This window comes from Serinicoccus sp. CNJ-927 (assembly GCF_001942435.1).
Taxonomy (GTDB): domain Bacteria; phylum Actinomycetota; class Actinomycetes; order Actinomycetales; family Dermatophilaceae; genus Ornithinicoccus; species Ornithinicoccus marinus.
In genome coordinates this window covers 1-44,906 of sequence record NZ_MKKF01000013.1, presented here as the reverse complement: position 1 = coordinate 44,906, position 44,906 = coordinate 1, and the positions used below count along the sequence as shown (strand labels likewise).

The window sequence follows — 44,906 nt, the reverse complement described above, 5'->3', positions numbered from 1 at the left end:
CCACAACACCAACCACGGGGGTGACCAGTGCCATGGCCAAACAAACATGGCATCAAAAAACAAACACGCTGTTGAGTTCTCAAGAATCGGACACACACCGGCGGTCAGACTCTGGTCGAGCTTCCCGCTGCGGGGCAACCTCTCCAGCCTACCGGACCCTGCGCACCGTCTCCAAATCAGGTGATCCGGAGTGGGTGATCGGGATGCGGGCTGTGGCTGTGCGTCCGCCGCTTCCGCGTCGGCCGCGAAGCACTACTGTACACGTGCGCAGGAGCGGCGTGCAAACCGTCGCCCTGGCGGTCAGCGGACCTGGATCCCCAGCTGCCCCACGGCTCCCCCGTCGTGCATCCGGCGCAGGGCGTCGGCCGTCTGGCTCAGGGGATAGCTGCGGTCCATCACCGGCCGCAGCCCGGTGCCGGAGACGAAGCGGCAGAGCCGGGCCAGGTCCTCCCGGGTCCCCATCGTGGATCCCACGACGCGGAGCTGCTTGAAGAAGATCTTCGTCAGCTCCGCCTTCTCGGGAGCATCCCCGGAGGTGGCACCGCAGATGACCACGGTGCCACCGGGTCGCAGCGCGTTGATCGAGTGGGACCAGGTCGCCGCGCCGACGCTCTCCAGGGCGGCGTCGACCCGCGCCGGGAGTCGCTCACCAGGCTCGAAGGTGCGCTCTGCGCCGAGGTCCTGGGCTCGTCGCCGCTTCTCCTCGCTGCGCCCCGTCACCCAGACCGTGAGGCCGGCCGCCGCACCGAGCTGGATCAGAGCGGTCGACACCCCACCACCGGCGCCCTGCACGAGGACGGTGTCACCGGGGGCGACGCCGGCCCGGGAGAACAGCATGCGGTAGGCCGTGAGCCAGGAGGTCGACAGCGCGGCGGCCTCCACGGCGCTGAGGTGCTCCGGTCGCGGGACCCATGCCCCTTCCGGCACGCAGACGTACTCCGCCAGGGTCCCCTGGTGCAGCTCGGAGAGCAGACTGCGCCGAGGGTCCAAGGTCGGGTCCCCCTCCCACCCGGGGGTGCCCTCGATGACGGGGTAGATCACCACCTCCCCGAGCTCGGGATGCTCCGCGACCGCGTCACAGCCCAAGATCATCGGGAGCCGCTCGGGGGACAGCCCCACGCCGCGCAGCGACCACAGGTCGTGATGGTTGAGTCCGGCGGCGACGACCGGCAGGACCCGCCATCCCCTCGGCGCCTCAGGGTCCGGCCGCTCCCCGACCACGAGCCCGCGCAGCGGCTCGTCCGGATGGATCTCTTGGGCGTAGGCGGCCTGCATGGCTCGACCCTAGTCCGTCCCCGACCGCGGGTCTCGTCGGCCCGCGGTCACCGGGGCACGCGTGGCCCGGCTCTCCGACGCCCGCGCCGCCTGCACCTCGGAGCCCTCGGGATAGACGATCTCCTCGAGGCACAGACCGTGCGCCGGCATGACGCGGACACCAGGGTCGCGGGTCCGGGCACGGAGCACCTCCGCCGGCCAGGACCCGGTCCGGCGCCCCTCCCCCACGGGCAGGACACCGCCGACCAGCGCCCGCACCATGCTGTGGCAGAAGGCGTCCGCCACGACCGTGCCGACCAGCACGCCGTCCTCACCCCGGGTCCAACGGTAGTCGAGCAGGGTCCGGATGGTGGTCGCACCGTCCCGGGGCCGGCAGAACGCCGCGAAGTCGTGCAGCCCCACCAGCGACCGTGCTGCGGCGTCCATCGCCGCCACATCGAGAGCCTGTCGCACCACGACCGTGTCCCGGCGCCGCAACGGGTCGGCGACCTCGGGACGGTCCAGCAGGCGGTAGCTGTAGCGACGTCGCAGCGCGGAGAAGCGCGCGTCGAAGCCGTCGGTCACTTCACACGCGCGGCGGACCACGACGTCCTGGGGCAGCACGCCTCCCAACCGGGCGACGAGTGCCTGACCGGGTGGCCGGTCGGACCGGCCCGGCACCCTGGACCAGACGGCAGCGTCGACGTCGAGGTGGCACACCGATCCCCGGGCGTGCACGCCGGCGTCGGTGCGCCCACCGACGGTCAGCCTCGGCGGGTCGCTGCGCAGGACGGTCGCCAGCGCCGACGCGAGCGTGTCCTCGACCGTCCGTAGCCCGGGCTGACGCGCCCACCCGGAGAAGTCCGTGCCGTCGTAGGCGAGGTCGATCCTGATGCGCACCCGTCCATCCTGCCCTGCACGACCAGGAGGCGACGACGAGGGCCGCCCACCCCCGGTGGGGGATGGGCGGCCCTCAGGTGCGTCCGGGACGCGACGGCTCACTTCGCGGAGTCGTCGCCCTCCGCCGGCTGCTGCGCATCGTCGGCCCCGCCGGAGACCATCGCGGCCTCGGTCGTGTCGTCGGCCGCCTCGTTGTCGGCGACCTCGGTGAGCTCGCCGTCGGCGGCCGGCTCGGCGCCGCGCTCGGCGGCGTCGTCGGCGGCCTCGACCTCCGCCTGAGCCTGGTCGACCTCCGCGGCGTCGCTCGTGGTGGGCTCCTCCGCCTCGAGCTCGTCGTCGCTGATGGCCGCGGCCTCGCGGTCCTTGGCCGAGCGCTTGGTGGCACCCTCGGCCTGGGTGACGACCGCCTTCTTGGCGACCGGCTCCCGCACCAGCTCGATGACGGCCATCGGGGCGTTGTCACCCTTGCGCGGCGCGATCTTGGTGATCCGGGTGTAGCCACCCTGCCGCTCGGCCACGTCGGGCGCGATCTCGGTGAAGAGCCGGTGGACGACGCCCTTGTCCTGGACGATGGCCAGGACCTTGCGGCGGTTGTGCAGGTCGCCGCGCTTGGCGAAGGTCACCAGTCGCTCGGCGAGCGGACGGAGCCGCTTGGCCTTGGCCTCGGTGGTGGTGATGCGGTCGTGCTCGAACAGAGCAGTCGCCAGGTTGGACAGCATCAGGCGCTCGTGCGCCGGACCGCCGCCGAGGCGCGGACCCTTCTTGGGGGCAGGCATGAGTTCTCCTTAAGCCTTCTCGTATCTCAGTACTGCTCGTCCTCGGCGAAGGCGGCGTCGCCCTCGTCCTCGTAGCCGCCGTCCTCGTAGGACGCGGCACCCTCGAACCCGGGCGGGCTGTCCTTGAGCGCCAGGCCCATCTCGGCGAGCTTGTCCTTGACCTCGTCGATCGACTTGGCGCCGAAGTTGCGGATGTCGAGCAGATCCGCCTCGCTGCGCCCGACGAGCTCACCCACGCTGTGGATGCCCTCGCGCTTGAGGCAGTTGTAGGAGCGCACCGTCAGGTCCAGCTCCTCGATGGGCAGCGCCAGGTCGGAGGCCAGGGCACCGTCCCCGACGGAGGGACCGATCTCGATCCCCTCGGCCTCGGCGTTGAGCTCGCGGGCCAGGCCGAACAGCTCGACCAGGGTGCGCCCGGCCGAGGCGACGGCGTCGCGCGGGGCGATGGAGCTCTTGGTCTCCACGTCGATCACCAGGCGGTCGAAGTCGGTGCGCTGCTCGACACGGGTGGCCTCGACCTTGTAGGTCACCGCCAAGACCGGCGAGTAGATGGAGTCGACCGGGATCCGGCCGATCTCCTGCTCCCCGGACTTGTTCAGCTGCGCCGACACGTAGCCGCGGCCGCGCTCGACGGTCATCTCCATCTCGATGGTGCCCGACTCGCCGAGGGTCGCCAGGTGCAGCTCGGGGTTGTGGACCTCCACGCCCGCCGGCGGCGCGATGTCCGCGGCGGTCACCGGGCCCGCGCCCTGCTTGCGCAGGTACATCACGACCGGCTCGTCGTGCTCGCTGGAGACGACGAGGGACTTGAGGTTGAGGATGACCTCGGTCACGTCCTCCTTGACACCCGGGATGGTGGAGAACTCGTGGAGCACGCCGTCGATCCGGATGCTGGTGAGCGAGGCCCCCGGGATGCTGGACAGCAGGGTCCGGCGCAGGGAGTTGCCGAGGGTGTAGCCGAAGCCCGGCTCCAGCGGCTCGAGGGCGAACCGCGACCGGGTGTCGGAGACGACCTCCTCGGTGAGGGTGGGGCGCTGTGCGATGAGCACTGTTCAGTTCCTTTCCACGGGCGACCGCTATATGACGCCGCGTGCGGGAGCCCGGCATACCTCTGTCCGTATGCCGGGGCCCGGGAATCCGGCGAGCGGAGCGAGGCCTGGATTCCCGGAACGACCAGGAGCGCGAGCGAAGCGAGCTCCTGGTCGTGGGGGTAGGTGGGGGCGAAGCCCCCACCCGATCAGTTCTTCGAGTAGAGCTCGACGATCAGCTGCTCGGTGAGGATCGTGTCGATCTGCTCCCGGGTGGGCAGCTGGTGGATGAGGATCTTCAGCGAGCCGGGCACGACCTTCATCCAGGCGGGGACCGGACGGTCGCCGTAGGTCTGGCGGGCCAGCTCGAACGGGAAGGTCTCGACCGACTGCGGCCGGATCTCGATGATGTCGTACTGCTCGACCCGGTAGCTCGGCACGTCGACCCGATGGCCATTGACCAGGAAGTGACCGTGGGTCACGAGCTGGCGGGCGGCACGACGGGTGCGGGCCAGGCCGGCCCGGTAGACGACGTTGTCGAGGCGCGACTCGAGGATGATGAGCAGGTTGGCGCCGGTCTTGCCCGGGCGGCGGGCCGCCTCGGCGTAGTAGCGACGGAACTGCTTCTCCATGACGCCGTAGGTGAAGCGGGCCTTCTGCTTCTCCTGCAGCTGGGTCAGGTACTCCTTCTCCTGGCTGCGGCGCCGACCGTGCTGCCCCGGGGGGAAGGGACGCAGGTCGAAGTTCTTGTCGCCGCCGACGAGGTCGACCTTGAGCCGGCGGGACTTCTTGGTGATGGGACCGGTGTAACGGGCCATGATGCTTACCTAGTTCCTTCCGGGGCGGTCAGTTGCGACGCTTCTTGGGCGGGCGGACGCCGTTGTGCGCCTGGGGCGTCACGTCGGAGATCGCGCCGACCTCCAGGCCGGCGGCGGTCAGCGAGCGGATCGCAGTCTCGCGACCCGAGCCCGGACCCTTGACGAAGACGTCGACCTTCTTCATGCCGTGGTCCATCGCGCGGCGCGCGGCGGCCTCGGCGGCCATCTGGGCGGCGTAGGGGGTCGACTTGCGCGACCCCTTGAAGCCGACCTGGCCCGAGGAGGACCAGGCGATGACGGCACCGGTCGGGTCGGTGATCGAGATGATGGTGTTGCTGAACGTGCTCTTGATGTGAGCCTGCCCGAAGGCGACGTTCTTCTTCTCCTTGCGGCGCACCTTGCGCGCGCCGGTGGCCTGACGGCTCTTGGGGGGCATGTGTTTCTCCTAGCGGAAGAGCAGGTCTGCGGGGGCGGGGCCTCCCGGCAGAGGGATTACTTGGTCGCCTTCTTCTTGCCGGCGACGGTGCGCTTCGGGCCCTTGCGGGTCCGGGCGTTGGTCTTCGTGCGCTGACCGTGCACCGGGAGACCGCGGCGGTGCCGCAGGCCCTGGTAGCTGCCGATCTCGACCTTGCGGCGGATGTCGGCGGCCACCTCACGGCGCAGGTCGCCCTCGAGGCGGAAGCTCGCCTCGAGGTGGTCACGCAGGGCGACCAGCTGCTCTTCCGTCAGGTCCTTGACGCGGGTGGACGGGTCCACGCCCGTGGCCTCCAGCGTCGAGACGGCGCGGGTGCGTCCCACGCCGAAGATGTAGGTGAGAGCGACCTCGACGCGCTTGTCGCGCGGCAGGTCGACACCGATGAGTCGTGCCATGTGGCAGTGCTCCTTGGCTGTCGTGCGAGAGTCTGGTGCAGCACCGGTCCGCATCGTCTGATGGGCTCGGTCGCCCGCGGTCCCCGGCTCTCGCGGCCGGGGGTGACGTCCCGCCGGTCGGCGGGGGTCGGGTGCTGCGTCATCTGGGGATCTTCAGTTGTGGTCGTGCTGACGCATCGAAGCTGCGACGCGCGCGGAACGCTCTCTGCTCAGCCCTGGCGCTGCTTGTGGCGCAGGTTGTCGCAGATCACCATGACCCGGCCGTGACGGCGGATCACCTTGCACTTGTCGCAGATCTTCTTCACGCTCGGCTGAACCTTCATGGCTTCCTGCCTTCGGGTGGAGGGATCTGATCAGGGGTGCTGAGGACGAGGACCCGGAGGGGTCCGCACCACTCAGCGGTAACGGAAGACGATGCGACCGCGGGTCAGGTCGTACGGGCTGAGCTCCACCACGACCCGGTCCTCGGGGAGGATCCGGATGTAGTGCTGCCGCATCTTCCCGGAGATGTGAGCCAGCACCACGTGTCCGTTGGTGAGCTCGACCCGGAAGTTCGCGTTCGGGAGGGCTTCGACAACCGTGCCCTCGATCTCAATGACGCCGTCCTTCTTCGCCATGTCCTCCACATTCCCTGAATTGCACTGGACTCGGCCCACGCAGGGCCGACGCACCATCGTACGGGACGGGCAACCCTCGAGGCGAATCAGTCGGCGAGCGGGGCGAAGCGGGCCCCCACGCGCTCCAGGCCGGCCGCTCCCCCGTCGGCCGCGGTGAGCACCCATAGACCGTCGTCGGTGACCGCGACCGTGTGCTCCCAGTGCGCCGCCCGGCTGCCGTCGCCGGTCACGACGGTCCAGTCATCCTTGAGCGTGCGGGTCTCGATGGTGCCCAGCGTGACCATGGGCTCGATCGCCAGGGTGGCCCCGGACGGGACCGTCGGCCCGGTGGCGCTGACACCGTAGTTCGGGACGTGCGGGTCCATGTGCATCTCCCGACCGATGCCGTGGCCGGTGTAGTCCTCGAGGATGCCGTAGACCTCCACACCGGGCACGCCCTCCCGCCGGCGCCGGTCGAGCGAGGCGTCGACGCTGGCCTCCACCGCGTCGCCCACGGCGAAGAGCCGGTCCCCCGGCCGCAACGCCGCCATACCCGCCCACAGCGAGGTCTCGGTGTCGTCCATGAGGGCCAGGTCCGCGGGCGTCCCCCGGTCCCTGCCGCCCACGACCAGGCTGACGGCGGCATCCCCGTGCCAGCCCTCGACGATTGCTCCGCAGTCGATCGAGACCAGGTCACCCTCGGCGAGCACCCGCCCCCCGGGGATGCCATGCACGACCTCGTCGTTGACCGAGATGCACAGGCTCCCGGTGAACCCGTGGTAGCCGAGGAAGCTGGGCACCGCCCCCGCGCTACGGATGGCGTCCTCGGCCAGGGCGTCCAGCTCGCCCGTCGAGACCCCGGCCACAGCCCGCCGGGAGGCGAGCGCCAGGGTGTCGGCGACGACCCGCCCGGCCCGGCGCATCGCCCGCAGCTGCTCGGGCGTCTTGGCCTCGATCCGGGACCGGCGACGGAACAGCGACATCAGCGCGGGGCGGAGGCGGCGTCGCCGGCGTCCGGCCCGGTGAGGTCCGCGAGTGCCGCCTCGATCCGGGCGGTCACCTCGGCGACCTCGCCCATGCCGTCCACCCGGCGCAGCAGCCCGCGCTCCTTGTAGCGCGAGGCCAGCGGAGCGGTCTCCTCGGCATACATCCGCATCCGCTCGCGGACGACCTCCTCGGTGTCGTCGTCGCGGCCCTGCTCCTGGGCGCGAGTCAGCAGCCGCTGGACCACCTCGTCGGTGTCGACGGTGAGCTCGACCACCGCGTCGAGGCCGTGACCGGCCTCCGCGAGCATCTCGTCCAGCGCCTCCACCTGGCCCGTCGTCCGGGGATAGCCGTCGAGCAGGAAACCCCGGGCCGCGTCGTCCTGGCCGAGCCGGTCGCGCACGATGGCGTTGGTGACCTCGTCGGGGACGTAGCCGCCGGAGGCGGTGATCTGCTTCACCTGCAGCCCCAGCTCGGTCTCGTCCTTGATGTTGGCCCGGAAGATGTCGCCGGTGGAGATGGCGGGGATCCCGTGGGCGGCGGAGAGGTGAACGGCCTGGGTGCCTTTGCCTGCACCGGGCGGTCCGAGCATGATCAGTCGCATCAGCGGAGGAACCCTTCGTAGTCGTGCTGCTGGAGCTGGGACTCGATCTGCTTGACGGTCTGCAGACCGACACCCACGATGATGAGGATCGAGGCGCCGCCCAGCGGGAAGTTGGCCACCCCCATCACGTTGAAGGCGATGAGCGGGATCAGCGCGAGCCCGGCGAGGTAGAGGGCACCGGGGGTGGTGATCCGGTTGATGACGTACTCGAGGTACTCCGCCGTCGGACGGCCGGCCCGGATGCCCGGGATGAAGCCGCCGTAGCGCTTCATGTTGTCGGCGACCTCGGTCGGGTTGAAGGTCACCGAGGTGTAGAAGAAGCAGAAGAAGATGATCATCGCGGCATACAGCACCATGTAGACCCAGTGCGTCCCCGACCCCGTGGCCCCCATCGACAGGTAGCGGTCGACGAAGGTGACCCAGCCCGGTGCCGTCGCGCCTGCCGCCGTGGGCCGGTTGAAGTTCGCGATGAGCGAGGGCAGCATGAGGATCGAGCTGGCGAAGATGATCGGGATCACGTTGGCCATGTTGAGCTTGAGCGGGATGTAGGTCGAGGTCCCGCCGTACTGCCGGCGCCCCACCATCCGCTTGGCGTACTGCACCGGGATCCGCCGCTGGCACTGCTCGACGTAGACGACCAGGGTCATGATGACCAGGCCCAGCAGCATCACCAGCACGAAGGTCGTCACCGAGCTCTGATAGATCGCGCCGAGGGCGGCCGGGAAGCCGGCGGCGATGGAGACGAAGATGAGCAACGACATGCCGTTGCCGACGCCCTTCTCGGTGATGAGCTCCCCCAGCCACATGATGAGGCCGGTGCCGGCCGTCATGGTGAGGACCATCAGGGAGAGGGTCCAGATGCCGTCGTCGGGCATGACGGACGTGCACGAGGCGCCGAACAGCCGGGTGGGTTCGCGGGCGATCGTCACCAGCGTCGACGCCTGCAGCACCGCGAGCCCGATGGTGAGGTAGCGGGTGTACTGCGTCATCTTGGTCTGCCCGGCCTGCCCCTCCTTCTTCAGCTGCTCGAAGCGCGGGATGACCACCGTCAGCAGCTGCACGATGATCGCGGCCGTGATGTACGGCATGATCCCCAGAGCGAAGACGGACAGCTGGACCATCGCGCCGCCGGAGAAGAGGTTGACCATCCCCAGCACGTTGCCGGACAGCTCGGCGGTGTTGAGGCACTGCTGGACCAGGCCGTAGTCGACGCCGGGTGTGGGGATGTGCGTCCCGAGGCGGTAGAGCGCCATGATCGCGAGCGTGAAGAGGATCTTCTTGCGAAGATCCGGTGTCTTGAACGCGCGCACGAAGGCGGAGAGCATTCAGGTCCTCCTGAGGGGCCGGTCGACTCGCGCGGCGCGTCGGGCGAGGGTCAGGCCCGGTGACGAGCCATGGATCCCGTTGACGATAACACCGGCGAAGGTGGTGCAGGAAAGCCGTGGGTATGCACGTGAGGCCCTGCAGTCGCCGGAGCGACGCAGGACCTCACGTGGACGAGCGGTGCGGCAGGGGGGTCGGTCAGGCCTCGGTGGTGCTGCCGCCGGCCGCCTCGATCTTCTCCTTGGCGGAGGCCGAGAACTTGGTGGCGGTGACATCGAGCTTGACGGACACCTCGCCGGTGCCGAGGACCTTGACCGGCTGGCCCTTGCGGACCGCGCCCTTGGCCACCAGGTCGGCCGGGCCGATGGAGCCGCCCTCGGGGAAGAGGGAGGCCAGGGTGTCGAGGTTGACGACCTGGTAGGTCACCTTGAACGGGTTGGTGAACCCGCGCAGCTTCGGGAGCCGCATGTGCATCGGGGTCTGTCCACCCTCGAAGGTCTCGGGCACCTGGTAGCGGGCCTTGGTGCCCTTGGTGCCGCGGCCTGCGGTCTTGCCCTTGGACGCCTCACCGCGACCCACACGGGTCTTGGCGGTCTTGGCTCCCGGGGCCGGGCGCAGGTGGTGGACCTTGAGCGCGGCCGCCTCGCGGCGGGCGGTGCTGTCGGCCATATCAGTCAACCTCCTCCACGGTCACCAGATGGGCGACCGTGCGGACCATGCCCCGGAACGCCGGGCGGTCCTCCTTGACGACGGTGTCACCGATCCGCTTCAGGCCCAGGCTCCGGACGGTCTCCCGGTGCATGTGCTTGGTGCCGACGGTGGACTTGATCTGGGTCACCTTGAGCTTGGCCATCAGGCACCTGCCTTCGCCTCGGCCGCCGCGTCGGCGCGAGCCTTGAGCATCGCGTGCGGGGCGACGTCCTCGAGGGACTTGCCCCGGCGGGCCGCGACGGACTCCGGCTGCTCCAGCCCCTGCAGGGCCGCGACGGTGGCGTGGATGATGTTGATGGAGTTGCTGGACCCGAGCGACTTGCTGAGCACGTCGTGGATGCCGGCGCACTCGAGCACGGCGCGCACCGGACCACCGGCGATGACACCGGTACCCGGGCTGGCCGGCTTCAGCATGACGACGCCCGCGGCGTCCTCACCCTGGATGGGGTGCGGGATGGTGCCGGCGATCCGGGGCACGCGGAAGAAGTTCTTCTTCGCCTCCTCCACGCCCTTGGAGATCGCGGCCGGCACCTCCTTGGCCTTGCCGTAGCCGACGCCCACGGTGCCGTCGCCGTCACCCACCACGACGAGCGCGGTGAAGCTGAAGCGGCGGCCACCCTTGACGACCTTGGCCACGCGGTTGATGGTGACGACGCGCTCCAGGTACTGGTTGCGGTCGTCGTCCCGGCCGCCACGGCCACGGCCGTCACGGTTGTCTCGGTTGTTGTCACGGCCGCCCCGACGGTTGTCGCGGGCGTCACCGGAGGCGGAGCTGCCACCAGAGCCGCGGCGCTGGAAGTCACCAGCCATAGGAAGGTTCCTCTTTCCTGGTCTGTGTCTGTCGGGGTCTGTCAGAGGGCCAGGCCGCCCTCGCGGGCGCCCTCCGCAATCGCGGCCACCCGGCCGGCGTAACGGTTGCCACCACGGTCGAAGACCGCGGTCTCGACGCCGGCGGCCTTGGCACGCTCGGCGAGCAGCTCGCCGACGCGCCGGGCCTTGGCGGTCTTGTCGCCGTCGGCGGAACGCAGGTCCGCCTCCATGGTCGAGGCCGAGGCCACGGTCGCGCTGCGGGTGTCGTCGACCAGCTGGACGAAGACGTGCCGGGAGGACCGGTTGACCACGATGCGCGGACGCTCTGTGGTGCCGGTGACCTTCTTGCGCAGCCGCACGTGACGGCGGCCCCGCGCGGCGCTCTTGCTCTTGGCGCGCTTGACGATCTGTGCCATGGCTTACTTACCAGCCTTTCCGACCTTGCGGCGGATGCGCTCACCCTCGTAGCGCACGCCCTTGCCCTTGTAGGGGTCGGGGCGGCGCAGCTTGCGGATGTTCGCGGCGACCTCGCCGACCTGCTGCTTGTCGATGCCCGTGACCGAGAACCGGGTGGGGTTCTCGACCTCGAAGGTGATGCCCTCCGGGGCCTTGATGAGGATGGGGTGGCTGTAGCCGAGCGCGAACTCCAGGTCGCTGCCCCTGGCCACCACGCGGTACCCCGTGCCGTGGATCTCCAGCTTCTTGGTGTAGCCGTTGGTCACGCCCTCGACCATGTTGGCGATGAGGCTGCGCGTGAGGCCGTGCCGGGACCGCGAGTCACGCTCGTCGTCCGGTCGGGTCACCTCGATGCTGCCGTCCTCGCCGGCGGCCACCGCGATCGGCTCGACGACGTCGAGCGCGAGCTGACCCTTGGGGCCTTTGACGGTGACGGTCGAGCCGTCGATGGCCACGTCGACACCGGAGGGGACGGTGACGGGGAGTCGTCCGATTCGAGACATTCTTCTGTGCTCCTTACCTTCTGCTCCGGGTCACCAGACGTAGGCGAGCACTTCGCCGCCGACGCCCTTCTCGGCCGCCTGGCGGTCGGTGAGCAGGCCCGAGGACGTGGAGATGATGGCCACGCCCAGGCCGCCCAGCACCCGGGGCAGGTTGGTGGACTTCGCGTAGACGCGCAGGCCCGGCTTGGACACACGGCGCACACCCGCGATGGAGCGCTCCCGGTTGGGGCCGTACTTGAGGTCGATGATCAGCGTGCTGCCCACCTCGGCCTCCGCAGAGGACCAGGAGGCGATGTAGCCCTCGGCCTTGAGGATCTCGGCGATGGTGGACTTCAGCTTGGAGTACGGCATGGAGACCTGGTCCTTGTGCGCCGAGTTGGCGTTCCGGATCCGGGTCAGCATGTCCGCGATCGGGTCGGTCATGGTCATGGGCTTCGTGCCCTTTCTCATCGCGGTTTCCCCCGGGGCTCCCGGGCGACCTTCGATGTTCCAGGTGGTGGTTTCTCAGATGCAGGTGGTGCGGTATGCCGTGGGCTCGGGCGGGTGTGCCGCCGTCACCAGCTCGACTTGGTCACGCCGGGCAGCTCGCCCCGGTGCGCCATCTCGCGCAGGCAGATCCGGCACAGGCCGAACTTGCGGTAGACCGAGTGCGGACGGCCGCACCGCTGGCAGCGGGTGTAGGCGCGCACCGCGAACTTCGGCTTGCGGTTGGCCTTGTTGATCAGCGCGGTCTTGGCCATCAGTTCTCCTTGAACGGGAAGCCCAGGTGCTTCAGCAGCGCCCGGCCCTCGTCGTCGGTCTTGGCGGTGGTCACGACCGTGATGTCCATGCCGCGGACGCGGTCGATCTTGTCCTGGTCGATCTCGTGGAACATGGACTGCTCGTTGAGGCCGAAGGTGTAGTTGCCGTTGCCGTCGAACTGGCGCGGGGACAGACCGCGGAAGTCGCGGATGCGCGGCAGGGCCAGCGCGAGCAGACGGTCGAGGAACTCCCACATGCGGTCGCCGCGCAGCGTCACGTGCGCACCGATCGGCATACCCTCGCGCAGCTTGAACTGCGCGATCGACTTGCGGGCCTTCGTGACCGACGGCTTCTGACCGGTGATGGTGGCCAGGTCGCGGATGGCGCCCTCGATGAGCTTGCTGTCGCGAGCGGCCTCGCCGACACCCATGTTGACGGTGATCTTGACCAGCCCGGGCACCTGCATCGGGTTGGCGTAGCCGAACTGCTCGGTCATCGCGGGGACGATGTCCTCGCGGTAGCGGCCCTTCATGCGCGGCGCGGGGGCGGCGCTCGCAGCGTCCTGCTCGGTCGCGTTGTCGGTGATCGTGTCAGTCATGCTCACAGGTCCTTACCCGAGCGCACCGCCACGCGGGTGCGCACCGTCTTGTCGCGGCCATCGCGGTCCACCGTCTCGACGCGCGTCCGGATCCGGGTCGGCGTCTTGGTCTCCGGGTCGACCACCATCACGTTGGACACGTGGATGGGGGCCTCCTGGACCTGGATGCCACCGGTGTTGACGCCCCGCTGCCCACCGGCACGGGTGTGCTTGGTGATGCGGTTGACGCCCTCGACCAGCACGCGGTCGGTGTCGGTGTGCACGGCGATGACGCGGCCCTGCAGGCCCTTGTCCTTGCCGGCGATGACCTGCACCAGGTCGTTCTTCTTGATCTTCATCTTCGCCATGTCCTCAGATCACCTCCGGCGCGAGCGAGACGATCCGCATGAATCGCTTGTCGCGCAGCTCACGGCCCACCGGGCCGAAGATGCGGGTACCGCGGGGGTCACCGTCGTTCTTGAGGATGACCGCGGCGTTCTCGTCGAAACGGATGTAGCTGCCGTCGGGGCGCCGACGCTCCTTGCGGGTGCGCACGATGACCGCCTTGACGACGTCGCCCTTCTTGACGTTGCCGCCGGGGATGGCGTCCTTCACCGTGGCCACGATGGTGTCCCCGATGCCCGCGTAGCGGCGGCCGGAGCCACCGAGCACACGGATGCACAGGAGCTCCTTGGCACCGGTGTTGTCGGCGACGCGCAGTCGCGACTCCTGCTGGATCACTGTTCGTTCTCCTACTGCCGGCTGGTTCTCACGCGGTATGCCGTGAGCCTGGCCAGACGTCGTGGTGTGGGGGTGCACGGGGGGCGCGAGCCCCCCGGGGGTGTTCTTACTTGGCCTTCTCCAGGATCTCCACCAGGCGCCAGCGCTTGGTGGCCGACAGGGGGCGGGTCTCCATGATGAGGACGCGGTCGCCGATCCCGGCGGTGTTGTCCGCGTCATGGGCCTTGACCTTGTTGGTCGTCCGCAGGACCTTGCCGTAGAGACCGTGCTTCACGCGGTCCTCGACCTGGACGACGATCGTCTTGTCCATCTTGTCGCTGACGACGTAGCCCTGCCGCACCTTGCGGTAGTTGCGGTCACCGCCGTGCCCGAGCGAGCTCTCGCTCGGCTCGTGCGCCTCGACCGCGGTCTCCTCGGCCTGGGTCTGGGTGCTCTCGCTCATGCTCAGCCCACCTTCTCGTTCTCGTCGGACTCACGGCCGATGCCGAGCTCGCGCTCGCGCATCTCGGTGTAGATGCGCGCGATGTCCTTGCGGACGGCGCGCAGCCGGCCGTGGCTCTCCAGCTGCCCGGTGGCGGACTGGAATCGCAGGTTGAACAACTCCTTCTTGGCCTCGGCCAGAGCGTCGGCCAGCGGGCCGTCCTCCAGGCCGCGCAGCTGCTCGGGGGTCAGGTTCGCAGAACCGACAGCCATCAGATGTCACCACCCTCACGGGAGACGAAGCGGGTCTTCATGGGCAGCTTGTGCATCGCCAGACGGAGCGCCTCGCGGGCGACGTCCTCGGACACACCGGACAGCTCGAACATGACGCGGCCGGGCTTGACGTTGGCCACCCACCACTCGGGCGAGCCCTTGCCCGAACCCATGCGGGTCTCGGCGGGCTTCTTGGTCAGCGGACGGTCCGGGTAGATGTTGATCCACACCTTGCCGCCTCGCTTGATGTAGCGGGTCATGGCGATACGAGCGGACTCGATCTGCCGGTTGGTGACGTAGGCCGGCGCGAGCGCCTGGATGCCGTAGTCACCGAACGCGAGCTGGGTGCCACCCTTGGCCATGCCGGAGCGGCCGGGGTGGTGCTGCTTGCGGTGCTTGACGCGACGGGGGATCAACATCAGGACTGCCCTCCCTCGGTGGTGGCGGGGGCGGCCTGCGCCGACCCGGCCGGCGCGCTCGCAGGAGCCGCGGCCCCGGTCTCGGCGCTGCTCGCCTCGTCCCGGCGCGGGGCCCGGCCGCGACGCTCGCCGCCGGCTCCGCCACGGCCGCCTCGGCCACCGCGGCGGTCACCGCGACCGCTGGGGGCCTGGGCCTCCTCGCGCGCGAGCTCCTTGGCGGTCAGGTCGCCCTTGTAGATCCAGACCTTGACGCCGATGCGCCCGAAGGTCGTCTTGGCCTCGTAGAGGCCGTAGTCGATGTTCGCCCGGAGCGTGTGCAGCGGCACCCGGCCCTCGCGGTAGAACTCCGACCGGGACATCTCGGCGCCGCCGAGACGGCCGGAGCACTGGATCCGGATGCCCTTGGCACCGGCCCGCAGCGCCGACTGCATACCCTTGCGCATCGCGCGACGGAAGGTCACGCGAGCGGCGAGCTGCTCGGCGATGCCCTGGGCGACCAGCTGCGCGTCCACCTCCGGGTTCTTCACCTCGAGGATGTTGAGCTGCACCTGCTTCCCGGTGAGCTTCTCCAGCGCACCGCGCAGGCGGTCGGCCTCGGCGCCGCGGCGACCGATGACGATGCCGGGGCGGGCGGTGTGGATGTCCACGCGGACGCGGTCCCGGGTGCGCTCGATCTCGACCTTGGAGATGCCGGCCCGGTCCATGCCGGTCGACAGCAGCTCACGGATCGCGACGTCTTCCTTCACGTAGTCGCGGTAGCGCTGACCCTCCTTGGTGGAGTCGGCGAACCAGCGGCTGCGGTGGTCGGTCGTGATGCCCAGGCGGTAGCCGTTCGGGTTGATCTTCTGCCCCATCAGCGGGCACCTCCCTTGGTCTGCTCGGCGACAACCACGGTGATGTGGCTGGTGCGCTTGTTGATCCGGCTCGCGCGACCCTGGGCCCGCGGGCGGAAGCGCTTCATGGTCGGGCCCTCGTCGACGTAGGCGGAGGCCACGACGAGGCTGGCCTCGTCGATGCCCGAGCCGGCGTTGTCCGCGGCGTGACGGGCGTTGGCGACCGCGCTGTTCAGGACCTTGAGCACCGGCTCGCTGGCGCTCTGCGGAGCGAACCGCATCAGGGCCTGGGCCTCCGGGACGCTCTTGCCCCGGATCAGGTCGACGACACGGCGCGCCTTCATCGGCGTCACGCGGACGAACCGCGCCTGCGCCTTGGCTTCCATGACGAATCCTTCTTCCGTGCTGTTCGTGGTGGTCGTCATCGCCGGCGACCCTTCCTGTCGTCCTTCTCGTGACCCTTGAACGTGCGGGTCGGAGCGAACTCACCGAGCTTGTGACCGACCATCGACTCGGTCACGAAGACCGGGACGTGCTTGCGGCCGTCGTGGACCGCGAGGGTGTGGCCGAGCATGTCGGGGGTGATCATCGACCGGCGGGACCAGGTCTTGATGACGTTCTTGGTTCCGGCCTCGTTCTGCGCGTCCACCTTCTTGGTGAGGTGGCCGTCGACGAACGGGCCCTTCTTCAGGCTGCGAGGCATTCTTCGGACTGCTCCTAAACTCAGCGCTTCTTGCCGGTCCGGCGACGGCGCACGATGAGCTTGTCGCTGGGCTTGTTGGGCTTGCGGGTACGACCCTCGGGCTGGCCCCAGGGGCTCACCGGGTGGCGGCCACCGGAGGTCCGGCCCTCTCCACCACCGTGCGGGTGGTCGACCGGGTTCATGACGACACCGCGGACGGTCGGGCGCTTGCCCTTCCACCGCATGCGGCCGGCCTTGCCCCAGCTGATGTTGCTCTGCTCGGCGTTGCCGACCTCGCCGATCGTCGCGCGGCAGCGCGCGTCGACGTTGCGGATCTCGCCGGAAGGCATCCGGAGCTGGGCCATCGAGCCCTCCTTGGCGACCAGCTGCACGCGGGCGCCGGCGGAGCGGGCGATCTTGGCTCCCCCACCGGGCCGCAGCTCGATGGCGTGGATGACGGTACCCACCGGGATGTTGCGCAGCGGAAGGTTGTTGCCGGGCTTGATGTCCGCGGACGGGCCGTTCTCGACCGTGTCGCCCTGCTTCAGCCGGTTCGGCGCGATGATGTAGCGCTTCTCGCCATCGGTGTAGTGCAGCAGCGCGATGCGGGCGGTGCGGTTGGGGTCGTACTCGATGTGCGCGACCTTGGCGTTCACGCCGTCCTTGTCGGCCCGACGGAAGTCGATGACCCGGTAGGCGCGCTTGTGGCCACCACCGATGTGCCGCGTCGTGATGCGACCCGAGGTGTTGCGGCCGCCCGTCTTGGACAGCGGCTTGACCAGCGACTTCTCCGGGGTGGAGCGGGTCACCTCGACGAAGTCGGCCACGCTCGAGCCACGGCGGCCCGGCGTCGTCGGCTTGTACTTGCGAATAGCCATTCTCGAAAGTCCTCTAGCTTCTCGTGTCCCGGCGCTCAGAGCGTGCCGAAGATGTCGATGGAGCCCTCACGGAGCGTGACGATGGCCCGCTTCGTGTCCTTGCGCCGCCCCATGCCGAAGCGGGTGCGGCGGGCCTTGCCCTGGCGGTTCATCGTGTGCACCGAGGAGACCTTGACGTCGAAGATCGACTCGACGGCCTTCTTGATCTCCGACTTGTTGGCGCGGGGGTCGACCAGGAAGGTGTACTTCCCCTGGTCGAGCAGCGCGTAGGACTTCTCCGACACGACCGGCGAGAGCAGGATGTCCCGCGGGTCCTTCTGGGTGCTGAATGCAGTGCTCACTCGGTCTCCTCGACAGTCGCGGCGGGGCCGGAGATGAAGGTGTCCAGGGCCGCCTGGGTGAAGACCACGTCGTCGGCGCACAGCACGTCGTAGGTGTTGAGCTGGTCGACGAAGAGCACGTGGACCTCGGCCATGTTGCGCACGCTGCGCAGACCCAGCTCGTCCGCGCGGTCCAGGACCACGAGGAAGTTCGGGCGGTCCGAGAGCGCCAGCAGCGCCGTGCGGGCGGTCTTCGTCGACGGGGCCTCCCCCTCGACGAGAGCGGACAGGACGTGGATACGCCCGTGCCGCGCCCGGTCGGACAGCGCACCGCGCAGGGCGGCGGCCTTCATCTTCTTGGGGGTCTTCTGGGCGTAGCTGCGCGGCTGCGGCCCGTGGACCGTGCCACCGCCGGCGAACTGCGGCGCCCGGGTCGAGCCCTGACGGGCGCGGCCGGTCCCCTTCTGGCGGTAGGGCTTGCGGCCACCGCCGCGGACGGCGCCGCGGGTCTTGGTGGCGTGGGTGCCCTGGCGCGCCGCGGCGAGCTGCGCCACGACGACCTGGTGGATGAGCGGCACGTTGGTCTGCACGTCGAAGAGCTCGGCGGGCAGGTCCACGGTGCCGGCGTCACCGCCTGCGGGCTTGGTGATGGTGATGGTGGTCATAACTGGTTCACGCACCCTTCGCGGCCGTGCGCACGAGGACGACGCCGCCGCGGGGGCCGGGGACGGCACCCTTGATGAGCAGCAGGCCCTTGTCCGCGTCCACGGCGTGGACGGTCAGGTTCGAGGTGGTCTGGCGCTCGCCGCCCATGCGGCCGGCCATGCGCAGGCCCTTGAAGACGCGGCCCGGGGTGGCGCAGCCGCCGATGGACCCCGGCTTGCGGTGGTTGCGGTGGGCACCGTGCGAGGCGCCGACGCCGGAGAAGCCGTGACGCTTCATGACGCCCGCGAAGCCCTTGCCCTTGGTGGTGCCGGTGACGTCCACCTTCTGGCCGCCCTCGAAAGCCTCGGCCGTGATCTCCTGGCCGAGCTCGTAGTCGGCGGCGTCGGCGGTGCGCAGCTCGGCGACGTGCCGGCGGGGGGTGACCCCGGCCTTGGCGAAGTGCCCCTTGAGCGGCTGGGTCACCTTGCGCGGGTCGATCGCCCCGAAGGCGATCTGGACCGCGTCGTAGCCGTCGGTCTCGGCGTTGCGCACCTGGGTGACGACGGCCGGACCGGCCTTGATGACCGTGACCGGGACCAGGCGGTTCTCGGCGTCCCAGACCTGGGTCATGCCGAGCTTCTCGCCGAGGACGCCCTTGAGGGTGCGCGTCGTGGTCGATGCAGTGGTTGCAATAGTCATCGTCGTCACACTCACAGCTTGATCTCGATGTTGACGTCCGCCGGGAGGTCGAGACGCATCAAGGAGTCGACCGCCTTGGGGGTGGGGTCGACGATGTCGATCAGCCGCTTGTGGGTGCGCATCTCGAAGTGCTCGCGGCTGTCCTTGTACTTGTGCGGCGACCGGATGACGCAGAAGACGTTCTTCTCCGTCGGCAGCGGCACCGGGCCGACCACGGTGGCGCCGGCACGGGTCACCGTGTCAACGATCTTGCGCGCCGAGCTGTCGATGACCTCGTGGTCGTACGACTTCAGCCGGATGCGGATCTTCTGTCCCGCCATCGCTTGTCTGACTCTCTCTCGTCGTCCATCTGGAACATTCGTGGGCCGACCGTCGGGCACGAGTGGCCACCGACCCCCGCGGTCGGGCGTGTCGCACCTCCCGCGGACGTCACCCATGGATCTCTCCATCGATCTGGGCGGTGTCCGTGCCCGGCTCGGCCGGGGCCGGCGCTGCCGTCGCCCGCGTCCGTGTGAGGGATGCGTGCTGGACGGCCGGCGACGCGCACATGGGTGCACGCCGCGCGCCAAGCAACCTGTCTAGTGTGCCACGAAGCGCGGCAGCACCTCAAATCGACCCTGGCGGGGGCGGCCCGGCGAGGGTGTTCCCCTCCCCCAGCAGCTCGGTCAGCTCTCCCGGGGTCCACGCGGCACCCACCGCCGGGCTGCGTCGGAGGTACCTCACCACCTCGTCGAGACTGAGCCGGTGCGCGTCCACGAGCCCGCTCGCGATGGTGCGGAGGTAGGCCGGGGCCGGGGCGTTCTCCGGCAGGTCGGTGGGGCGGTCCGCGGTGAAGGTGAGGACGGGACGGCCCTCGAGGTCACCCACGTGGTGCACCGTCTCGTAGCGCCCCGGGCCGTACGCGTGCCGCCCGGCGTGCAAGGTCGGCGTCAGGTCGAGCGCGGCGCCGGGGGCACGCCGCATCTCCTGGGCGACGACATCGGCGAACTGCTCCTCGGTGAGGAGGTAGGCGCGGGCCAGGACCTCCGGGCCCTCCCCCTCCTCCGGCTCCGCCCCGGACGGCCGCCCCTCGCCACCGCTCGCCTCGTAGAAGGCGATCCCCCCGCCCCACGTGGGCGAGGTCCACCCGAACCGGAGCTGTCCGGGCAGGTGGTAGGCGACGTCGTCCCGCGGCGCGGCGGCGTCACGGGCGCCCGCGTAGGTGCGGTGCGCCCCGTCGGGTCGACCGCCCTGCAGGTAGCGCAGGAAGCGGCCGCGGTGCAGGTTGGACCCGTAGGCGGCATACCAGACGAGCACGAGGCCTCCTGGACTCGGGAGCGGTCAGCGTCCGGCACTGTCGTGCGACGACGTCGTGTCGTCCCGGCGCCGGCCGGTCCTGGTCGGGACGCGCGAAGGCCCCCGTCACGGATGACGGGGGCCTTCGCGACCGTGAGGGGTCAGATCACTTGAGGATCTTGGTGACCCGGCCGGCACCCACGGTGCGGCCGCCCTCGCGGATGTTGAACATGAGGCCCTCCTCCATGGCGATCGGCTGGATCAGCTCGACCTTCATGTCGGTGTTGTCGCCGGGCATGACCATCTCGGTGCCCTCGGGCAGGTGCACGACACCGGTGACGTCCGTGGTCCGGAAGTAGAACTGCGGACGGTAGTTGTCGTAGAACGGGGTGTGCCGGCCACCCTCGTCCTTCGACAGGATGTAGGCCTGCGCCTCGAACTCGGTGTGCGGGGTGATCGAGCCCGGCTTGACGATGACCTGGCCGCGCTCGACGTCCTCACGCTTGGTGCCACGCAGCAGCAGGCCGACGTTCTCGCCCGCGCGGCCCTCGTCGAGCAGCTTGCGGAACATCTCGATGCCGGTGACGGTGGTCTTGGAGGACTGCTCGCGGATACCCACGATCTCGATCTCCTCGTTGACCTTGAGGATGCCGCGCTCGATACGACCGGTGACGACGGTGCCACGACCGGTGATCGTGAAGACGTCCTCGACGGGCATCATGAACGGCTTGTCCAGGTCGCGCTCCGGCTCCGGGATGTACTCGTCCACGGAGTCCATGAGCTCGAGGATGGTGTTGGCCCACTCCTCGTCGCCCTCCAGCGCCTTGAGCGCGGAGACCTTGACGACGGGCAGGTCGTCGCCCGGGAACTCGTAGGAGGACAGCAGCTCGCGGACCTCCATCTCGACGAGCTCCATGATCTCCTCGTCGTCGACCATGTCGGCCTTGTTCAGCGCCACGACGATGTAGGGGACGCCGACCTGACGGGCCAGGAGGACGTGCTCCTTGGTCTGCGGCATCGGGCCGTCGGTGGCGGCGACCACGAGGATCGCACCGTCCATCTGAGCCGCGCCGGTGATCATGTTCTTGACGTAGTCGGCGTGACCGGGGCAGTCGACGTGCGCGTAGTGACGCTTCTCCGTCTGGTACTCGATGTGCGCGATCGAGATCGTGATCCCGCGCTGCTTCTCCTCGGGTGCCTTGTCGATGGAGTCGAAGGGCGAGGCCTGGTTCAACTCCGGGTACTTGTCGTGCAGCACCTTGGAGATGGCAGCCGTGAGGGTGGTCTTGCCGTGGTCGATGTGACCGATGGTGCCGATGTTGACGTGCGGCTTGCTCCGCTCGAACTTGGCCTTCGCCACTTTCGTGTCCTCCTGTTGGACTCGGGATGTGCAGTCGTCACCGGCTCGGTGCCGGTGCCGACGTCTGGGATGGGTGTTGCTCGGTCCATCACTCCGCGGACGGAGTGAGCGGGCTCACTCGCCGCGGACCTTCTTGATGATCTCCTCGGCGACGTTCTTGGGAACCTCGGCGTAGGAGTCGAACTGCATCGTGTAGTTGGCACGACCCTGGGTCCGGGACCTGAGGTCACCAACGTACCCGAACATCTCGGACAGCGGCACCACGGCCTTGACGACCTTGGCACCGGAGATGTCCTCCATGGACTGGATCTGGCCACGGCGGGAGTTGAGGTCGCCGATGACGTCCCCCATGTAGTCCTCCGGGGTCCGGACCTCGACGGCCATCATCGGCTCGAGCAGCACCGGGTTGGCGCGGCGAGCGGCCTCCTTGAAGGCCATCGAGCCGGCGATCTTGAACGCCATCTCCGAGGAGTCGACGTCGTGGTAGGCGCCGTCCAGCAGGGTGGCCTTGATGCCGACCACCGGGTAGCCGGCCTGGATGCCGACCTGCATTGCGTCCTGGATGCCCTGGTCCACCGAAGGGATGTACTCCTTGGGGACACGCCCACCGGTCACCGAGTTGTCGAACTCGTAGAGCTCGCCCTCCGCGGTGTCCAGCGGCTCGAAGGTCAGCTGGACCTTGGCGAACTGACCCGACCCACCGGTCTGCTTCTTGTGGGTGTAGTCGTACTTCTCCACGACCTTCTTGATGGTCTCGCGGTAGGCGACCTGCGGGGCGCCGACGTTGGCCTCGACCTTGAACTCGCGCTTCATGCGGTCCACGAAGACGTCCAGGTGCAGCTCGCCCATCCCGCCGATGACGGTCTGACCGGTCTCCTCGTCCAGCCGGACGGTGAAGGTGGGGTCCTCCTGGACCAGCTTCTGGATCGCGGTGGACAGCTTCTCCTGGTCGCCCTTGGTCTTGGGCTCGATCGCCACGTGGATGACCGGCTCCGGGAAACTCATGGACTCCAGCACGATGTGCTGGTTCATGTCCGAGAGCGTGTCACCGGTGGTCGTGTCTTTGAGGCCGATCATCGCGTAGATGTGACCGGCCGACGCGGTGCCGACAGGGTTCTCCTTGTTGGAGTGCATCTGGAACAGCTTGCCGATGCGCTCCTTGCGGCCCTTGGTGGCGTTGTAGACGGGCTGACCGGCGTCGATCTTGCCCGAGTAGACGCGTACGTAGGTCAGCGTGCCGAAGAACGGGTGCGTCGCCACCTTGAAGGCCAGGCCGGAGAACGGCTCGGTCGAGTCGGGGCGACGGGTCAGCTCGACGCTCTCGTCGCTGGGATCGTGGCCGATCATCGGCGGGACGTCCAGCGGGGAGGGCAGGTAGGAGATGACCGCGTCCAGCATGGGCTGGACACCCTTGTTCTTGAAGGCGGAGCCGCACATGACCGGGTAGGCCTGGCTGTTGACGGTCATCGCGCGGATGCCGGCGACCAGCTCCTCCTCGGTGAGCTCGCCCTCTTCGAGGTACTTCTCCATCAGCTCGTCGGTGGCCTCGGCGACCTGCTCGACGAGCGTCTCGCGGTACTCCTCGGCCTTGGCCTGGAGGTCGGCGGGGATGTCCTCGACGACGTAGTCCTCACCCTTGGCGACCTCGCCGCGCCAGGTGAGGGCACGCATCTTGATGAGGTCGACGACACCGATGAAGTCGCTCTCGGCGCCGATCGGCAGCTGGATCACCAGCGGGGTCGCCCCCAGGCGGTCCTTGATGGTCTGCACGGTGAAGTAGAAGTCGGCCCCGAGCTTGTCCATCTTGTTGACGAAGCAGATGCGGGGGACGTCGTACTTGTCCGCCTGCCGCCAGACGGTCTCGGACTGCGGCTCGACGCCCTCCTTGCCGTCGAAGACGGCGACGGCACCGTCGAGCACGCGCAGGGACCGCTCCACCTCGACGGTGAAGTGACGTGCCCCGGGGTGTCGATGATGTTGATCTGGTTGTCTTTCCAGAACGTCGTCGTCGCGGCGGAGGTGATCGTGATGCCACGCTCCTGCTCCTGCTCCATCCAGTCCATCGTGGAGGCGCCGTCGTGCGTCTCACCGATCTTGTAGTTGATGCCGGTGTAGAACAGGATCCGCTCGGTGGTCGTCGTCTTGCCGGCATCGATGTGCGCCATGATGCCGATGTTGCGGACCTTGTTCAGGTCCGTGAGGACGTCGAGTGCCACAGTCTCTCTTCTCTGGTCGGGTCTTCGTCGGGAGGGGGTGAACCGCGGTGTCGCTTACCAGCGGTAGTGCGCGAACGCCTTGTTGGCGTCGGCCATCTTGTGGGTGTCCTCGCGGCGCTTGACCGCGGCACCCAGACCGTTGCTCGCGTCGAGGATCTCGTTCATGAGGCGCTCGGTCATCGTCTTCTCGCGGCGCTGCCGGGAGTAGCCGACGAGCCAGCGCAGCGCGAGCGTGGTGCTACGGCCGGGCTTGACCTCGATCGGGACCTGGTAGGTCGCACCACCGACGCGGCGGGACTTGACCTCCAGCGCCGGCTTGACGTTGTCCAGCGCACGCTTCAGTGTCTGCACGGGGTCGGTGCCGGTCTTGGCCCGGCAGCCCTCGAGGGCGCCGTAGACGATGCGCTCGGCGGTCGCCTTCTTGCCGTCCAGCAGGATCTTGTTGACCAGCTGGGTGACGAGGGTCGAGCCGTAGACCGGGTCGTTGATGAGGGGGCGCTTCGGAGCGGGGCCCTTACGAGGCATTACTTCTTCTCCTTCTTGGCGCCGTAGCGGGACCGGGCCTGGTTGCGGCCCCGGACGCCCTGGGTGTCCAGGGACCCGCGGATGATCTTGTAGCGGACACCGGGGAGGTCCTTCACCCGGCCGCCGCGGACGAGCACGATCGAGTGCTCCTGGAGGTTGTGACCGACGCCCGGGATGTAGGCCGTGACCTCCACGCCGCTGGTGAGGCGCACACGGGCGACCTTGCGCAGGGCGGAGTTCGGCTTCTTGGGGGTGGTCGTGTAGACGCGGGTGCAGACGCCTCGGCGCTGCGGGTTGCCCTTGAGGGCCGGGGAGTTGGTCTTCTTGACCTTGTCCTGCCGGCCCTTGCGGACGAGCTGGTTGATCGTAGGCACTGAGTCTCCGTCAGTCGTCGTTGGTCCTCGCTCGCCGCGCGGCCGTGCCGGCCCCGCGGGTCACGCTCCTAGGGTTGGGCCTGTCTTCGACACCCGAGGTCGGGCGTGTCGGACACGCTGCTCTCCCCTGCACTTCCCGCCCGGCGCCCGGACGCCCGGTCGTGCGGGGCCAGGGCCGGGGCGGACTGCCCGGCGAGAGATGGGTGCCGGCGTGAGGCGCCGACGCGTGCGCAGGACCTAGCCCACGCACGACTCTCCAGAGTACCGGCCTCGCGGCACGCAGACAAATCCTCGCAGGACCGCCACGGGCGGGTATGCCGAGCACCGGCATACCCGCCCGTGGCGTGCGCGGTCGACGCGTGGCGCCGACCGGTCCCCGCGTCAGTAGCGCGGCTCGTCCATGGGGACGTCGTCGAGGCGGACGGCCTCGCCGCTGCCTTGGCCGAAGGTGCCGGCGTAGTCGAAGTCCTCGTAGTCCGGGACGGCGTACGCGGCGGCCTTGGCCTCCTCGGTCGGCTCCACCGTCAGGTTGCGGTAGCGCGTCAGGCCGGTCCCCGCGGGGATCAGCTTGCCGAGGATGACGTTCTCCTTCAGACCCAGCAGCGGGTCGCTCTTGGCCTCCATCGCGGCCTCGGTGAGGACGCGGGTGGTCTCCTGGAAGGAGGCCGCGGAGAGCCAGGAGTCGGTCGCCAGCGAGGCCTTGGTGATGCCCATGAGCTCGGGACGGCCCGAGGCGGGACGACCGCCCTCGGAGACGACCCGTCGGTTCTCGGTCTCGAAGCGACCGCGCTCGGCGAGCGTGCCCGGCAGCAGCTCGGTGTCGCCGGCCTCGATGATCGTCACCCGGCGCAGCATCTGCCGCACGATGACCTCGATGTGCTTGTCGTGGATCGACACACCCTGCTGGCGGTAGACGCCCTGCACCTGGTCGACCAGGTGCTGCTGGGTGGCCCGGGGGCCGAGGATGCGCAGCACCTGCTTGGGGTCGATCGCACCGACCACGAGCTGGGTGCCGACCTGGACGTGCTCGCCGTCCGAGACCAGCAAGCGCGCGCGCTTGCTGACCGGGTAGGCGTGCTCGTCGCTGCCGTCGTCCGGGGTGAGCAGCAGCCGACGCGTCTTGTCGGTGTCCTCGACCTCGATCCGGCCGGTCGCCTCGGCGATCGGGGCGACCGCCTTCGGGGTACGGGCCTCGAAGAGCTCGACCACACGCGGCAGACCCTGGGTGATGTCGTCACCGGCCACACCACCGGTGTGGAAGGTGCGCATCGTCAGCTGTGTCCCGGGCTCACCGATGGACTGGGCCGCGATGATGCCGACGGCTTCACCGATGTCGACCAGCTTGCCGGTGGCCAGCGAGCGGCCGTAGCACTTGGCGCAGGTGCCGACCAGGGACTCGCAGGTGAGGACCGAGCGGACCTTCACCTCCTCGACGCCGGCGGCCACGAGCTTGTCGATGACCACGTCGCCGAGGTCGATCCCCGCCTGGGCCAGGACCTCGCCGTCCACCTCCACGTCGGCGGCGAGGACGCGGGCGTAGACCGCGGTCTCGACGTCGTCGTGCTCGCGCAGACCACCCTCGGCGCCGGCCTGGGCGATCGGCATGACGAAGCCACGGTCGGTGCCGCAGTCGTCCTCGCGGATGATGACGTCCTGGCTGACGTCCACCAGGCGGCGGGTGAGGTAGCCCGAGTCGGCGGTCCGCAGCGCGGTGTCCGCCAGACCCTTGCGGGCACCGTGCGTGGAGATGAAGAACTCCAGCACCGACAGGCCCTCGCGGAAGTTGGACTTGATCGGACGCGGGATGATCTCGCCCTTCGGGTTGGCCATGAGGCCGCGCATCCCGGCGATCTGCCGCAGCTGGAACCAGTTGCCTCGCGCACCCGAGGTCACCATCCGGTAGATGGTGTTGTCCTTGGGCATCGAGGTCTCGAGCTCCTTGGCCACCTCGTTGGTCGCCTGGGTCCAGATCTCGATGAGCTCCTGCCGGCGCTCGTCGTCGGTGATCAGACCGCGCTCGTACTGGAGCTGGACCTTCGCCGCCTTCTCCTCGTAGGAGGACAGGATCTCGGTCTTGCGCTCCGGCGTCTGCACGTCGGAGACCGCCACCGTGGTGCCCGACCGGGTCGCCCAGTGGTAGCCGGCGTCCTTGAGCGAGTCCAGGCTGGCCGCGACCTGCACCTTGGTGTAGCGCTCGGCGAGGTCGTTGACGATCGCGGAGAGCCGCTTCTTGTCCACGACATCGTCGATGTAGGCGTAGTTCGGCGGCAGCGCGTCGTTGAACAGCGCCCGGCCCAGCGTGGTCTCCAGGACGAAGGTGTCGACGACACCGTCCTCGCTGACCTCCGCTCCCTCGGGCAGCTCGAAGCCCTCCGGGGTCGCGGTCTGGTTGAGCCGCAGCCGGATCCGGCTGCCCAGCTCGATCTGGCCGGCATCGAAGGCCATGCGCGCCTCCGCGACCGAGCCGAAGCTGCGCAGGTGCTGCTCGCCGTCCTCGTCCACGAGGTAGGCCGAGCCGGCCTCGCCCCGGGTGCTCTCCGAGGTCAGGTGGAACAGCCCGATGATCATGTCCTGGGTGGGCATGGTCACCGGTCGACCGTCGGCCGGCTTGAGGATGTTGTTGGAGCTCAGCATGAGGATGCGGGCCTCGGCCTGGGCCTCGGCGGACAGCGGCACGTGGACCGCCATCTGGTCGCCGTCGAAGTCGGCGTTGAAGGCGGTGCAGACCAGCGGGTGGATCTGGATCGCCTTGCCCTCGACCAGCTGCGGCTCGAAGGCCTGGATGCCGAGACGGTGCAGCGTGGGGGCGCGGTTGAGCAGCACGGGGTGGTCGGTGATGACCTCCTCGAGCACGTCCCACACGACGCTGCGGCCACGCTCGACCATCCGCTTGGCGGACTTGATGTTCTGCGCGTGGTCGAGGTCGACCAGCCGCTTCATGACGAACGGCTTGAAGAGCTCCAGCGCCATCTGCTTGGGGAGACCGCACTGGTGCAGCCGCAGCTGCGGGCCGACGACGATGACCGAACGGCCGGAGTAGTCGACGCGCTTGCCGAGCAGGTTCTGCCGGAACCGGCCCTGCTTGCCCTTGAGCATGTCGGACAGCGACTTCAGCGGCCGGTTGCCCGGCCCGGTGACGGCACGGCCACGGCGGCCGTTGTCGAAGAGGCTGTCGACGGCCTCCTGCAGCATGCGCTTCTCGTTGTTGACGATGATCTCCGGCGCGCCCAGGTCCAGCAGCCGCTTGAGGCGGTTGTTGCGGTTGATGACGCGGCGGTAGAGGTCGTTGAGGTCCGAGGTCGCGAAGCGTCCACCGTCGAGCTGCACCATGGGGCGCAGGTCCGGCGGGATGACCGGGACGCAGTCCAGCACCATGCCGGCCGGCTCGTTCTTGGTCTGCAGGAAGCTGGTGACGACCTTGAGCCGCTTGATGGCGCGGGTCTTGCGCTGGCCCTTGCCGGTCGCGATGGTCTCGCGCAGCGACTCGGCCTCGGCGTCGAGGTCGAAGCTCTCCAGCCGCTTCTGCAGCGCCGCGGCACCCATCCCGCCTTCGAAGTACATGCCGAAGCGGTCACGCATCTCGCGGTAGAGGATCTCGTCGCCCTCGAGGTCCTGGACCTTGAGGTTCTTGAACCGGTCCCAGACCTGCTCCAGGCGCTCGACCTGGGCGTCGGCCCGGCGGCGGATCTGGTTCATCTCCCGCTCGGCGCCGTCCTTGACCTTGCGCTTCGCGTCGGACTTCGCACCCTCGGCCTCCAGCTCGGCCAGGTCGGTCTCGAGCTTCTTGGCCCGCTCCTCCACGTCGGAGTCGCGGCGGTTCTCCAGCGCCTTCTTCTCGGTCTGGATCTGTGCCTCGAGGCTGGGCAGGTCCTGGTGACGACCCTCCTCGTCGACCGAGGTGATCATGTAGGCCGCGAAGTAGATGACCTTCTCCAGGTCCTTCGGGGCCAGGTCGAGCAGGTAGCCGAGCCGGCTCGGGACACCCTTGAAGTACCAGATGTGGGTGACCGGGGCGGCGAGCTCGATGTGGCCCATCCGCTCGCGCCGGACGCCCGCCCGGGTCACCTCGACGCCGCAGCGCTCACAGATGATGCCCTTGAAGCGGACCCGCTTGTACTTGCCGCAGTAGCACTCCCAGTCCCGGGTCGGGCCGAAGATCTTCTCGCAGAAGAGGCCGTCCTTCTCGGGCTTGAGGGTGCGGTAGTTGATGGTCTCCGGCTTCTTGACCTCGCCGTGGGACCAGGTGCGGATGTCCTCGGCCGTGGCCAGGCCGATCCGCAGCTCGTCGAAGAAGTTGACGTCCAGCACTATGTGCCTTCTTTCTCAGGTATGCAGTCGAACTCAAGTTTGGTTGGTGCCGGGCCGCCCGCGGACGGGCTGCGCCCGGCGCCTTTCGTCAGGTGTGACAAGGCGCTTCGCGCCGTCACACCTCTTCGACCGAGCTGGGCTCGCGCCGACTCAGGTCGATCCCGAGCTCCTCGGCCGCGCGGAACACCTCGGTGTCCGACTCGCGCAGGTCGATCTGGCTGCCGTCGGAGGACAGGACCTCGACGTTCAGGCACAGCGACTGCATCTCCTTGATGAGCACCTTGAAGGACTCGGGGATGCCGGGCTCGGGGACGTTGTCGCCCTTGACGATCGACTCGTAGACCTTCACCCGTCCGGTGACGTCGTCGGACTTGATCGTCAGGAGCTCCTGCAGCGCGTAGGCGGCGCCGTAGGCCTCCAGGGCCCAGACCTCCATCTCACCGAAGCGCTGGCCGCCGAACTGCGCCTTACCACCCAGCGGCTGCTGGGTGATCATCGAGTACGGCCCGGTGCTGCGGGCGTGGATCTTGTCGTCCACGAGGTGGTGCAGCTTGAGGACGTACATGTAGCCGACCGAGATCTCGTCCGGGAAGGGCTCGCCGGAGCGGCCGTCGAACAACTTGGTCTTGCCGCTGGAGTCGATGAGGCGCTGGCCGTCACGCGTCGGCGTGGTGGAGTCCAGCAGACCGGCGATCTCCTCCTCGCGGGCGCCGTCGAAGACCGGGCTGGCCACGCGGGTGCGCGGCTCGGCGTTGCGGGCGTCGTCCGGGATGAGCTCGGCCCACTCCGGCTGGCCCTCGATCGACCACCCCTGGGCCGCGGCCCAGCCGAGGTGCAGCTCGAGGATCTGACCGATGTTCATGCGGCCGGGCACCCCCAGCGGGTTGAGCACGACGTCGACCGGCGTGCCGTCCTCCAGGAAGGGCATGTCCTCGACCGGCAGGATCTTGGAGATGACGCCCTTGTTGCCGTGGCGGCCGGCGAGCTTGTCACCGTCGGTGATCTTGCGCTTGTTGGCGACGTAGACCCGCACCAGCTGGTTGACGCCCGGGGGCAGCTCGTCGCCGTCCTCGCGGTCGAAGACCTTGACACCGATGACCGTCCCGGTCTCGCCGTGCGGGACCTTCATCGAGGTGTCGCGGACCTCGCGGGCCTTCTCGCCGAAGATGGCGCGCAGCAGGCGCTCCTCCGGGGTCAGCTCGGTCTCGCCCTTGGGCGTGACCTTGCCGACGAGCAGGTCGCCGTCGCGGACCTCAGCACCGATGCGGATGATGCCGCGCTCGTCGAGGTCGGCGAGGACGTCGTCGGAGACATTCGGGATGTCCCGGGTGATCTCCTCCGGACCCAGCTTGGTGTCGCGGGCGTCGATCTCGTGTTCCTCGATGTGGATCGAGGAGAGCACGTCGTCCTGCACCAGACGCTGGGAGAGGATGATCGCGTCCTCGTAGTTGTAGCCCTCCCAGGGCATGAAGGCCACGAGCAGGTTGCGGCCCAGCGCCATCTCGCCACCGTCGGTCGCGGGACCGTCGGCGAGGAGCTGGCCGGCCTCGACGTGCTCGCCGACGTCCACCCGCACCTGCTGGTTGTAGCAGTTGCCCTGGTTGGACCGGGTGAACTTGTTGATCTTGTAGGACTGGTAGGTCCCGTCGTCGTTCGCCACGGTCACCAGGTCGGCGGACACCTCCTGGACGGCGCCGGCCTTGGCGGCCCGCACGACGTCGCCGGAGTCGAGCGCGGCGCGGTGCTCCATACCGGTGCCCACGAGCGGGGCCTCGGCGCGGACCAGCGGCACCGCCTGCCGCTGCATGTTGGCACCCATGAGCGCACGGTTGGCGTCGTCGTGCTCGAGGAAGGGGATCATCGCGGTCGCCGCGGACACCATCTGGCGCGCGGAGACGTCCATGTAGTCCACCTCGGAGGCGGGCACGTCCACGGCCTCGCCCTCACGAGCACGCACGAGCACCCGCTCGTCGAGGAAAGTGCCGTCGTCGTCCAGCTTGGCGTTGGCCTGGGCGATGACGAAGCGGTCCTCCTCGCCGGCGGACAGGTAGTCGACGACATCGGTGACCTTGCCGTCCTCGACCCGCCGGTAGGGGGTCTCGACGAAGCCGAAGGGGTTGATCCGGCCGTAGGAGGCCAGCGACCCGATGAGACCGATGTTGGGACCCTCGGGGGTCTCGATCGGGCACATGCGGCCGTAGTGGCTGGGGTGCACGTCGCGCACCTCCATGCCGGCCCGGTCGCGGGACAGACCACCCGGTCCCAGCGCCGACAGGCGCCGCTTGTGCGTCAGCCCGGACAGCGGGTTGTTCTGGTCCATGAACTGGGACAGCTGGCTGGTGCCGAAGAACTCCTTGATGGAGGCGACGACCGGCCGGATGTTGATCAGGGTCTGCGGCGTGATCGCCTCGACGTCCTGGGTCGTCATCCGCTCGCGCACGACCCGCTCCATCCGGGACAGGCCGGTGCGCACCTGGTTCTGGATGAGCTCGCCGACGCTGCGGAGGCGACGGTTGCCGAAGTGGTCGATGTCGTCGACCTCGGCCGGCACCTCGCCGGTCGGGGAGCCGACCTGCTCCTCGCCGGCGTGCAGCGCGACGAGGTACTTGATCGTGGCGACGATGTCGTCGGTGCCCAGCACCGACTCCGACAGCGGGGCCTGCAGGCCGAGCTTCTTGTTGATCTTGTAGCGACCGACCTTGGCCAGGTCGTAGCGCTTGGGGTTGAAGTAGAGGTTGTTGAGCAGCGCCTCGGCCGCGTCGCGGGTCGGCGGCTCGCCCGGGCGCAGCTTGCGGTAGATGTCGAGCAGCGCCTCGTCCTGGTCGGTGGTGTGGTCCTTCTCCAGGGTGAGGCGGATCGACTCGTAGTCGCCGAACTCCTCGAGGATCTGGTCGTTGGTCCACCCCAGCGCCTTGAGCAGCACCGTCACGCTCTGCTTGCGCTTGCGGTCGACGCGGACGCCGACCTGGTCGCGCTTGTCGACCTCGAACTCGAGCCACGCGCCGCGGCTCGGGATGACCTTGGCGGAGTAGACGTCCTTGTCGGAGGTCTTGTCGAGGCTGCGCTCGAAGTAGACGCCCGGGCTGCGCACGAGCTGGGAGACGACCACGCGCTCGGTGCCGTTGACGATGAAGGTGCCGCGCGGCGTCATGAGCGGGAAGTCGCCCATGAAGACGGTCTGGCTCTTGATCTCACCGGTGGAGTTGTTGATGAACTCGGCCGTCACGAAGAGCGGGGCGGAGTAGGTCATGTCCTTCTCCTGGCACTCCTCGACGGAGTACTTCTGCTCCTCGAACCGGTGGTCCCGGAAGCTCAGGGACATGGAGCCGGAGAAGTCCTCGATCGGCGAGATCTCCTCGAAGATCTCCTCCAGACCGGAGGTGGTGGGGATGTCGTCGCGCCCCTCGGCCTGGGCGTCGGCGACCCGCGCCTGCCAGGCCTCGTTGCCGAGCAGCCAGTCGAAGCTGTCGGTCTGGAGGGCGAGAAGGTCCGGGACCTCGAGGGGCTCCCGGATCTTCGCAAAGCTCAGCCGGCCGGAGGGCGTCTGAGCGGTGGACACAGTCTTCTTCGCAGTGCGCGAGGCAGCCAAGGATGGTCCTTCCACGGGCCTAAATGTGTGCGGCGGTCAGGCGTCGCCCGTCTGCTCGCAGAACGCAGCACGAAGTGTCGGTGTCAAGCGCAGCGACGGACCGGCCGGCGCGCGCACCGATCTCTTCGGCGGGATCGAGGGCAGAGGTAGGGCAGCGCAAAGTACTACACTACACGCCCCTCCCCCGAGAGTCCAACTCGCCCACCCACGAGCCCCGCGCCCCGATCGTCCTCCTCGCAGGCCTCTTCGTCAAGCATACGGGGACCTCGCGCGTCGTGTCCGTGCACCACCTCCGGTACGGAGACACCGGGGACGACCGAGGGCGGGGCCACGCATCGACGATGCGCGACCCCGCCCTCGGCGGAGTGGAGCGGCCGGGACCTACGGCATACCCGCAGGTCCCGCCGGGCTCACTTGAGCGTGACGGTGGCGCCAGCGCCCTCGAGCTGCTCCTTGGCCTTCTCGGCGGCCTCCTTGTCGACCTTCTCCAGGACCGGCTTCGGGGCCCCGTCGACCAGGTCCTTGGCCTCCTTGAGGCCGAGGGAGGTCAGCGCGCGGACCTCCTTGATGACCTGGATCTTCTTGTCGCCGGCCGCGTCGAGGACGACGTCGAACTCGTCCTGCTCCTCGGCAGCGCCGCCGGCGTCGCCGCCGCCCGCAGCCGGGGCGCCGGCCGCCGCGACGGCGACCGGGGCAGCAGCGGTGACCTCGAAGGTCTCCTCGAAGGCCTTGACGAACTCGGACAGCTCGATGAGGGTCATCTCCTTGAACTGCTCCAGGAGCTCCTCGGTGCTCAGCTTCGCCATGATGGGCGTTCCTTCCTGTTGTGTGCCGTGAGTGGCGTTGTGATGAATGTGCTGATCGCGGTGGCCGGAGCCGGTGCGGTCAGCTCTCGTCGCCACCCTCGGCGACGTCGGTGGTCGCCTCGGCAGGCTCGGCTGCCTCGGCGGTGGTGTCGGCCTCGTGGGCCGGCGCCGACTCGGTCGCGGCGGCGGACCCGCCCTGCTCCTCGACCTTCGCGCGCAGCGACTCCACGACCCGGGCGGTCGTGGACATCGGGGCGGCGAACAGGCCGACGGCCTTGGACAGGTTGCCCTTCATGGCACCCGCCAGCTTGGCCAGCAGGACCTCGCGGGACTCGAGGTCCGCGAGCTTGGTGATCTCGTCGGGCGTCAGCGACTTACCGTCGAGGACGCCTGCCTTGATGACCAGGGCCGGGTTGGCCTTGGCGAAGTCACGCAGCCCCTTGGCCGCCTCCACCGGGTCACCGGTGACGAAGGCGATGGCCGTGGGCCCCTGGAGGTGCTCGTCGAGGCCGTCGATGCCGGCCTCGGCAGCAGCACGCTTGGTCAGCGTGTTCTTCACCACGGCGTAGGTGGCGTGCTCACGCATGGAGGCGCGCAGCTCGGTGATCTGGCTCACCCGCAGCCCGCGGTACTCCGTGAGCACGGCCCCACCGGAGCTGCGGAACTTCTCCGTCAGCTCGGCGATGGCAGCAACCTTCTCGGGCGTCGCCATACTGGCCTCCTTCACGTCGTGGTGCCGGCTACCCCGTGGCCTGGCATGACGAGAGCCCCGGCGCAGGCGCACCGGGGCTCGAGGTTCTCCGGCGGAGGCCGGCAAGCAGAGCTCTGATCACACCTGCGCTGGCGCCCCGACGTGGTCAGGACCTTCGGTCGGCGCCTCCGGCTCGCTCTCGCGCTCCGGGAACACCGACAACCGGCGGTCTTGGGTATGCCCCCAGGCTACGGCATACCGGGGGTGCGCCCAAATCCCCGGAGCCGGCCGCAGCGGCCGCCGGCGCGTCGGGCACCATGGTGCGGTGAGCGAGCAGTCGACGTGGGAGCGGTGGTACCACCGGTTCGTCTCCGCGGACCAGGAGGCCGAGGAGGACTTCGGCGGGACCGAGCGGGTGAGCCGGGGTGGGGTGCGGCTCATCGCCGCGGGCGCCCTGCAGAGCATCGGCGACCAGGTGGTCAACGCCAAGACGGTGCTGCCCTGGCTGCTGGCGGTGGTGGGAGCACCGGCCGCGCTGGTGGGGCTGCTCGTCCCTATCCGCGAGTCCGGGTCCATGCTGCCGCAGGCCGCCCTGACCCCGTGGGTGGTGGCGCACCGACGGCGCACCCGCGTCTGGATGGTCGGCGCGGGAGGCCAGGCCCTGGCGACGGTCGCGATGGCCGGCGCGGCCCTGCTGCTGGAGGGGATCATCGCGGGGCTCGCGGTGCTTCTCGCCCTCGCGCTCTTCGCGCTGGCGCGGTGCCTGTGCTCCATGGCGGCCAAGGACGTGCAGGGGCGCACGGTGCCGAAGGGGCAACGGGGACAGGTCACCGGCGCGGCGACCATGGTGTCCGGGGCGGCGGCGCTGGTCATCGGGGTCACGCTGCACCTGCTGGGCCCGGACCTCGGGGCGCCGGTGCTGGCGGCCTTCCTCCTGGGAGCAGCGCTGATGTGGGCGATCGCCGTGGTGGTGTATGCCGGCATCCCCGAACGCCCGCAGGATCCCGAGGACGCGCGGGAGCCGTGGTGGACCGAGACCGTGCAGCTGCTGCGGCAGGACGCGGCCTTCCGGCACTTCGTGCTGGCCCGTGGGCTGCTGCTCGTCTCGGCGCTCGCGCCGCCCTTCCTGGTGTCGCTCGCCGTGGGCGCCGGCGGCGCCGGCCTGCTCAGCGGCCTGGGGTCCTTCGTCATCGCGCAGGGGGTGGCCTCGGTGGTCGGCGGCCGGGTCTTCGGCGGGCTCGCCGACCGGTCCAGCCGGCTGGTCATGGTCGTCGGGGCGCTCGTGGCGTCGGTCGTGGTCCTGCTCGCCGTCGCCGCCGTGCTCGCGCTCCCGCCGGGCTCGACAGCACTCCTGGCGTCGCTGGTCGCGGCATACCTGCTGCTCAGCCTGGTGCACGTCGGTGTCCGGGTGGCGCGCAAGACGTATGTCGTGGACGTCGCCGAGGGCGACCGGCGCACCCGCTACGTCGCCGTCTCGAACACGGCGATGGGCGTCATCCTGCTGGTGACCGGCGCGATCAGCGCGGGCCTGGCGACCCTCGGCACGGTGCCCGCGCTGGTCTTCCTCGCCGTCCTGGGGCTGCTGGGCGCGGTCGTCTCCTGGCGCCTGCCCGAGGTCTCGCGCCGCTGAGTCCCCCGGCCGACCTGGGCAAGGCTGTGCACCCGAAGCGCCGTCGAGAAGGCTGCTGGTGGTGCACAGCCTTGCCCAGGTGCGCCTCGGCGGCGTGAGAACTCCCCTGCCTCACCCCGGCACCGCTCGCCGCGCCTCGGCACGGGCGATGGCGGCGAGGATGCGCTGCCGGACCAGGTGCGGTCGCGCCAGGTCGGCCCACGTGATCCGGACGACCTCGTAGCCGAGCTCACGAAGCCGGTCCTCGCGCTCCTTCTCGGACAGCAGGTCGTCCAGACCGGAGTACTTCACCGAGCCGTCGAACTCCAGCAGGACAGCCCACCGGTCGAGCTTGAGGTCGGCATACCCGACGAGCACGCTGCCGTCCCGGACGGCGAACTGCGGCGTGCACGGCCCCAGCCCGAGCACTTCGACGAGCCACCGGCTCCGGCTCTCCCCCGGTGACTCGCTCCGGGCGTCGGCGGCCTCCACCACCTGCTCCGCAGCGGGCTGACCCCGCCCGAAGCCGGCGCTCAGGGCTGCCTCCAGCTGACGTCCGACACGCACCATCTCCCGACCGGGCGGGACACCTCCCCGGCGGACCACGTCGATCCCCTGCCCGTGCGCCTCGGCATCGGCCAGAGCGGCCGAGTGGAGCACCCCGTCGAGGCAGATGAGCCCGGACTCCGGCCCCGACGCGGCCGCCACCTGCAGCGCGGCCATCGCCGGGTGCACCACGAGCAGCCCGTCCTCCTCGGCGGCCCACGTCGCCGGCACCGGTGCGTGGACCCAGACGGCTCCGTCCCGTCGACCACGATGCCCGTCGAGACGCGAGAGGTGGATGTCCTCACCACCTCCGCCGTAGGGCTGCTCCCGCACCGCGAAGGCACTCTGATGGCTCAGCGCGTGCACCGCAGGATCGGCGCTCCCGCGAGGGTGGGCCAGGCTGAACCCCAAGGCCCGGGCGCGCAGCGCACGGCGCTCCCACGGGGTGATGCCACGCAGCGCGGTGGCGAGCACGAGCGCATCCCGGCGGACGCGGACCAGAACCCCGGTACGGACCAGTCGCTCGACGGTCCGTCTCGAGCACCCCGCCCCGAGCAGCTGGTGCACCGCACCCGCGCCACCCTGCGCCTCGAGCAGAGCCACGACCTCCTGATCCATGCAGCGAGTCTGGCCCGTGGCAGGTATACCCGTCGGAACTTGTCCACAGGCCGGGCCGCTCCTCCGAGGGAACCTGAGCAAGGATGCGCACCCCCGGTGGCTCCTACCCAGACCTGGGCAAGGGTATGCACGGCAAACCCCGTCGAGAGGGCTGCCTGTGGTGCACAACATTGCCCAGGTCGAGGGAGGACGAACGACGACGCCCCCGGGAGCCGAGGCTCTCCGGGGGCGTCGCGTCGCTCAGCGATTGGTCACTCGGCCGGCGCGGTCTCCAGGACGCTGCCGACGCGGGCCGGGTCCATCGGGATGCCGGGGCCCATGGTCGTCGACATGGTCGCCTTGGTGACGTAGCGGCCCTTGGAGCTGGCCGGCTTCAGCCGCAGGATCTCCTCGATCGCGGCGGCGTAGTTGCTGGCCAGGGTCGCCTCGTCGAAGGAGGTCTTGCCGATGATGAAGTGGAGGTTGCTGTGCTTGTCCACGCGGAACTCGATCTTGCCGCCCTTGATGTCGGACACGGCCTTGCCGGTGTCCATCGTGACGGTGCCGGTCTTGGGGTTCGGCATGAGGCCGCGGGGGCCGAGCACCTTGCCCAGCCGGCCGACCTTGCCCATGAGGTCCGGGGTCGCGACGACGGCGTCGAAGTCGGTCCAACCGCCGGACACCTTCTCGATCATGTCGTCCGAGCCGACGTGGTCGGCGCCCGCGTCCAGGGCGGCCTGCGCCTTGTCGCCGTTGGCGAAGACGAGGACGCGGGCGGTCTTGCCGGTGCCGCCGGGCAGGTTGACGGTGCCGCGGACCAGCTGGTCGGCCTTGCGCGGGTCGACGCCCAGGCGCAGGGCGACCTCGACGGTCGGGTCGAACTTCGTGGTGGAGGTCTCCTTGGCCAGGCGGATCGCCTCGCGGGGGGTGTAGAACGACCCCTCGGAGAGCTTGTCCGCCGCGGCGCGGTAGGCCTTGCTGCGCTTCATGTGTGACTCCTCGTGATGAGTGGTGGAGCTGTGGTCGGACGGGCCGAAGCGGGGCCCTGCCACAGGGTTCGTGGTAGGCCGTCCGCCCGGCGGGCGGAGGCATACCCCGGAGGTTCAGCTGGTGGTGATGCCCATTGACCGGGCGGTGCCGGCGATGATGCGCTTGGCCATGTCCAGGTCGCTGGCGTTGAGGTCGGCCATCTTCATCTCGGCGATCTCGGTGAGCTGCGCGTCGGTCAGCGTCCCGACCTTGGTCTTGTGCGGCTCACCCGAGCCCTTGCCCACGCCCGCGGCCTTCTTGATGAGCTCGGCGGCCGGCGGGGTCTTGGTGATGAAGGTGAACGAGCGGTCCTCGTAGACCGTGATCTCGACCGGGATGACGTTGCCACGCTGGGACTCCGTCGCGGCGTTGTAGGCCTTGACGAACTCCATGATGTTGACGCCGTGCTGACCCAGCGCGGGGCCGACGGGCGGGGCCGGGGTGGCGGCGCCGGCCTGGATCTGCAGCTTGATGAAGCCGGAGACCTTCTTCTTGGGGGGCATGTGCTCTCCTTGGTTGTGGGCCGACGCCCTGGGCGATGACCCGGTTGCATCACGAAGACGGCGTCTTCGTGATCCGAGGCCGTCCACGGCCTCGGACATCTGTGAAGTTGTGCGGGCGAAGCCCGCTCCCCCGCGGCGCAGCCGCCCCTCGGGGCGCAGCAACTGCGGGAGCCAGTCGGGGGGGGAGCCCCCTGACCACTTAGAGCTTGGCGACCTGGTTGAAGGCCAGCTCGACGGGGGTCTCGCGGCCGAAGATGGAGACGAGCACCTTGAGCTTGTTGCTCTCGGGCAGGATCTCGGAAATCGTCGCGGGCAGGGTCTCGAACGGACCCTCCATGACGGTGACGGACTCGCCGACCTCGAAGTCGACCTGCGGCTGGGCCGGGCGACCCGCACCGCTGTCGCCGCCCTCGGCGCCGGAGTCGGCGGTGGCGGCCGCAGCCGGGCTCGGGGTGTCGAAGACCGGGGCCAGCATCGAGACGACCTCGTCGATCGAGAGCGGCACCGGCTGGTGCGCGTTGCCGACGAAGCCGGTGACGCCAGGGGTATGCCGGACGGCGCCCCAGGACTCGTCGGTGAGCTCCATCCGGACCAGCACGTAGCCGGGCATCCGCACGCGACGCACCTGCTTGCGCTGGCCGTTCTTGATCTCGGTCACCTCCTCCATGGGGACCTCCACCTCGAAGATGTAGTCCTCCATGTTGAGGCTGGTGATGCGGGTCTCCAGGTTGTGCTTGACCCGGTTCTCGTAGCCGGCGTAGGAGTGGATGACGAACCAGTCGCCGTACTTGCCGCGCAGCACCGAGGTGAACTCCTCGAGCGGGTCGGCGACCTCGGCCTCCTCCTCGGCGTCGTCCTGGGCCGGATCCGCGGTCGCCTGCTCGGTCGCGTCGGCCTCCACGGAGTCCTCGGTGCTCACCTGGTCGTCCTCGCCGTAGACGGCCTCCTCCACGGGGTCGGCAGCGGGCTCGCCGTCGTGCCGCTCGGCGGCCTCGACGTCGGCGTCCTGCACGGACTGCTCAGCCGTGACCTCGTCGTGGTCGGGGGTCTGCTCGGACATGCCCTACTTCCTCAGTGTCGATTCTGTGGCCCGGCGCGGTGCCGGCACCGAGTGGCGGTCAGGCCCCGAAGACGAGACCGACCAGCCACTGGAACAGCTGGTCCAGGCCGAAGACGAAGGCCATCATCACGAGCACGAAGACGAACACGACGATCGTGTAGGTGATGAGCTCGTTGCGGGTCGGCTGGACGACCTTGCGCAGCTCGGCCATGACCTGCTCGACGAAGGTCGCCGGGCGGCCGGACGGGCCGGGGCCGGCCTGGCTGCGAGCGGCACCGTCGGTGTCGCGGGCGGGGTTCGCCACAGGTCGCCTTCCTTCTCGCAGGTCTGGGTGGTCACGGCAGGCAGGCTGCCTGCCGGTCACGCAGGGCAAGAGGGACTCGAACCCCCAACCGCCGGTTTTGGAGACCGGTGCTCTACCAATTGAGCTATTGCCCTTCGCCGGATGGTCGCGGGCGGCACCCTGCCGTTGGGGGGCAGGCTGGCGCACGGTGCGAACACCCGAACGACGAGCATACGTGACGGCTCGTGCGGCGTGCAAAGACGGGCACGGGGCTGACGTGGCGTGAAGCGACGGTGACATGATGGTGCGCGTGAGCGAGCAGACCCGCATCAGCACTCGAATCGGATCCATCGCCGAGTCCGCCACCCTGGCGGTCGACGCCAAGGCCAAGGCACTCAAGGCCGAGGGTCGACCGGTGATCGGCTTCGGAGCCGGCGAGCCCGACTTCCCCACCCCCGACTACGTCGTGGAGGCGGCGGTCGCGGCGTGCGCCGACCCCGTCAACCACCGCTACTCCCCCGCCGGCGGCCTGCCGGCGCTGAAGGCGGCGATCGTCGCCAAGACGCGCCGCGACTCCGGGTATGAGGTGGAGCCGGCGAACGTGCTCGTCACCAACGGCGGCAAGCAGGCCGTCTACAACACCTTCGCCGCGCTGCTCGACCCGGGTGACGAGGTCATCCTGCCGGCCCCCTACTGGACCACCTACCCGGAGGCGATCCGGCTCGCGGGCGGCAGCCCGGTGGAGGTCTTCGCCGGCGCGGACGCCGAGGCCGGGGCATACCTCGTCACCGTGGAGCAGCTGGAGGCCGCGCGGACCGACCGGACCAAGGCGTTGCTCTTCTGCTCGCCGTCGAACCCGACCGGTGCGGTCTACCCGCGCGACCAGGTCGAGGCGATCGGGCGCTGGGCGCTGGAGCACGGCATCTGGGTGGTCACCGACGAGATCTACGAGCACCTGCTCTACGACGGGGCGCAGGCGCCGTCGATGCCCGTGGTGGTGCCCGAGCTCGCCGACACCTGCGTCGTGCTCAACGGCGTGGCCAAGACCTACGCGATGACCGGCTGGCGGGTCGGCTGGATGATCGGGCCGACGGACGTCATCAAGGCCGCCACCAACCTGCAGAGCCACGCGACCTCCAACGTCGCCAACGTCTCGCAGCGCGCCGCGATCGCGGCGTTGGAGAGCCCGCTGGACGCCGTCGGGGAGATGAGGGCCGCCTTCGACCGGCGCCGGCGACTCATCGTCGACATGCTCAGCGAGATCGACGGTGTCGAGTGCCCCGTCCCCCAGGGCGCCTTCTACGCCTACCCCTCGGTCGAGGGGGTCCTGGGCAAGGAGATCCGCGGCCGCACGCCGCAGACCTCGGTCGAGCTGGCGGCCCTCATCCTGGACGAGGTCGAGGTCGCGGTCGTGCCGGGCGAGGCGTTCGGGCCGAGCGGATACCTGCGGTTGTCGTATGCGCTGGGCGACGCCGACCTCGAGGAGGGCGTCGGGCGCATCCAGGCGCTGCTGGCCGAGGCACGCTGATCCTTCATGAGACTCCCTCGCGAGGGAGGTATCGACGTGGTAGGTGGGGACCCGGCACGCCTCAACGAGGCGGGCAACACGATGAGAGCGTGCGCGATGGACGTGCAGGAGAGCGACACCGCTCTCGGTGGCTACCGCAGCTTCGCGTCCTCCGCTCTGGGGCGGGCCGACGGGTCGGGTGTCGCCGCGGCCTTCGACGACGCCGGCGGTGGCGGCGGGGGCGGCCGTCCCCCCGGCACCGGGGTGCCGGTATGACTGCTGCGCGCCACCAGCTCGCCGCGACGATGGTCCTCGGACTGACCCTGACCGCCTGCGTCACCACGGGGGACGACATGCCGACCAGCCAGCACCAGACCAGCACATCGGACGGAGGCGAGGAGGAACCGACCACGGAGGTCGCCGGTCGGTCGGCCGCCCCGACCGACGTGGACCTGACCGCCTCCATCACCGCGACCGCGGAGACCGCCACCGCACCCGAGGGCTTCACCGGCGGCCTCGAGGGAGTGCTGGTCTCCTACACCGTCACCAACGAGGGCGCAGAGCCGATCAAGGTCGCCCAGGACCGGGCGGCGTCCCAGGCTCCCTCGGCGGCACAGGCGCCGGCCGGTGTGTGGGTCAGCGCGGGGAGCGAAGCCGACGTCGTGCGCCTGTCGAAGCAGGTCTTCGGCATACCTGACGGGGTGCTGCCGAACGAGGTGCACCGCGCAGCCAGCACGACGGTCGAGCCGGGAGCCTCCGCCGGGGACACCGCCTTCGTGCCCCTGGAGCTCCGGACGGACCTGCCGAGCGGGAGCGAGACGATCACGGTCGCCGAGTCGCCGCTCGCCGACCCCGGCGCGGTGCGACGCCTCGAGATCTGCGTGCAGATCGCGCCGGGGCCTCCCGCGGGTCAGGAGGAGCCCTATGCGTCGACGATCGCGGCCGACGCGCAGGACACCACCCTCGTGTGCAGCGAGCCGATCACGCTCCCCGGGGGTGAGCGATGAAGAGCATCACGGGCGACGACGTGTGGGACCGCATCGCGCCCTCCTCCTCGCCGGTCCCGTCGTCGTCGAAGACGTTTCAGGGGTCGTCTCAGATGACGGTGTAGGTCGGCCGGACGCGTCCGTCCGCAGATGGACGTCGAGGTCTCCCGGGGCCGAGGTCGCCGAGATTCCCTTCACCGCGTTCACCTCGAGGAAGAAGGCTGAGCAGGTCGGTGGCCGGCTCGTGATCCGCCGGATCCCGGACCTCAACCCGGCAGGCGAGGACGGACAGGAGACGCTGTTCGACACCTGGCGCTTCCACGCGTTCTTCACCACCACCGACCCGGGCGTGGCCGACACCGTGGCCGCGGACAAGACCCACCGCGGCCACGCGATGATCGAACAGGTCCACGCCGACCTCAAGAGCTCCGCGCTGGCACACCTGCCGTCCGGGAAGTTCACCGCGAACGCAGCGTGGCTGGTGCTCGGCGTCATGGCGTTCAACCTCACCCGCGCCGCCGCCACCCTCGCCGGACCAGGCCTCGCACGCGCGATTGCCGCCACGATCCGCCGCAAGCTCATCGCCGTCCCAGCTCGGATCGCGTCCTCAGCCCGATGCGTGACCATGCATCTACCAACCGGCTGGCCATCGTGCTGTGGTCACGCTCTGCTGCGGTGGAAAGCGCAGTCTCGTGCCCGCGAATAACGCGCGTTCCGAGCGGCGAGCTCGCCCGCTGCCAGATCAAGCGGTGAGTTTCCTCACCGATGCCGGTTGGAAGAAGATGGGAGGCGGGAGCGCTGTAGGAGACGTGGCTGATCTCTTCGAATCCCTGACCGTTGGCGCTTGGACGCTCCCGAACCGGCTCGTGATGGCACCGCTGACCCGCAACCGCGCCGAGGGCACTGTGCCGGGCGACCTCGCGGTGGAGTACTACTCCCAGCGCGCCTCGTCCGGCTGATCATCACCGAGGGCAGCCAGCCCACCGCCGAGGGCCAGGGCTACTTGAACACGCCCGGCTTCCACACCGAGGAGCAGCTCGCCGGGTGGCGTCGAGTGGCCGACGGCGTACACGCAAACGGCGGCCGCATCGTCGCACAGCTGATGCACGTCGGTCGCATCTCCCACCCCGACAACACCGGCGGTGAGGAGATCATCGCGCCGAGCCCGGTGGCGGCTCCCGACGAGATGTTCACCGCCGACGGGATGAAGCCGTACCCGACCCCACGAGAGATTACCGTCGAGGAGATCCCCTCAATCGTCGAGGGCTACGTGCAGGCGGCCCGCAACGCGATCGAGGCCGGGCTCGATGGCGTCGAGGTGCACGGCGCCAACGGCTACCTCATCCACCAGTTCCTCGCGCCCGGCTCCAACCATCGCACCGACCAGTACGGCGGATCGCCCGAGAACCGGGTCCGCTTCGCCCTCGAGGTCACGCGTGCGGTCGCCGACGCGATCGGCGCTGACCGGGTCGGCATCCGCATCTCGCCGGCCCACAACATCCAGGGCGCCACCGAGGAGAATCCCGTCGACGTCGCCGCGACCTACCGGCTCCTGGTCGCGGGCCTGGCTCCGCTCGGCCTGGCCTACCTGAGCATTCTCGCCGACCCGAAGCAGGACCTGGTCCAAGAGCTGCGCCGCTCCTTCGGCGGCGTCGTCGTCGCCAACGACGGCTTCGGCAAGATCACCACGCGCGAGTCGGCGCAGGAGATCCTGGACAAGGGCCTCGCCGACGCGGTCGCCGTCGGGCGACCCTTCCTGGCTAACCCGGACCTGCCCGCCCGGTGGCGCGCCGGCGCGGAGCTCAACGAGCCGAACCCCGACACCTTCTACGGCGGTGGCGCCGAGGGCTACACCGACTACCCGTTCCTCGACAGTTGATCTGACCCGAGCGGAACTTCCAGGTACCTCCGACCTTCGCCCCGACCTAGGTCATCGGCATTCGGAACGTCTCAACTCGCCGCCCGGGTGCACGATGACGTCAGCGACCTCGGCGTAGAGCACCGCAGTCTCGCCGACCACGACCTCGGGGTGCCCCAACTCTTGCGACCGCCATCGAATCTGACTCTTGGTGTTCCGCTGTGCTCGTTGCGGCCGTGGGTCTCGCCCACGTGAGACGTCCACCTGAAGTCCTCGTGCATGAGTGCACCCAATTGCTCGCCCTTTCCGTCAGCGAGAGCCGCTGCTCGCGTCTCGGCGGCGTCAACGACCTGCCTTGCCGCACCCACGCAGGGCAGCCGCTGATGAGGCATGGCCGTCCGGAGATGATCGACGTCCCGGTCGTGACACCGGGGACCCGTGTCGGAGGACCACGCACACACGATCAGGTCGTGTGGAACGCCAAGGTCGTGGCCCTGGGCCGATGCCCGGTCTGCGGCAACGTCGGCCGGGATCCCTTCGAGGAGGTCGTCGAGGAGGTCTCGACTTAGTCGGTTCTCCATCTCATTCATCGCTGCGGCATGGGCCCTCAGCAGTCCCAGAGCGACGCTGGCGTACTGCAAGCGAATGTTGCGTCGTCTCGCCCTTGGCCCGCACGCATCTCCAGTTCGATCGTGCCGAGTTCTGGGCGTCCGCTGATCACCGCCTCGAGCGAGGCTCGCTCGCAGACCGGGGGTAACTCACCGGCCGCCGTGATTCGTGTCGTCTCGTGCGCGAAGCGGTCATGCAGGACGACGGTGGAATCTGTGAGGTGTTTCAGCGTTAATGTCCGCTTCGGGCGGTCGGATCAAACCACATCCGGGTCTTCTGGATTGGGTTGATTCTTCCTCTGGTCTCGGTGGTAG

Annotated in this window: 50 protein-coding genes, 1 tRNA gene and 3 pseudogenes; 6 read left to right on the top strand and 48 right to left on the bottom strand. The window is 69.4% G+C overall.

Annotation, left to right across the window (positions count from 1 at the left end; all coding sequences use genetic code 11):
* Nucleotides 1–300: 300 nt before the first annotated feature.
* The 42 genes and pseudogenes from BJF86_RS06450 to rplJ all read right to left on the bottom strand — a co-directional run bounded on the left by BJF86_RS06450 (nucleotide 301) and on the right by rplJ (nucleotide 34,026).
* A complete protein-coding gene (locus BJF86_RS06450; RefSeq protein WP_075817529.1) occupies nucleotides 301–1,275 on the bottom strand; it encodes a zinc-binding dehydrogenase in 975 nt (324 codons plus the stop codon).
* 9 nt (nucleotides 1,276–1,284) lie between these two features.
* Complete coding sequence (gene truA, locus BJF86_RS06445) at nucleotides 1,285–2,154, bottom strand: tRNA pseudouridine(38-40) synthase TruA (RefSeq protein WP_075817527.1); 870 nt, start codon at nucleotides 2,152–2,154, stop codon at nucleotides 1,285–1,287.
* A gap of 98 nt (nucleotides 2,155–2,252) precedes the next feature.
* The gene (rplQ, locus tag BJF86_RS06440; protein ID WP_075817525.1) at nucleotides 2,253–2,930 is read right to left on the bottom strand and encodes a 50S ribosomal protein L17; all 678 of its coding nucleotides are present in this window, start codon (nucleotides 2,928–2,930) and stop codon (nucleotides 2,253–2,255) included.
* 26 nt (nucleotides 2,931–2,956) lie between these two features.
* Nucleotides 2,957–3,979 carry a DNA-directed RNA polymerase subunit alpha gene (locus BJF86_RS06435; protein ID WP_022925318.1) on the bottom strand — a complete coding sequence of 341 codons (1,023 nt, stop codon included), beginning with the start codon at nucleotides 3,977–3,979 and terminating at the stop codon, nucleotides 2,957–2,959.
* Nucleotides 3,980–4,167: 188 nt separating this feature from the next.
* On the bottom strand, nucleotides 4,168–4,776 hold the full coding sequence (rpsD, locus tag BJF86_RS06430) for a 30S ribosomal protein S4 (RefSeq protein ID WP_075817523.1): 609 nt from the start codon (nucleotides 4,774–4,776) through the stop codon (nucleotides 4,168–4,170).
* A 28-nt stretch (nucleotides 4,777–4,804) separates the two neighbouring features.
* Nucleotides 4,805–5,212 carry a 30S ribosomal protein S11 gene (rpsK, locus tag BJF86_RS06425; RefSeq protein ID WP_058890650.1) on the bottom strand — a complete coding sequence of 136 codons (408 nt, stop codon included), beginning with the start codon at nucleotides 5,210–5,212 and terminating at the stop codon, nucleotides 4,805–4,807.
* A gap of 56 nt (nucleotides 5,213–5,268) precedes the next feature.
* A complete protein-coding gene (gene rpsM / locus BJF86_RS06420; protein ID WP_143553710.1) occupies nucleotides 5,269–5,646 on the bottom strand; it encodes a 30S ribosomal protein S13 in 378 nt (125 codons plus the stop codon).
* A gap of 209 nt (nucleotides 5,647–5,855) precedes the next feature.
* Entirely contained in the window at nucleotides 5,856–5,969 is a 114-nt protein-coding gene (rpmJ, locus tag BJF86_RS06415) for a 50S ribosomal protein L36 (protein WP_022925314.1), read from the bottom strand.
* 72 nt (nucleotides 5,970–6,041) lie between these two features.
* Complete coding sequence (gene infA, locus BJF86_RS06410) at nucleotides 6,042–6,263, bottom strand: translation initiation factor IF-1 (protein ID WP_022925313.1); 222 nt, start codon at nucleotides 6,261–6,263, stop codon at nucleotides 6,042–6,044.
* Nucleotides 6,264–6,349: 86 nt separating this feature from the next.
* Nucleotides 6,350–7,225 (bottom strand): type I methionyl aminopeptidase, encoded by an 876-nt coding sequence (map, locus tag BJF86_RS06405; RefSeq protein WP_075817521.1) that lies wholly within the window; start codon nucleotides 7,223–7,225, stop codon nucleotides 6,350–6,352.
* Complete coding sequence (locus BJF86_RS06400) at nucleotides 7,225–7,830, bottom strand: adenylate kinase (protein WP_075817519.1); 606 nt, start codon at nucleotides 7,828–7,830, stop codon at nucleotides 7,225–7,227. Before BJF86_RS06400 ends, map begins: the two co-directional genes overlap by 1 nt.
* Nucleotides 7,830–9,155, bottom strand: a complete 1,326-nt coding sequence (gene secY, locus BJF86_RS06395) for a preprotein translocase subunit SecY (protein ID WP_075817517.1) — start codon at nucleotides 9,153–9,155, stop codon at nucleotides 7,830–7,832. The genes BJF86_RS06400 and secY overlap by 1 nt, the downstream gene beginning before the upstream one ends.
* A gap of 196 nt (nucleotides 9,156–9,351) precedes the next feature.
* Nucleotides 9,352–9,822, bottom strand: a complete 471-nt coding sequence (gene rplO, locus BJF86_RS06390; RefSeq protein ID WP_022925309.1) for a 50S ribosomal protein L15 — start codon at nucleotides 9,820–9,822, stop codon at nucleotides 9,352–9,354.
* Nucleotide 9,823: 1 nt separating this feature from the next.
* Nucleotides 9,824–10,006, bottom strand: coding sequence for a 50S ribosomal protein L30 (rpmD, locus tag BJF86_RS06385; RefSeq protein WP_075817515.1), 183 nt, complete (start codon nucleotides 10,004–10,006; stop codon nucleotides 9,824–9,826).
* A complete protein-coding gene (rpsE, locus tag BJF86_RS06380) occupies nucleotides 10,006–10,674 on the bottom strand; it encodes a 30S ribosomal protein S5 (RefSeq protein ID WP_022925308.1) in 669 nt (222 codons plus the stop codon). Before rpsE ends, rpmD begins: the two co-directional genes overlap by 1 nt.
* A gap of 41 nt (nucleotides 10,675–10,715) precedes the next feature.
* Nucleotides 10,716–11,090: a 50S ribosomal protein L18 gene (rplR, locus tag BJF86_RS06375; protein WP_022925307.1), complete on the bottom strand. Its 375-nt coding sequence runs from the start codon at nucleotides 11,088–11,090 to the stop codon at nucleotides 10,716–10,718.
* A 3-nt stretch (nucleotides 11,091–11,093) separates the two neighbouring features.
* Nucleotides 11,094–11,633, bottom strand: a complete 540-nt coding sequence (gene rplF / locus BJF86_RS06370; protein WP_075817513.1) for a 50S ribosomal protein L6 — start codon at nucleotides 11,631–11,633, stop codon at nucleotides 11,094–11,096.
* 30 nt (nucleotides 11,634–11,663) lie between these two features.
* Nucleotides 11,664–12,062 carry a 30S ribosomal protein S8 gene (rpsH, locus tag BJF86_RS06365; protein ID WP_022925305.1) on the bottom strand — a complete coding sequence of 133 codons (399 nt, stop codon included), beginning with the start codon at nucleotides 12,060–12,062 and terminating at the stop codon, nucleotides 11,664–11,666.
* Between the two features lie 125 nt (nucleotides 12,063–12,187).
* A complete protein-coding gene (locus tag BJF86_RS06360; protein ID WP_022925304.1) occupies nucleotides 12,188–12,373 on the bottom strand; it encodes a type Z 30S ribosomal protein S14 in 186 nt (61 codons plus the stop codon).
* Entirely contained in the window at nucleotides 12,373–12,972 is a 600-nt protein-coding gene (gene rplE, locus BJF86_RS06355) for a 50S ribosomal protein L5 (protein ID WP_075817511.1), read from the bottom strand. The genes BJF86_RS06360 and rplE overlap by 1 nt, the downstream gene beginning before the upstream one ends.
* A gap of 2 nt (nucleotides 12,973–12,974) precedes the next feature.
* A complete protein-coding gene (rplX, locus tag BJF86_RS06350) occupies nucleotides 12,975–13,319 on the bottom strand; it encodes a 50S ribosomal protein L24 (RefSeq protein ID WP_022925302.1) in 345 nt (114 codons plus the stop codon).
* A gap of 4 nt (nucleotides 13,320–13,323) precedes the next feature.
* Nucleotides 13,324–13,692 carry a 50S ribosomal protein L14 gene (gene rplN, locus BJF86_RS06345; protein WP_010148661.1) on the bottom strand — a complete coding sequence of 123 codons (369 nt, stop codon included), beginning with the start codon at nucleotides 13,690–13,692 and terminating at the stop codon, nucleotides 13,324–13,326.
* A 106-nt stretch (nucleotides 13,693–13,798) separates the two neighbouring features.
* Nucleotides 13,799–14,134, bottom strand: coding sequence for a 30S ribosomal protein S17 (gene rpsQ, locus BJF86_RS18760; protein WP_075817509.1), 336 nt, complete (start codon nucleotides 14,132–14,134; stop codon nucleotides 13,799–13,801).
* A gap of 2 nt (nucleotides 14,135–14,136) precedes the next feature.
* Nucleotides 14,137–14,385, bottom strand: coding sequence for a 50S ribosomal protein L29 (gene rpmC, locus BJF86_RS06335; protein WP_022925300.1), 249 nt, complete (start codon nucleotides 14,383–14,385; stop codon nucleotides 14,137–14,139).
* Nucleotides 14,385–14,804 carry a 50S ribosomal protein L16 gene (rplP, locus tag BJF86_RS06330; protein WP_066641570.1) on the bottom strand — a complete coding sequence of 140 codons (420 nt, stop codon included), beginning with the start codon at nucleotides 14,802–14,804 and terminating at the stop codon, nucleotides 14,385–14,387. Before rplP ends, rpmC begins: the two co-directional genes overlap by 1 nt.
* Nucleotides 14,804–15,658 carry a 30S ribosomal protein S3 gene (gene rpsC / locus BJF86_RS06325; RefSeq protein ID WP_075817507.1) on the bottom strand — a complete coding sequence of 285 codons (855 nt, stop codon included), beginning with the start codon at nucleotides 15,656–15,658 and terminating at the stop codon, nucleotides 14,804–14,806. The genes rplP and rpsC overlap by 1 nt, the downstream gene beginning before the upstream one ends.
* Nucleotides 15,658–16,023, bottom strand: a complete 366-nt coding sequence (rplV, locus tag BJF86_RS06320) for a 50S ribosomal protein L22 (protein ID WP_075811121.1) — start codon at nucleotides 16,021–16,023, stop codon at nucleotides 15,658–15,660. The genes rpsC and rplV overlap by 1 nt, the downstream gene beginning before the upstream one ends.
* A gap of 35 nt (nucleotides 16,024–16,058) precedes the next feature.
* Nucleotides 16,059–16,340, bottom strand: a complete 282-nt coding sequence (rpsS, locus tag BJF86_RS06315) for a 30S ribosomal protein S19 (RefSeq protein ID WP_022925296.1) — start codon at nucleotides 16,338–16,340, stop codon at nucleotides 16,059–16,061.
* A gap of 20 nt (nucleotides 16,341–16,360) precedes the next feature.
* The gene (rplB, locus tag BJF86_RS06310; RefSeq protein ID WP_075811120.1) at nucleotides 16,361–17,197 is read right to left on the bottom strand and encodes a 50S ribosomal protein L2; all 837 of its coding nucleotides are present in this window, start codon (nucleotides 17,195–17,197) and stop codon (nucleotides 16,361–16,363) included.
* A 35-nt stretch (nucleotides 17,198–17,232) separates the two neighbouring features.
* On the bottom strand, nucleotides 17,233–17,538 hold the full coding sequence (gene rplW, locus BJF86_RS06305; protein ID WP_022925294.1) for a 50S ribosomal protein L23: 306 nt from the start codon (nucleotides 17,536–17,538) through the stop codon (nucleotides 17,233–17,235).
* On the bottom strand, nucleotides 17,535–18,182 hold the full coding sequence (rplD, locus tag BJF86_RS06300; protein WP_075817505.1) for a 50S ribosomal protein L4: 648 nt from the start codon (nucleotides 18,180–18,182) through the stop codon (nucleotides 17,535–17,537). The genes rplW and rplD overlap by 4 nt, the downstream gene beginning before the upstream one ends.
* Nucleotides 18,183–18,189: 7 nt before the next feature.
* Complete coding sequence (gene rplC / locus BJF86_RS06295; protein ID WP_075817533.1) at nucleotides 18,190–18,861, bottom strand: 50S ribosomal protein L3; 672 nt, start codon at nucleotides 18,859–18,861, stop codon at nucleotides 18,190–18,192.
* 11 nt (nucleotides 18,862–18,872) lie between these two features.
* The gene (rpsJ, locus tag BJF86_RS06290) at nucleotides 18,873–19,181 is read right to left on the bottom strand and encodes a 30S ribosomal protein S10 (protein WP_006946210.1); all 309 of its coding nucleotides are present in this window, start codon (nucleotides 19,179–19,181) and stop codon (nucleotides 18,873–18,875) included.
* Nucleotides 19,182–19,467: 286 nt separating this feature from the next.
* Nucleotides 19,468–20,157 carry a hypothetical protein gene (locus BJF86_RS06285; RefSeq protein ID WP_075817503.1) on the bottom strand — a complete coding sequence of 230 codons (690 nt, stop codon included), beginning with the start codon at nucleotides 20,155–20,157 and terminating at the stop codon, nucleotides 19,468–19,470.
* Nucleotides 20,158–20,302: 145 nt separating this feature from the next.
* Nucleotides 20,303–21,496, bottom strand: coding sequence for an elongation factor Tu (gene tuf / locus BJF86_RS06280; RefSeq protein ID WP_066641554.1), 1,194 nt, complete (start codon nucleotides 21,494–21,496; stop codon nucleotides 20,303–20,305).
* 114 nt (nucleotides 21,497–21,610) lie between these two features.
* Nucleotides 21,611–23,712 (bottom strand): annotated as a pseudogene (gene fusA, locus BJF86_RS06275) (elongation factor G).
* Nucleotides 23,713–23,766: 54 nt separating this feature from the next.
* A complete protein-coding gene (gene rpsG, locus BJF86_RS06270) occupies nucleotides 23,767–24,237 on the bottom strand; it encodes a 30S ribosomal protein S7 (RefSeq protein WP_058890627.1) in 471 nt (156 codons plus the stop codon).
* Nucleotides 24,237–24,611 carry a 30S ribosomal protein S12 gene (rpsL, locus tag BJF86_RS06265; protein WP_022925287.1) on the bottom strand — a complete coding sequence of 125 codons (375 nt, stop codon included), beginning with the start codon at nucleotides 24,609–24,611 and terminating at the stop codon, nucleotides 24,237–24,239. Before rpsL ends, rpsG begins: the two co-directional genes overlap by 1 nt.
* Nucleotides 24,612–24,992: 381 nt before the next feature.
* A complete protein-coding gene (locus tag BJF86_RS06260) occupies nucleotides 24,993–28,919 on the bottom strand; it encodes a DNA-directed RNA polymerase subunit beta' (protein ID WP_075817501.1) in 3,927 nt (1,308 codons plus the stop codon).
* A gap of 115 nt (nucleotides 28,920–29,034) precedes the next feature.
* Nucleotides 29,035–32,508 carry a DNA-directed RNA polymerase subunit beta gene (rpoB, locus tag BJF86_RS06255; protein WP_075817499.1) on the bottom strand — a complete coding sequence of 1,158 codons (3,474 nt, stop codon included), beginning with the start codon at nucleotides 32,506–32,508 and terminating at the stop codon, nucleotides 29,035–29,037.
* 410 nt (nucleotides 32,509–32,918) lie between these two features.
* Nucleotides 32,919–33,314, bottom strand: a complete 396-nt coding sequence (gene rplL / locus BJF86_RS06250) for a 50S ribosomal protein L7/L12 (RefSeq protein ID WP_075817497.1) — start codon at nucleotides 33,312–33,314, stop codon at nucleotides 32,919–32,921.
* 79 nt (nucleotides 33,315–33,393) lie between these two features.
* Nucleotides 33,394–34,026: a 50S ribosomal protein L10 gene (gene rplJ, locus BJF86_RS06245; protein ID WP_075817495.1), complete on the bottom strand. Its 633-nt coding sequence runs from the start codon at nucleotides 34,024–34,026 to the stop codon at nucleotides 33,394–33,396.
* A gap of 304 nt (nucleotides 34,027–34,330) precedes the next feature.
* Here rplJ and BJF86_RS06240 point away from each other — a divergent pair, with 304 nt between their 5' ends.
* Nucleotides 34,331–35,635, top strand: a complete 1,305-nt coding sequence (locus BJF86_RS06240) for a hypothetical protein (protein WP_075817493.1) — start codon at nucleotides 34,331–34,333, stop codon at nucleotides 35,633–35,635.
* 111 nt (nucleotides 35,636–35,746) lie between these two features.
* Here the strand turns inward: BJF86_RS06240 and BJF86_RS06235 are convergent, their stop codons facing one another.
* The 6 genes from BJF86_RS06235 to BJF86_RS06210 all read right to left on the bottom strand — a co-directional run bounded on the left by BJF86_RS06235 (nucleotide 35,747) and on the right by BJF86_RS06210 (nucleotide 39,787).
* Nucleotides 35,747–36,778, bottom strand: coding sequence for a hypothetical protein (locus BJF86_RS06235; protein ID WP_075817490.1), 1,032 nt, complete (start codon nucleotides 36,776–36,778; stop codon nucleotides 35,747–35,749).
* Nucleotides 36,779–37,029: 251 nt separating this feature from the next.
* Nucleotides 37,030–37,746: a 50S ribosomal protein L1 gene (gene rplA / locus BJF86_RS06230; RefSeq protein WP_022925281.1), complete on the bottom strand. Its 717-nt coding sequence runs from the start codon at nucleotides 37,744–37,746 to the stop codon at nucleotides 37,030–37,032.
* A gap of 114 nt (nucleotides 37,747–37,860) precedes the next feature.
* Entirely contained in the window at nucleotides 37,861–38,289 is a 429-nt protein-coding gene (gene rplK, locus BJF86_RS06225) for a 50S ribosomal protein L11 (RefSeq protein ID WP_075811116.1), read from the bottom strand.
* Between the two features lie 199 nt (nucleotides 38,290–38,488).
* Nucleotides 38,489–39,349, bottom strand: coding sequence for a transcription termination/antitermination protein NusG (nusG, locus tag BJF86_RS06220; RefSeq protein WP_075811115.1), 861 nt, complete (start codon nucleotides 39,347–39,349; stop codon nucleotides 38,489–38,491).
* Between the two features lie 58 nt (nucleotides 39,350–39,407).
* On the bottom strand, nucleotides 39,408–39,653 hold the full coding sequence (gene secE / locus BJF86_RS06215; RefSeq protein ID WP_022925278.1) for a preprotein translocase subunit SecE: 246 nt from the start codon (nucleotides 39,651–39,653) through the stop codon (nucleotides 39,408–39,410).
* Between the two features lie 61 nt (nucleotides 39,654–39,714).
* Nucleotides 39,715–39,787: transfer RNA gene (locus tag BJF86_RS06210), tRNA-Trp, on the bottom strand.
* 146 nt (nucleotides 39,788–39,933) lie between these two features.
* Here BJF86_RS06210 and BJF86_RS06205 point away from each other — a divergent pair.
* The 5 genes and pseudogenes from BJF86_RS06205 (at nucleotide 39,934) to BJF86_RS06190 (ending at nucleotide 44,004) form a co-directional block, all read left to right on the top strand.
* Nucleotides 39,934–41,160: a pyridoxal phosphate-dependent aminotransferase gene (locus BJF86_RS06205; RefSeq protein WP_075817531.1), complete on the top strand. Its 1,227-nt coding sequence runs from the start codon at nucleotides 39,934–39,936 to the stop codon at nucleotides 41,158–41,160.
* Between the two features lie 6 nt (nucleotides 41,161–41,166).
* Entirely contained in the window at nucleotides 41,167–41,415 is a 249-nt protein-coding gene (locus BJF86_RS17410) for a hypothetical protein (RefSeq protein ID WP_143553707.1), read from the top strand.
* Nucleotides 41,412–42,146 carry a hypothetical protein gene (locus BJF86_RS06200; RefSeq protein WP_075817488.1) on the top strand — a complete coding sequence of 245 codons (735 nt, stop codon included), beginning with the start codon at nucleotides 41,412–41,414 and terminating at the stop codon, nucleotides 42,144–42,146. The genes BJF86_RS17410 and BJF86_RS06200 overlap by 4 nt, the downstream gene beginning before the upstream one ends.
* Nucleotides 42,147–42,273: 127 nt before the next feature.
* A pseudogene (locus tag BJF86_RS06195) lies at nucleotides 42,274–42,831 on the top strand (transposase); the annotation flags it as partial.
* 76 nt (nucleotides 42,832–42,907) lie between these two features.
* Nucleotides 42,908–44,004, top strand: a pseudogene (locus BJF86_RS06190) (alkene reductase).
* Nucleotides 44,005–44,906: the final 902 nt, after the last annotated feature.

What these genes read in the sequence shown, in the direction of transcription:
- BJF86_RS06450 (WP_075817529.1), bottom strand. Translation starts at nt 1,275, where the DNA reads ATGCAGGCCGCCTACGCCCAAGAGATCCATCCGGACGAGCCGCTGCGC.
- rplQ (WP_075817525.1), bottom strand. Translation starts at nt 2,930, where the DNA reads ATGCCTGCCCCCAAGAAGGGTCCGCGCCTCGGCGGCGGTCCGGCGCAC.
- rpsD (WP_075817523.1), bottom strand. Translation starts at nt 4,776, where the DNA reads ATGGCCCGTTACACCGGTCCCATCACCAAGAAGTCCCGCCGGCTCAAG.
- rpsK (WP_058890650.1), bottom strand. Translation starts at nt 5,212, where the DNA reads ATGCCCCCCAAGAGCCGTCAGGCCACCGGCGCGCGCAAGGTGCGCCGC.
- rpsM (WP_143553710.1), bottom strand. Translation starts at nt 5,646, where the DNA reads ATGGCACGACTCATCGGTGTCGACCTGCCGCGCGACAAGCGCGTCGAG.
- rpmJ (WP_022925314.1), bottom strand. Translation starts at nt 5,969, where the DNA reads ATGAAGGTTCAGCCGAGCGTGAAGAAGATCTGCGACAAGTGCAAGGTG.
- infA (WP_022925313.1), bottom strand. Translation starts at nt 6,263, where the DNA reads ATGGCGAAGAAGGACGGCGTCATTGAGATCGAGGGCACGGTTGTCGAA.
- map (WP_075817521.1), bottom strand. Translation starts at nt 7,225, where the DNA reads ATGTCGCTGTTCCGTCGCCGGTCCCGGATCGAGGCCAAGACGCCCGAG.
- BJF86_RS06400 (WP_075817519.1), bottom strand. Translation starts at nt 7,830, where the DNA reads ATGCGACTGATCATGCTCGGACCGCCCGGTGCAGGCAAAGGCACCCAG.
- secY (WP_075817517.1), bottom strand. Translation starts at nt 9,155, where the DNA reads ATGCTCTCCGCCTTCGTGCGCGCGTTCAAGACACCGGATCTTCGCAAG.
- rplO (WP_022925309.1), bottom strand. Translation starts at nt 9,822, where the DNA reads ATGGCCGACAGCACCGCCCGCCGCGAGGCGGCCGCGCTCAAGGTCCAC.
- rpmD (WP_075817515.1), bottom strand. Translation starts at nt 10,006, where the DNA reads ATGGCCAAGCTCAAGGTGACCCAGATCAAGTCCACCGTCGGCACCAAG.
- rpsE (WP_022925308.1), bottom strand. Translation starts at nt 10,674, where the DNA reads ATGGCTGGTGACTTCCAGCGCCGCGGCTCTGGTGGCAGCTCCGCCTCC.
- rplR (WP_022925307.1), bottom strand. Translation starts at nt 11,090, where the DNA reads ATGGCACAGATCGTCAAGCGCGCCAAGAGCAAGAGCGCCGCGCGGGGC.
- rplF (WP_075817513.1), bottom strand. Translation starts at nt 11,633, where the DNA reads ATGTCTCGAATCGGACGACTCCCCGTCACCGTCCCCTCCGGTGTCGAC.
- rpsH (WP_022925305.1), bottom strand. Translation starts at nt 12,062, where the DNA reads ATGACCATGACCGACCCGATCGCGGACATGCTGACCCGGATCCGGAAC.
- BJF86_RS06360 (WP_022925304.1), bottom strand. Translation starts at nt 12,373, where the DNA reads ATGGCCAAGACCGCGCTGATCAACAAGGCCAACCGCAAGCCGAAGTTC.
- rplE (WP_075817511.1), bottom strand. Translation starts at nt 12,972, where the DNA reads ATGACTGACACGATCACCGACAACGCGACCGAGCAGGACGCTGCGAGC.
- rplX (WP_022925302.1), bottom strand. Translation starts at nt 13,319, where the DNA reads ATGGCGAAGATGAAGATCAAGAAGAACGACCTGGTGCAGGTCATCGCC.
- rpsQ (WP_075817509.1), bottom strand. Translation starts at nt 14,134, where the DNA reads ATGAGCGAGAGCACCCAGACCCAGGCCGAGGAGACCGCGGTCGAGGCG.
- rpmC (WP_022925300.1), bottom strand. Translation starts at nt 14,385, where the DNA reads ATGGCTGTCGGTTCTGCGAACCTGACCCCCGAGCAGCTGCGCGGCCTG.
- rplP (WP_066641570.1), bottom strand. Translation starts at nt 14,804, where the DNA reads ATGTTGATCCCCCGTCGCGTCAAGCACCGCAAGCAGCACCACCCCGGC.
- rpsC (WP_075817507.1), bottom strand. Translation starts at nt 15,658, where the DNA reads ATGGGGCAGAAGATCAACCCGAACGGCTACCGCCTGGGCATCACGACC.
- rplV (WP_075811121.1), bottom strand. Translation starts at nt 16,023, where the DNA reads ATGGAAGCCAAGGCGCAGGCGCGGTTCGTCCGCGTGACGCCGATGAAG.
- rpsS (WP_022925296.1), bottom strand. Translation starts at nt 16,340, where the DNA reads ATGCCTCGCAGCCTGAAGAAGGGCCCGTTCGTCGACGGCCACCTCACC.
- rplB (WP_075811120.1), bottom strand. Translation starts at nt 17,197, where the DNA reads ATGGCTATTCGCAAGTACAAGCCGACGACGCCGGGCCGCCGTGGCTCG.
- rplD (WP_075817505.1), bottom strand. Translation starts at nt 18,182, where the DNA reads ATGACCACCATCACCATCACCAAGCCCGCAGGCGGTGACGCCGGCACC.
- rplC (WP_075817533.1), bottom strand. Translation starts at nt 18,861, where the DNA reads ATGACTATTGCAACCACTGCATCGACCACGACGCGCACCCTCAAGGGC.
- rpsJ (WP_006946210.1), bottom strand. Translation starts at nt 19,181, where the DNA reads ATGGCGGGACAGAAGATCCGCATCCGGCTGAAGTCGTACGACCACGAG.
- rpsG (WP_058890627.1), bottom strand. Translation starts at nt 24,237, where the DNA reads ATGCCTCGTAAGGGCCCCGCTCCGAAGCGCCCCCTCATCAACGACCCG.
- rplL (WP_075817497.1), bottom strand. Translation starts at nt 33,314, where the DNA reads ATGGCGAAGCTGAGCACCGAGGAGCTCCTGGAGCAGTTCAAGGAGATG.
- rplJ (WP_075817495.1), bottom strand. Translation starts at nt 34,026, where the DNA reads ATGGCGACGCCCGAGAAGGTTGCTGCCATCGCCGAGCTGACGGAGAAG.
- BJF86_RS06235 (WP_075817490.1), bottom strand. Translation starts at nt 36,778, where the DNA reads ATGGATCAGGAGGTCGTGGCTCTGCTCGAGGCGCAGGGTGGCGCGGGT.
- rplA (WP_022925281.1), bottom strand. Translation starts at nt 37,746, where the DNA reads ATGAAGCGCAGCAAGGCCTACCGCGCCGCGGCGGACAAGCTCTCCGAG.
- rplK (WP_075811116.1), bottom strand. Translation starts at nt 38,289, where the DNA reads ATGCCCCCCAAGAAGAAGGTCTCCGGCTTCATCAAGCTGCAGATCCAG.
- nusG (WP_075811115.1), bottom strand. Translation starts at nt 39,349, where the DNA reads ATGTCCGAGCAGACCCCCGACCACGACGAGGTCACGGCTGAGCAGTCC.
- BJF86_RS06205 (WP_075817531.1), top strand. Translation starts at nt 39,934, where the DNA reads ATGGTGCGCGTGAGCGAGCAGACCCGCATCAGCACTCGAATCGGATCC.
- BJF86_RS17410 (WP_143553707.1), top strand. Translation starts at nt 41,167, where the DNA reads ATGAGACTCCCTCGCGAGGGAGGTATCGACGTGGTAGGTGGGGACCCG.
- BJF86_RS06200 (WP_075817488.1), top strand. Translation starts at nt 41,412, where the DNA reads ATGACTGCTGCGCGCCACCAGCTCGCCGCGACGATGGTCCTCGGACTG.